Annotated in this window: 45 protein-coding genes and 1 tRNA gene (1 of these 46 running past the window's edge); 18 read left to right on the top strand and 28 right to left on the bottom strand. The window is 45.2% G+C overall.

The window, feature by feature from the left end; all coding sequences use genetic code 11:
- Positions 1-331 precede the first annotated feature (331 nt).
- Positions 332-1411 carry an FUSC family protein gene (locus tag ACNI23_RS09040; protein ID WP_420248084.1) on the top strand — a complete coding sequence of 360 codons (1080 nt, stop codon included), beginning with the start codon at positions 332-334 and terminating at the stop codon, positions 1409-1411.
- Here ACNI23_RS09040 and ACNI23_RS09045 read toward each other — a convergent pair.
- Entirely contained in the window at positions 1389-2096 is a 708-nt protein-coding gene (locus tag ACNI23_RS09045; RefSeq protein WP_420248085.1) for a lipid-binding SYLF domain-containing protein, read from the bottom strand. The genes ACNI23_RS09040 and ACNI23_RS09045 overlap by 23 nt on opposite strands.
- 156 nt (positions 2097-2252) lie before the next feature.
- On the opposite strand from ACNI23_RS09045, the gene ACNI23_RS09050 reads away from it, so the two are divergent.
- Both ACNI23_RS09050 and ACNI23_RS09055 read left to right on the top strand, forming a co-directional pair.
- Positions 2253-3146: an AraC family transcriptional regulator gene (locus ACNI23_RS09050; RefSeq protein WP_420248087.1), complete on the top strand. Its 894-nt coding sequence runs from the start codon at positions 2253-2255 to the stop codon at positions 3144-3146.
- 24 nt (positions 3147-3170) lie between these two features.
- The gene (locus ACNI23_RS09055) at positions 3171-3632 is read left to right on the top strand and encodes an AraC family transcriptional regulator (protein WP_420248088.1); all 462 of its coding nucleotides are present in this window, start codon (positions 3171-3173) and stop codon (positions 3630-3632) included.
- A 65-nt stretch (positions 3633-3697) separates the two neighbouring features.
- Here ACNI23_RS09055 and ACNI23_RS09060 read toward each other — a convergent pair whose 3' ends face one another.
- The 3 genes from ACNI23_RS09060 to asnS form a co-directional block, all read right to left on the bottom strand.
- Entirely contained in the window at positions 3698-4576 is an 879-nt protein-coding gene (locus tag ACNI23_RS09060; RefSeq protein WP_420248090.1) for an SMP-30/gluconolactonase/LRE family protein, read from the bottom strand.
- Positions 4577-4637: 61 nt separating this feature from the next.
- On the bottom strand, positions 4638-5402 hold the full coding sequence (locus ACNI23_RS09065) for a helix-turn-helix transcriptional regulator (protein WP_420248091.1): 765 nt from the start codon (positions 5400-5402) through the stop codon (positions 4638-4640).
- 163 nt (positions 5403-5565) lie between these two features.
- Positions 5566-6957: an asparagine--tRNA ligase gene (asnS, locus tag ACNI23_RS09070; protein ID WP_420248093.1), complete on the bottom strand. Its 1392-nt coding sequence runs from the start codon at positions 6955-6957 to the stop codon at positions 5566-5568.
- Positions 6958-7209: 252 nt separating this feature from the next.
- On the opposite strand from asnS, the gene ACNI23_RS09075 reads away from it, so the two are divergent.
- The 3 genes from ACNI23_RS09075 to ACNI23_RS09085 all read left to right on the top strand — a co-directional run bounded on the left by ACNI23_RS09075 (position 7210) and on the right by ACNI23_RS09085 (position 10929).
- Positions 7210-7707, top strand: a complete 498-nt coding sequence (locus ACNI23_RS09075) for a rubrerythrin family protein (protein WP_420248095.1) — start codon at positions 7210-7212, stop codon at positions 7705-7707.
- Positions 7708-7917: 210 nt separating this feature from the next.
- On the top strand, positions 7918-9702 hold the full coding sequence (gene ftsY / locus ACNI23_RS09080) for a signal recognition particle-docking protein FtsY (protein ID WP_420248097.1): 1785 nt from the start codon (positions 7918-7920) through the stop codon (positions 9700-9702).
- Between the two features lie 78 nt (positions 9703-9780).
- Complete coding sequence (locus ACNI23_RS09085; RefSeq protein ID WP_420248098.1) at positions 9781-10929, top strand: pentapeptide repeat-containing protein; 1149 nt, start codon at positions 9781-9783, stop codon at positions 10927-10929.
- Here the strand turns inward: ACNI23_RS09085 and ACNI23_RS09090 are convergent.
- A complete protein-coding gene (locus tag ACNI23_RS09090; RefSeq protein ID WP_420248100.1) occupies positions 10829-11659 on the bottom strand; it encodes a pseudouridine synthase in 831 nt (276 codons plus the stop codon). The two genes, ACNI23_RS09085 and ACNI23_RS09090, sit on opposite strands and share 101 nt — an antisense overlap.
- A 193-nt stretch (positions 11660-11852) precedes the next feature.
- Between ACNI23_RS09090 and ACNI23_RS09095 the strand changes: the two genes are divergently transcribed.
- From ACNI23_RS09095 to ACNI23_RS09115, 5 genes are all read left to right on the top strand, one after another.
- Entirely contained in the window at positions 11853-12746 is an 894-nt protein-coding gene (locus ACNI23_RS09095; RefSeq protein WP_420248101.1) for a DMT family transporter, read from the top strand.
- A gap of 4 nt (positions 12747-12750) precedes the next feature.
- The gene (locus ACNI23_RS09100; RefSeq protein WP_420248103.1) at positions 12751-15930 is read left to right on the top strand and encodes a UvrD-helicase domain-containing protein; all 3180 of its coding nucleotides are present in this window, start codon (positions 12751-12753) and stop codon (positions 15928-15930) included.
- Positions 15931-15932: 2 nt separating this feature from the next.
- The gene (locus ACNI23_RS09105; RefSeq protein ID WP_420248105.1) at positions 15933-18836 is read left to right on the top strand and encodes a PD-(D/E)XK nuclease family protein; all 2904 of its coding nucleotides are present in this window, start codon (positions 15933-15935) and stop codon (positions 18834-18836) included.
- A gap of 84 nt (positions 18837-18920) precedes the next feature.
- Positions 18921-20111 carry an L-2-hydroxyglutarate oxidase gene (lhgO, locus tag ACNI23_RS09110; RefSeq protein WP_420248107.1) on the top strand — a complete coding sequence of 397 codons (1191 nt, stop codon included), beginning with the start codon at positions 18921-18923 and terminating at the stop codon, positions 20109-20111.
- Positions 20112-20362: 251 nt separating this feature from the next.
- Positions 20363-21442 (top strand): NAD(P)H-dependent flavin oxidoreductase, encoded by a 1080-nt coding sequence (locus ACNI23_RS09115; protein ID WP_420248108.1) that lies wholly within the window; start codon positions 20363-20365, stop codon positions 21440-21442.
- Between the two features lie 80 nt (positions 21443-21522).
- Here the strand turns inward: ACNI23_RS09115 and ACNI23_RS09120 are convergent, their stop codons facing one another.
- The 9 genes from ACNI23_RS09120 to ybgF form a co-directional block, all read right to left on the bottom strand.
- Positions 21523-22356 carry a hypothetical protein gene (locus ACNI23_RS09120; RefSeq protein WP_420248110.1) on the bottom strand — a complete coding sequence of 278 codons (834 nt, stop codon included), beginning with the start codon at positions 22354-22356 and terminating at the stop codon, positions 21523-21525.
- A gap of 253 nt (positions 22357-22609) precedes the next feature.
- A complete protein-coding gene (locus tag ACNI23_RS09125; protein ID WP_420248112.1) occupies positions 22610-23113 on the bottom strand; it encodes a hypothetical protein in 504 nt (167 codons plus the stop codon).
- Between the two features lie 155 nt (positions 23114-23268).
- Positions 23269-23796, bottom strand: coding sequence for a hypothetical protein (locus ACNI23_RS09130; protein ID WP_420248114.1), 528 nt, complete (start codon positions 23794-23796; stop codon positions 23269-23271).
- A 59-nt stretch (positions 23797-23855) separates the two neighbouring features.
- Positions 23856-24815, bottom strand: a complete 960-nt coding sequence (xerC, locus tag ACNI23_RS09135; protein WP_420248115.1) for a tyrosine recombinase XerC — start codon at positions 24813-24815, stop codon at positions 23856-23858.
- Positions 24787-25779 (bottom strand): GGDEF domain-containing response regulator, encoded by a 993-nt coding sequence (locus ACNI23_RS09140; protein ID WP_420248116.1) that lies wholly within the window; start codon positions 25777-25779, stop codon positions 24787-24789. Before ACNI23_RS09140 ends, xerC begins: the two co-directional genes overlap by 29 nt.
- A gap of 64 nt (positions 25780-25843) precedes the next feature.
- Positions 25844-26683 carry an HDOD domain-containing protein gene (locus ACNI23_RS09145; protein ID WP_420248117.1) on the bottom strand — a complete coding sequence of 280 codons (840 nt, stop codon included), beginning with the start codon at positions 26681-26683 and terminating at the stop codon, positions 25844-25846.
- On the bottom strand, positions 26684-27094 hold the full coding sequence (locus ACNI23_RS09150) for a hypothetical protein (RefSeq protein WP_420248119.1): 411 nt from the start codon (positions 27092-27094) through the stop codon (positions 26684-26686).
- A 44-nt stretch (positions 27095-27138) separates the two neighbouring features.
- Positions 27139-28347 carry a DNA-processing protein DprA gene (dprA, locus tag ACNI23_RS09155; RefSeq protein WP_420248121.1) on the bottom strand — a complete coding sequence of 403 codons (1209 nt, stop codon included), beginning with the start codon at positions 28345-28347 and terminating at the stop codon, positions 27139-27141.
- Positions 28348-28368: 21 nt separating this feature from the next.
- Positions 28369-29223, bottom strand: a complete 855-nt coding sequence (gene ybgF / locus ACNI23_RS09160) for a tol-pal system protein YbgF (protein WP_420248123.1) — start codon at positions 29221-29223, stop codon at positions 28369-28371.
- A 207-nt stretch (positions 29224-29430) separates the two neighbouring features.
- Here ybgF and ACNI23_RS09165 point away from each other — a divergent pair, with 207 nt between their 5' ends.
- Positions 29431-30408 (top strand): hypothetical protein, encoded by a 978-nt coding sequence (locus tag ACNI23_RS09165; RefSeq protein ID WP_420248125.1) that lies wholly within the window; start codon positions 29431-29433, stop codon positions 30406-30408.
- Positions 30409-30534: 126 nt separating this feature from the next.
- Here ACNI23_RS09165 and ACNI23_RS09170 read toward each other — a convergent pair whose 3' ends face one another.
- The 7 genes from ACNI23_RS09170 to ACNI23_RS09200 all read right to left on the bottom strand — a co-directional run bounded on the left by ACNI23_RS09170 (position 30535) and on the right by ACNI23_RS09200 (position 39360).
- The gene (locus ACNI23_RS09170) at positions 30535-33450 is read right to left on the bottom strand and encodes a chemotaxis protein CheA (RefSeq protein WP_420248126.1); all 2916 of its coding nucleotides are present in this window, start codon (positions 33448-33450) and stop codon (positions 30535-30537) included.
- Positions 33451-33537: 87 nt separating this feature from the next.
- The gene (locus ACNI23_RS09175) at positions 33538-33906 is read right to left on the bottom strand and encodes a response regulator (RefSeq protein ID WP_015852595.1); all 369 of its coding nucleotides are present in this window, start codon (positions 33904-33906) and stop codon (positions 33538-33540) included.
- A complete protein-coding gene (locus tag ACNI23_RS09180; RefSeq protein WP_420248127.1) occupies positions 33899-34597 on the bottom strand; it encodes a chemotaxis protein CheW in 699 nt (232 codons plus the stop codon). The genes ACNI23_RS09175 and ACNI23_RS09180 overlap by 8 nt, the downstream gene beginning before the upstream one ends.
- Positions 34584-35402 carry a ParA family protein gene (locus tag ACNI23_RS09185; RefSeq protein ID WP_420248129.1) on the bottom strand — a complete coding sequence of 273 codons (819 nt, stop codon included), beginning with the start codon at positions 35400-35402 and terminating at the stop codon, positions 34584-34586. Before ACNI23_RS09185 ends, ACNI23_RS09180 begins: the two co-directional genes overlap by 14 nt.
- 41 nt (positions 35403-35443) lie before the next feature.
- The gene (locus tag ACNI23_RS09190) at positions 35444-36322 is read right to left on the bottom strand and encodes a CheR family methyltransferase (RefSeq protein ID WP_420248131.1); all 879 of its coding nucleotides are present in this window, start codon (positions 36320-36322) and stop codon (positions 35444-35446) included.
- Positions 36323-38251, bottom strand: coding sequence for a HEAT repeat domain-containing protein (locus tag ACNI23_RS09195; protein WP_420248133.1), 1929 nt, complete (start codon positions 38249-38251; stop codon positions 36323-36325).
- 59 nt (positions 38252-38310) lie between these two features.
- A complete protein-coding gene (locus ACNI23_RS09200) occupies positions 38311-39360 on the bottom strand; it encodes a protein-glutamate methylesterase/protein-glutamine glutaminase (protein ID WP_420248135.1) in 1050 nt (349 codons plus the stop codon).
- A 352-nt stretch (positions 39361-39712) separates the two neighbouring features.
- Here ACNI23_RS09200 and ACNI23_RS09205 point away from each other — a divergent pair.
- Positions 39713-39789, top strand: a tRNA-Pro gene (locus tag ACNI23_RS09205).
- A 115-nt stretch (positions 39790-39904) separates the two neighbouring features.
- On the opposite strand, the gene ACNI23_RS09210 is transcribed toward ACNI23_RS09205, so the two are convergent.
- Genes ACNI23_RS09210 through ACNI23_RS09230 form a run of 5 tightly spaced genes read right to left on the bottom strand, consistent with a single transcriptional unit; the run spans position 39905 to position 48241 of the window.
- The gene (locus tag ACNI23_RS09210) at positions 39905-40783 is read right to left on the bottom strand and encodes a GIY-YIG nuclease family protein (protein ID WP_420248137.1); all 879 of its coding nucleotides are present in this window, start codon (positions 40781-40783) and stop codon (positions 39905-39907) included.
- Between the two features lies 1 nt (position 40784).
- Positions 40785-43916 carry a type I restriction endonuclease subunit R gene (locus ACNI23_RS09215; RefSeq protein ID WP_420248139.1) on the bottom strand — a complete coding sequence of 1044 codons (3132 nt, stop codon included), beginning with the start codon at positions 43914-43916 and terminating at the stop codon, positions 40785-40787.
- On the bottom strand, positions 43916-45199 hold the full coding sequence (locus ACNI23_RS09220; RefSeq protein ID WP_420248140.1) for an FRG domain-containing protein: 1284 nt from the start codon (positions 45197-45199) through the stop codon (positions 43916-43918). The genes ACNI23_RS09215 and ACNI23_RS09220 overlap by 1 nt, the downstream gene beginning before the upstream one ends.
- Positions 45199-46557: a restriction endonuclease subunit S gene (locus ACNI23_RS09225; RefSeq protein ID WP_420248141.1), complete on the bottom strand. Its 1359-nt coding sequence runs from the start codon at positions 46555-46557 to the stop codon at positions 45199-45201. Before ACNI23_RS09225 ends, ACNI23_RS09220 begins: the two co-directional genes overlap by 1 nt.
- The gene (locus ACNI23_RS09230) at positions 46550-48241 is read right to left on the bottom strand and encodes a class I SAM-dependent DNA methyltransferase (protein WP_420248143.1); all 1692 of its coding nucleotides are present in this window, start codon (positions 48239-48241) and stop codon (positions 46550-46552) included. Before ACNI23_RS09230 ends, ACNI23_RS09225 begins: the two co-directional genes overlap by 8 nt.
- A 432-nt stretch (positions 48242-48673) precedes the next feature.
- Between ACNI23_RS09230 and ACNI23_RS09235 the strand changes: the two genes are divergently transcribed.
- From ACNI23_RS09235 to ACNI23_RS09255, 5 genes are all read left to right on the top strand, one after another.
- Positions 48674-49747 (top strand): site-specific integrase, encoded by a 1074-nt coding sequence (locus tag ACNI23_RS09235; RefSeq protein ID WP_420248145.1) that lies wholly within the window; start codon positions 48674-48676, stop codon positions 49745-49747.
- A gap of 306 nt (positions 49748-50053) precedes the next feature.
- On the top strand, positions 50054-52246 hold the full coding sequence (locus tag ACNI23_RS09240) for an ATP-binding protein (RefSeq protein ID WP_420248147.1): 2193 nt from the start codon (positions 50054-50056) through the stop codon (positions 52244-52246).
- Between the two features lie 10 nt (positions 52247-52256).
- Entirely contained in the window at positions 52257-54728 is a 2472-nt protein-coding gene (locus ACNI23_RS09245) for a sensor histidine kinase (protein WP_420248149.1), read from the top strand.
- Positions 54689-55159: a response regulator transcription factor gene (locus tag ACNI23_RS09250; protein WP_420248151.1), complete on the top strand. Its 471-nt coding sequence runs from the start codon at positions 54689-54691 to the stop codon at positions 55157-55159. The genes ACNI23_RS09245 and ACNI23_RS09250 overlap by 40 nt, the downstream gene beginning before the upstream one ends.
- Positions 55156-55890: a hypothetical protein gene (locus tag ACNI23_RS09255; RefSeq protein WP_420248153.1), complete on the top strand. Its 735-nt coding sequence runs from the start codon at positions 55156-55158 to the stop codon at positions 55888-55890. The genes ACNI23_RS09250 and ACNI23_RS09255 overlap by 4 nt, the downstream gene beginning before the upstream one ends.
- 443 nt (positions 55891-56333) lie before the next feature.
- Here ACNI23_RS09255 and ACNI23_RS09260 read toward each other — a convergent pair whose 3' ends face one another.
- Together ACNI23_RS09260 and ACNI23_RS09265 are read right to left on the bottom strand one after the other, a co-directional pair.
- Positions 56334-57380, bottom strand: a complete 1047-nt coding sequence (locus ACNI23_RS09260; RefSeq protein ID WP_420248155.1) for a Fic family protein — start codon at positions 57378-57380, stop codon at positions 56334-56336.
- A gap of 250 nt (positions 57381-57630) precedes the next feature.
- Positions 57631-57671 carry the 3' portion of a helix-turn-helix domain-containing protein gene (locus ACNI23_RS09265; RefSeq protein WP_420248156.1) on the bottom strand. The gene runs 871 nt beyond the window's last position, so the window shows 41 of its 912 coding nt (coding positions 872-912); its start codon lies beyond the right edge, outside the window — the gene reads right to left on this strand; it ends in the stop codon at positions 57631-57633.

Consider the following 57671-nt stretch of genomic DNA (forward strand, 5'->3'; position numbering starts at 1 on the left):
CGGATTGGGAAACTATGTAATCCCGCTCCGAATGTCAACCGTTTTACGACCGGTTAGTCAAAAAAAACTCAGCTGTGCTGCACCCGTTCAGGGCCGTCATCAGCCGAGGAAAGTGGTTCTATGGAAAACTGCGCTTGGGGTCAAGGGGTTTTTGAATTATTGTTGGTATATCTAATGATTAAATTATAGAAATGGCTTAGTGGTGCGGGTTTGCAGAGATTGGTATTTTATTTAAAAATATAACCAACTATCTATTGCCAACTTTCTTATAGTATACATATTAATAAGCCTTACTTTCAACTCTTAACCAATCAGGCATACTGAACATATTATGAAATTCGCAGCTATCAACCCTCATAAAGCTCATATCAAACATGGCATCAAAACCGGCATCGCCGCTGTCCTTGCATTTATTGTGGCGGATCTATGCAGCCTCAAATTCGGATATTGGGCAGCATTGTCCGCAGTTATTGTCATGCAGATCAACGTTGCCGACTCAATTAAGATGTGCTGGTACCGTTTTTCCGGTACAGCCATCGGCGCTTTCATCGGTGTTTTATGCATACTTATCTTTCCGCAGACACCTTACATGACCATGCTGGCACTTTTCCTTTCAGTTGGTTTCTGCGCTTACATGACCAAATACAACAACCGCTACAAAATGGCGGCAATCACTGTGACCATTGTAACGCTGGCTAGCCTTGGCGAGCCGAACCGTATTGAATTCGGACTCTTCAGAGTACTTGAAATCGGTATAGGTGTTGCCAGTGCCTTTGTAACCAGTATTTCAATCTGGCCATTGCGTGCATCTGAAACACTAAAAGCCGAATTATTTAATCAATTCGAAGAATGCGCGGCAAACTATGAAACACTCATGGAAGGTTTTCTCGATAAACAGAGCTGTCTAATTCCCAGTGCCCTTGAATCATTTAACAGTAGACTGGCTAAAAACAGGGAAATCTACGCCAAAGTAATCCGTCTTGAAAGGTTCATATATGTAGAAGACACCCAGTTACTGGGCATGAAAGTCGAAATCCTTGAAAAGTGCGCTTCACACTTAAGGGCCATGCTGCATGCTTTGAGTCATGTGCACGGAGAAGGCTATCATATCATAATGGAAAATGAGCTGCGTCAACTCGCACAAGCAACTTCCAAGGCTATGCGCGCTATCGGCTCCAAAAAAATACCGAACGAACAGTCTCTTCATGACGCTTTGGTAGCTTCTCAAAAACGCCTTGAAGATCTGCGTAATGAGGGAGCAACTCGCAGATTTTATTTACAAAAAATGATTCAGTTTTTTGCCTTCTATCATAGTGCTCAATTCATTTGTGAAGACCTGCTCCGCTACACAAGAGAAAGAAAAAAAATCAACGCCCAAAAAGACAAGACTAATAAACACCAGCCAGACTAAGTAATAATTTATCAGCTTGCGGCTTGTCATACTTATGGCTCAAGAGCAGCTCACGTACGCTGACTTTCTTCCCATAATATCTTTTATTGAAGTCGTTGCTGACCATGAATGCTCCTGTTCGAGCAGTCATGCCACCATACGCTCCGGCCTGATCGACCAGTAGCACGACATTTCCTTCAACATCAAAAGTCCCGCGATTGCTGCGGTCGGCAGTATGCCCCACGGCCATATCCACGCCCAAAGAAAGGTCGATTTTTCCGCCAAGAGCATCATCAAGAGCCTGATCATCCATAAGAAACACCAGCAGTGTTTTACCTTCAACCCCACCCTGCAGGCCGATATCAATACCGGCCATATTAAAAAAAACGGGACCGTTCCAAAATCCGGTATCGTCCTTCGCACAAAGAACTCCCGGCCCTACTTCAGCTCCCACAAAAAATGCGGCCTTGTACACATCCGGAAAGATGAACACAGCCCGCGACTCTTCCAGTAAATAATCAATATACGGCCCCTTCTCTTTGGATCTCATTTGGTTAAGGGCACAAGCCGATGAATCGACAATACGCTGCATTGTCGTTGAGGCATTGCTGACGCAGGGATTACCTACAAATTGTTTCACCGGAGTACACGAGCTAAGTATGGCAATTGCCAGTCCCAGCAGGACTGCTGTTATCTTCTTATTCATGATGTAATCTAACCTGAGATGATTCAAATCAGCAACTGGCACCGAACTCAAATTTCTCTTCTTTTCAAGAAAATTATCGAATGATAAAAAATGTCATGTCAAAGCACGCAAAACATGTTTAGTAAATATTAACGAAACACATTCAAGGAAGAATAAATGTCTACCATATTGAAACCGTACAATGAAAGAATGATGGAGGTACTGCTCTATATCCAGCGTAATCTGGATGGAGACTTATCCCCGGAGATACTGGCTGAACTAGCCTGTTTTTCCGTTGCCCACTTCCATCGAATTTTCAAAGGGATGGTAGGTGAAAGCTTAAAAGAACATGTCCGTAGATTACGCTTAGAGCGTGCTTCTTATCGGCTTTGCTATTCAAATACCACTGTTATGGATATTGCCCTTGATGCCGGCTTTGAATCTCCTGAGACATTCAGCAGGGCATTCAAAAAAAGATTTCTGGTTCCGCCCAGCGATTTCAGGAACAACGCGAGAGCCATGCTTGCGCTCGGAGGTGACGGAAAAATCCATTATCGTCCAGACCCAAGCATTGGGAGCTTCGAGTTCGATGCCACCCCGCATTCCTGCGAAGTTGAAATCCGTACACGGGATGAAATTCAAGTAGTATTTATCCGTCATGTAGGTCCTTACCATAAGGTAACTAAAGCATGGGAAAAACTTTGCGGATGGGGCTATGGTAAAGGTCTGTTTTCCGAAAAAACAGAATTCCTTGGACTCTCCTACGATGACCCGGACGTTACCCCGGAAGGTAAAATCCGCTACGATGCATGTTTTACTGTTGATGAAGAAGTTGAAACTCCCCCGGAGATGGGGATTCAGGTTATCCCCGGCGGAAAGTATGCGGTGACTACCCACTACGGACCTTACGAAAAAATGCACGGCATATACCGTGATCTTTATGGTAAATGGTTACCCAGCAGCGGCTACCAACTGAAAAACACCATTCCGTCATTTGAAAAATATATAAAAGTCCCACCGGATGTTCCGCCCGAGGAAGCGGTTACGGAAATCTGGCTGGCAGTTTATTAATAATTAAAAAGAGGAGCGCTAAAAATGGACGTACAAATCTGGACCCTTGATGCGGCGACAATGGCTTATGCTGAACATGTTGGACCCTATGAAGAGGTAGGAGAAGCATGGAAAAAACTTTGTGCATGGGCTGGTCCTAACGGTCATTTCAATGAGAAGACCAGATTCTATGGAGTTTACCACGATGATCCGGGCCAGGTTCCTGCAGCAGAACTGCGTTCCGAAGCCTGCATTACTTTGGAAAATAGGGTGGAAGTTCCTGCCGGAATCAAACTTAAAGATTTTCCTGGTGGCAAATATGCAGTTGCTGCACACCTCGGACCTTATGAAAAGCTCAAAGATTCCTGGACCGAATTCTACGAAAATTGGCTTCCCCAAAGCGGAGAAACCCACGCTGAAGCACCCTGCTACGAGCAGTATATGAACGATCCAAACAACACAAAACCTGAGCATCTTGTTACCATTTTGCTCATGCCTTTGAAGTAGCCAACACTCAAAAACGCCCCGCTTTCGTACAAACGATTGCGGGGCGTTATCTTTGTAAAACTGAATTAATATCCGACAATCATAACTTTATTTTCCAGCATCATTGGAATCCAGAGCCTTTTCTCTTTTTGGTCCAGATAAAAATCAGCAGGACCGCCGAGCTTCTCTCCAAGATCAAGCGTTACACTCTCCCCTGTTTTTACATCCTGCTTTATCAAAATGCCTTCTTTTTTGAAATCTACCCAGTCGGAAAAGATTATATTTCCCTCGTGATAAACCATCCCGTCATAAAATCCATTTCGTGAACTGACTTTCTCAAAATAAAACTTTCCCGCATCAATATGCCCTTTACCTACAATTCCATCAGGCTGGTGGTTCTTACCGAATGAGCAAAGATAAACTGTTCCGGTCTTGGAATCATAAGAAAGACCGTTGGGACCGAAAAGATCAGAATCACATTCAAGCTTGGTAAAAACAGGAGAGGTGGATGTGTCCAAAAGATAAAGAGCCCCGGTATCTATAGCAGAAACAAGCAGCTCATCTTCGCCAATAGCAACAAGCCCGTTCAGAAATGAAGTCCCTTCAGCGGAAAAATCAACATCAGCCACCTGATTTCCATCTGCCACTGAATAACCTTTGATCCGGTCAATATCAGCAACATAAAGAATGTCATTGAGTACGACCATTCCTTTCGGAGCGTTCAACCCCTTAATGAACTTACGCTCAAGAACTTTTCCTTCATCAGAAAGTCGGGAGATATACCCATCTCCATCCTTATCCATTGGTTTAAGTTCTTCCCCCACATTGGAAACATAGAAATAATGACCGTCAGAGGTAACACTTTCTGGGGATGAAAAACCGTTGATGATGGCTTTTTTAGTTGAGCAGGCAGCAAGCTGCAAGATCATAAAAACACAGATTGCGATAATTGAATATTTACGCATAAACTTTCTCCTTGTTCTGTTTGAAGAAAAGCTAGCGCAAAGATTGCTGCATTACTTGCGTTTAAAGATCAGATTTTGCTGAATTCAGTTCAGCTCGATATTCTCGGGGAGTGACTCCGTAGTTTTTGCGAAATAGAGAGCTGAAGTGGGACAAACTTTCGTATCCGGATTCATATGAAATTTCAGTAATACTCTTGCCTGAATTACGCAGAAGCTGCTTCGCCCAAGACATACGGCGCTCACGAATCCAGCGCGCAGGGGTGGTGTTAAAAGTTTTTTTAAAATCACGTTTAAAGGATGAAAGACTTCGTCCAGATAATTCCGCCACAGTTTCAAGGCTGATATTTTTATTAAAATACCGCTCCATAACTGCTGACAAATCCCCCCTGCTACTGTTTCTGCAAGCTATCAAAAAGCTGACGAACTCATCATTTCCTGATGCGGTACATATATAATGTAGCAGTTCGTGAACTTTCAGCCGCAGAAAATCATTATTCTTACCAAGCGGCGAGTCAAACAGAGAAAGCATAGAAGAGAGATAGATACTGACCTGCTCTGAAACATTAATGCAGAAAGCAGACCTATCCGTGGAAGATATTGGATTATTTTCAGCAGAAAGATGATCCACAAAATTACCAAGCATGGCATCATCAAAAAAGAAAAGAACGGTATCAAATGTCCCGTCATTTTCCGGAATCATCTCAGACATGAGATGACACCCCTTACGGCAGAAAAATGCTTCACCCTTACGAATCACCATATCACCGTCAGTAGAATGGATATATTTAGTACCCTCCAGAACAAAGACGAGGGAGTGCTGCGACACGCAAACTTCGTGACGGATCTCTGATTTTCTGCTTTGGAATTGCACAAAGGTAATTCCATCGACAGTGATATCTGCGAATTCTGGAGAATTATGAATGAAACGCGGGATTGTCAGCATTGGAAAAAGAAAGGGCCGTGCAAGACGGCCCTTTATAATTTAATTATTAGAATTCAAGATTCTTAGGAGTTCTGGGGAACGGGATAACGTCGCGGATATTGGTCACACCGGTGAGCAACATCAGCATACGTTCGAAGCCCATACCGAATCCGGCATGGGGTGCGGATCCGAAACGGCGGGAATCAAGATACCACCAGTAATCTTCGGAATCCATTCCGGTTTCGGCAATTCTGCTTTCCAGAACATCGAGTCTTTCTTCACGCTGAGATCCGCCAACCAGCTCCCCGATTCGGGGAACCAGCAGGTCCATAGCAGCAACGGTTTTATCATCGTCATTCATACGCATGTAGAACGGCTTGATTTCCTTGGGGTAATCATAAACGATGACCGGCTTTTTGAAATGCTTCTCAGTGAGATATCTTTCGTGCTCGGTCTGTAGGTCCTGACCGTACTCAGGGTAATATTCAAATTTCTTGGCTTTCTTGCAACGCTGCAGCAGATTCACTGCGTCTTCGTAACGAATACGTTCAAAGTCGTTATCAAGAGTGTTGCGCAAAGTATCCATGAGAGTTTTGTCCACAAATTTTGCGAACAATTCGATATCGTCAGCACAATTTTCAAGAACATGGTTGATCAAATACTTAACCATTTCTTCGCCGAGATCCATGTTATCATTAAGATCGGCGAAAGCTACTTCAGGTTCAATCATCCAGAATTCAGCTGCATGGCGCGGAGTGTTGGATTTTTCTGCACGAAAAGTAGGCCCGAAAGTGTAGACCTGACCGAGGGAAAGAGCATACATTTCAGCATCGAGCTGACCGGAAACAGTCAGGTGTGATTCCTTGCCGAAGAAATCATTAGCTGCCTGATCTTCCTTTTTCATGCTAGAAAGGGCTGCGTGGTCAAGAGATGTAACCCGGAACATTTCCCCGGCACCTTCACAGTCGGAACCGGTAATGATCGGGGTATGTACGTAAAAGAATCCTTTATCGCGGAAAAATTTATGAATCGCGTAGGAAAGCTCGGAGCGGATGCGGAACATTGCACCGAACTTATTTGTGCGGGGGCGCAGATGAGCGATAGTCCTTAAGAACTCATCAGAATGACGCTTCTTTTGGAGCGGAAAAGTTTCGGGATCAGCAAAGCCGAGCATTTCAATAGATTTACCACGAACTTCCCATTTCTGACCCTTACCCGGAGATTCAACCAATTCACCGAGGATACTGACTGACGCCCCGGTGGAAATTTTCTCAAGTTCGGCCTCGATTTCGGGGGTGTGGTCGATGATTACCTGCACATTCTTCAAGCAGGATCCGTCGTTAACCTCCAGGAATGAAAAGCCCTTATTGTCACGCTTGGTGCGGACCCAGCCTTTAACCAGAATTTCTGATGCAGCATTTTCCGCATTCAAGATATCTTTAACGCATGTTCTTCTCATAAATTGTCTCCAATCACTCGGTTTTGCGCCGATAATTGCGCTTCGCGTAAGATGTAGCTTCTAGACGTGCAAATTTCAACTAACTTGTGCATCATTAATATATAGAGATTTAGAGCCAATAATTTTTTAAAACTATTTACATTTTTTACTTGCATTTCATAATAGGAATCGTTACTAATTAGTTCAACGAAGCGGAACCAAGATTTTTTAATAATAAATTCACACCCAAATTGTAACACAAGGAGAATTCCAATGAGCAAGACACTTGAAAACCTCAAAGCAGCTTTTGCAGGCGAATCCCAGGCTAACCGTAAATACCTCGCTTTCGCAGATAAAGCAGAAGCAGAAGGCAAACCCGGTGTAGCAAAACTTTTCCGTGCAGCTGCTGCCGCTGAAACCATTCACGCTCACGCACATCTTCGTCTCATGAAAGGCATCGGTTCCACTGAAGAAAACCTCAAGCAGGCTATCGAAGGCGAAAGCTACGAATTCGAATCCATGTATCCTGAAATGATGGAAGATGCGAAATCTGAAGGTGAAAACGCAGTACTCCGCTACTTCGGTTTTGCCAACGAAGCAGAAAAAATCCACGCAAACCTTTACACTGAAGCTCTCAATGCAGACGGTGATGTTTTCGCAGAAGCAGAATTCTACATCTGTTCCGTATGTGGTCATACCCAGAACGGTGAAGCCACTGAAAAATGTCCCATCTGTGGGGCAGCCCCCAAGGCATACCACAAAGTGGACTAAATCCACCTCCATCTTTTAGATGAATATCAGCCCCGCCCGCATTTATGCGTGCGGGGCTTTTTCATTCATTATGGGGAGAAGACCTAGACTAATTCCATTGAATACCTATCTGTAATGCTGACAGTGAAAACAGCCAAAACCGGACGGTTGCGCATCCGGGATTACTGCGCTATCTTCGCCTGTTCAAAATAGACTGCAAAGGGGATTTCAATGGGATTCTTTTCGAAAGTAAAAAAATTGTGGAGCAGCCCGGAAGACAGGGCTGAACAAGCACTTAAAGATTACCTCGGCGATGATTATGAGCCGGAAGAAAAAATAGAAGAACCGGAAGTAGAAGCTGAGCCGGAGCCGGAACAAGCACCTGAACCGGAACCTACTCCCGAACCCGAGCCTGTTGTTGAAGCTGAGCCGGAAGTTGCGGAAGAAGTTGAACCCGAGCCAGAAACAACCGAAGAAGTTCCTGTAGCAGAAGACCAGCCGGAAGAAATTGAAGAAAAGGCTGAAATCCCGGTAGAAGAAGCTATTATCGAAGAGCCGGCCACTGAACCAGGGGGTGTGGCAGAGCCAGAAATTTCATTTGAAGAGCCCGCTCCTGAGCCGGAAACTGTTGAAGAAACTCCAGTAATTGAGACTGAACCGGAGCCCGTAGAAGAACCTGTTGTTGAGCCGGAAGCTGAAGAAGCACCTGCAGTTGAAGATAATCCGGAGCCGGTTGTAGAAAAAACAACAGCGCCTGCCGGACCGACCATTCTTGAACCGGTTATGGAAACCGAAGCACAGCCCGCTGAAGATAAACCGCAGTGGCAGATTGAGCTGACCAAATCTCTGCAGCAGGCAGAGCCGCGCCTTTCGGTATGGCTGGGCCTGATTCTTAAAGATATTGAAGAAGCCGGAGATGATCTCTGGGATCGTCTCGCATTCCTGCTGGAAGCTCTTGAAGCACCCAAGAATGAAGCAGAAGACTTCATCGCCCGTTTCAAAGACTGGCTTGAAGAGATGGACTACGAGTATGTGGAAGATTTCCGCTCCGAACTCCAGTACCGTCTGGCTCTCGCCCTTGAACTTGAGGATGAGGAAGATGAGCGCAGCCGTTTGTTCATCAAGCTTTCCGAAGGTCTGAACAAGACCCGCGAGCAGATCACCAAGCGCATCGACTCCATGCTCTCCAGCCACACCGCCTTTGATGATGATTTCTGGGAAGAATTCGAAGAAATCCTGATCATGGCCGACGTTGGTTATGACGCATCCATGGAACTTGTGGAACGCATGAAAGAGCGTATCCGCAAAGCCGGAGAAACCAACCCTGAGAATTTCAAAGACCTGCTGCGCGAAGAACTGGACGAAATCTTCAAGGTTCCCAAACGTATTAAAGCTTTCAACCCTCCGGAAGTTGTCATGATGATCGGCGTTAACGGTGTCGGTAAAACCACCACCATCGCCAAGCTGGCCCACCGCGCCCAGATGCAGGGCCGCAAGGTTCTCATCGTTGCCGGTGATACTTTCCGCGCCGCCGCAATCGGTCAGCTGGAAGTCTGGGCCCGCCGTGTAGGTGCCGGATTCTATGCCAAGGCAGAAGGCTCCGACCCCGCAGCGGTTGCTTATGAAGCTATCGATTACGCTGTTAAGAACGGTTACGATCTCATGCTTCTCGATACTGCCGGACGTTTGCACAACAAAGCAAACCTTATGGAAGAACTGCATAAAATCCGCAGGGTCCTCGGCAAAAAGCATGATGAAGCACCGCACCGCAGTGTACTGGTCATTGATGCCACCACCGGACAGAATGCCCTTTCCCAGACCAAGATCTTCAACGAAGAAATCGGTGTTGATGAACTGATCCTGACCAAACTGGACGGTACAGCCAAAGGCGGCGTCATGATCGCCGTGACCATGCAGCACAAAATCCCCATCACCCACATCGGTCTGGGTGAAAAAATGGAAGACCTCAGGCCGTTTAACGGCGAAGACTTTGCCAAGGCATTGTTGCTGTCATAGGAATTAAAAGAATATAGAATATGAAAATCCCGTCCGGCTTGTTGAGCTGGACGGGATTTTTAAGAACCAAAGCGAAAGATGATTTCACCAATAAAAAAATTACATAAAAAAATAGTTTTCTTTAGATACGACCTAGTTTCCCGATATAAAAGAATTTTTCTTATTAATTTGAAACAAACATTTCGCAAGTTAATTTCTATTCAACTATTTCTCACTGGACTTTTTGTTACTCTTATTGTTTTTGGATTCATTTTATCCAAACTGCCAATTCCTGAATACTTTGTAGGACTGACCTCTCACCTAAAGGAGGGCGCAAAGCAAGGCACGGCGAACTATCTAATATATCACAATATCGGCCTAATAATATTAGGATTAATCGGAGTATGCTTAGCTTCATGGAGATCAAAAAGCCTTTCTAAACAAACATATATTGCTGAACAAGGACACATCACAGAGCGAATTATCAAAGCAACAGAGCAACTTGGAAATGAACAAATGTGTATAAGAATAGGCGGCATATATACACTTTGGAGAACTGCTGAGGACTCTGACAAAAAGAGTGACAAAAAAATAATTCTCGACCTCCTATGCGCATTTATTAGAAATCCTACCAATGATCCGAGCTTAAACACAGATGAAAATCCATTAGAAGTAGGAATTCGTAATGATGTTCAAATCGCCACTTCACTAGTAACTAAAGAAATTTATAAACTTGATTTGCTTGACGAGTATCGGGCTGATTTGTCAAATGCTTTCTTGGCACAGGCAGATTTAATGAATGCAACATTAATTGAAGCAAATCTCAAAGGTGCTATCCTGCATTCGGCCAACCTAAAAAACTCAGATATGCAGGGAGTAAATTTAGAGATGGCTGACCTTACATATTCCAATCTAAACAATACAGGTTTACAAAGGTCAAATTTGAGCTGGGCCAAACTTAACGAGGTAGACCTCAAAACAACAAAATTAACCAAAGCAAACCTATGGGGTGCATTTATAGAAAATTCTAAGTTTAGCTCAACAACTTTCGATAATGTCTTTTTGACTAAAAGGCAGTGTGAAGCTCTAAACATAGAAAACCACGGACTTATACATGATAAAAATGATATTAACTTTTTAGATTTTCCTACTCCCACCCAGCCTCACAAACAGCCTCAAATCCCGGCAAAACGATCTTGCGATGATGCAGATACATCCTGTCCGCTCCATCTTCATGACCGTAGATAGGATCGCCCACTATAGGGAATCCTACATGGGCGAGATGTGCCCGGATCTGGTGACGGGCACCTTTGGCGATGCGCACTTCTAGAAGCGAAGTGCCGTCCTCATAACTTTCAACTACCCCCGCACTGGACCAACGTTCGGCCGGAGCCTGCTCATCAAGCACTTTGGTGTGTTTGCGGTCGGCAGTATCAAGCCTGTTCTTTACAACAAAAGGTCCTTCAGGAATGCCGTGCACTTTGGCGTGGTAAATTTTATCCACCGTGCCGGAATCCTCATATTCACGAAATTCATTTTCCCGCTCTACTCCGAAAGCAATAAGCAACATTCCCGAAGTAAGAAAATCCAAACGATTAGCGAGAATAGGTTCTTTACCGGGGAAAATACCGGACAGACATTCTTCCACGGAAGGCTCCGCGCTTCCGGCAATTGCCGCAGAGTGCAATTCAGCTGGTTTATACACGGTTCCGAATCCGTCGCCCTGTTTTACAACCTTTACCTGCGATAAAATCTCAACAGCACAGGCACGATCCTCAACTTCCAGCAGCACTACTTCCGCACCGGGAAACATTTTCAGGCCCGAACGGCAACTACGGCCATTGACCATCACAAAACCGTTTTCTATCAATCGCCTGCGTTCACGCAATCCGCTATCTGGCAGCAGCTTGAGTAAAAATTTATCCAAGCGCAAACCTTCGTCACTATCACCCGCTATAATTCTGTCAATTTCATTCAATTGTTTTTCTTCCGTTTCTGTTAGCTGATTACCGTTCCAATTCATTAAACGGGGTTTACGCTGCAAGGGAAACAGCATACAACTCACTAAGCACAATGGAATTTGTTCAAGTGGCCGTTTTTAAAGCAAGTACACACTTTTAAGCTGCCAAGTTGACCTTCATCAACCTTTTCCCAAGATAGCAGGTTTTGCCGTGAATATTAAAGGCTGTATTTTCGTCATCTGTGCCGCGATCATGTGGGGGCTGATCGGTCCCATATCCAAATTCCCAATTGAACAGGGAGTAGCACCGCTTGAAAACGCCTTCTGGCGGGCTGTTTTCGCATGGATGCTCTTTGCTGTCCACGCCTGCCGCATCCGGGCTATCAAAATAGATATCAAGGACCTGCCCCAAATCATCGGATTCGGTTTCGTTGGAGTAACCATATTTTACGGTTCCTACCAGCTGGCGGTGCAAGACGTGGGCGCAGCTCTGGCTTCGGTACTGCTCTACACTGCCCCGGCATGGGTAGCCTTCATGTCTTGGCTGTTGCTGGGCGAAAGAATGACTCCGATCAAAATCTCAGCCATGCTGATCACCATTTTCGGAGTTGCCTGCGTATCTCTCGGCCCCCATATTTTCGGCACTGGAACCGAAATGTCCTTCACATGGCCGGGTATCATTTTCGGACTCACTTCCGGGTTCACATACGCGCTCTACTACATATATGGCAAAACCATCTTCGCCCGCTACACCACGCCGACAATATTTTTATATGCCCTGCCCATCGGCGCACTCTGCCTGTTGCCCTTCTTTGAGTTCACCCCGAAAACCGGGACTTCATGGATGAGCATTATCGCGCTGGCCCTGATTTGTACTTACGGAGCCTATTCCATCTACTATGCCGGACTTAAATGGCTGGAACCAACCTCAGCCTCGGTAATCGCCACCATAGAACCGGTAATCGCAGCAATTCTTGCGTGGCTGTGGTGGAACGAAAGTTTCGACTGGACCGGATACATTGGCAGTGCTTTGATTATTTCTGCTGTGCTTATGATTGTCATGGAAAATAAAATTGTTGAATTCTTTGCCGCCGGAGGCAATTAAATAAATGCTAAAACAAGTTAAGGCTTCTGCCGGTTCCGGTAAGACATATGAACTTACCGGACGTTTTTTATCACTTTTAGCCGGAGCACAGGAAGAAGACTCCATCCCGGTCTGTAAAAGCTCACAGGGTAAAGGCTACTGCTGGCCTGAAATCATGGCTGTAACCTTCACCAACAAAGCTGCGGCTGAGATGAAAGAACGCGTGATCCGTTCCCTGAAAAATCGCGCCTTGGACATCGAAGGAGATGGTCTGGGAGCGGACTGGAAACCACTGGATGCCAAGAAACAGCTCATTCCTATCCTGCAACGCTACAATCGGCTTAATATTCGTACTATTGATAGTTTGCTGAATCTGCTGGTGCGCATCTTCGCTCTTGAATTGGGCCTAAGCCCTGAATTCGAATTGCTCTTTGAGCCGCAGGCATTGTTCGAGCCTAACTTCAACAAATTTCTCGCTCAATGCGAAGAAGGCGACCTGCTGCGTAAAGAACTCTTGGACGATGCGGTGGACAGCCTCGTGCTCAAGGAAGAAAAGCAGGGATTCTGGCTGGCCGAACAAATGCGCATGCGCCTCCTTTCCATCCTGACTCATGTCATCGACCATCCGGCGGAAAGACTCACAGATCAGGAAGAGATAGCCGGACTGCTGCAAATCGAATTTGATGCATTCCAGAAGGCCGTCCGCGATTTATCAGCACTCATTGATGCAGACAAGCTTGCGGCCTCGGCCCACTTGAAAAAATATCTGGAGCATGCCTCAAAAATAGATTTCATGGACCTGCCCAAGGAATCGACAATGGTTGCCAAGGACAGCTTTGAAGATTGCGTTAATAAAAAATCCAAAGGCGACATCGGTTCCTACCATGAAAAGGTATATGCGGACTTAAAACAGGCTCACGAGATATACCGCGACAAAGCGACTATCCTGCGCGGTGCATATGCACTGGCACCTTTCGTGCGCATTGTAGAAGAAATCCGGGCCGATATTATCGAATACCAAACCCGCAACGGAATGCTGCTCAGTGCGGACCTACCCAAAGTGGCAAGCTTCGTACTCCAAGGCGGAAGCGCATTGCCTGATGCATTCTGCCGCATGGGATCTCGCTTGCACCATCTTCTCGTTGACGAATTTCAGGACACCAGCCTTGCCCAATGGCAGGCCATGATTCCGTTAGCTGTGGAATGCTTGTCCAAGCGAGGCAGTCTCTTTTACGTTGGTGATGTAAAGCAGGCCATTTACAGTTGGCGCGGAGGACGTTCCGAACTCTTTGATGAAGTGGGACAGGACCCGGAACTTACCGGACTTTCCGAATTCACCCCGGCAAATCTCGACTACAACTGGCGAAGCCTTGAACATGTCATAGGCTTCAACAACGAATTCTTCGATGCGCTGGCGGATTATGATCTGGCAATGGACCTTTCGGAACGGCTCTATCCCAACGGCCCGGAAGACCAGCAGATTGAGCTGGCCCAGAGGATTTCCCATTCATTTGATAAAGCCTCCCAGCAACTGCCGCCGAATCAGGATCGAACAGGTGGATACGTGCGGTTACAGCGGGTGTTCGCTTCCAGCTCACAAGAAATTGTAGATGAAACCCGCCGCAACTTCGACCAGCTCATGGAAGAACTGCTTCCCCGCCGCGAATACCGGGATATCTGCGTACTTGTCCGCTCCAACGGTCATGCACAGTTGGTCTGCGACTGGCTGGTGGAAAAATCCATTCCGGTAATCACCGAGAACAGCCTCCAACTGGACCGCCACCCCATTGTGCGCCAGATGGTGTCCCTGCTCAAATTCCTTGATTATCCACAGGACGATCTTGCATTTCTGGAATTCATCTGCGGACAGGAAATCTTCGGTCATATTTCAGATATTGAGCACGACGACCTTTTCAAATGGCTGGCTGAGCGGGACAAAGGACCGCTGCACCGCCGCTTTTCCGAGCAGTATCCTGATTTCTGGAACACGCAAATTTCACCCTTCCTGCGCAAATCAGGACTGATGACACCTTACGACCTTGCCAGCGAAATGGTCAGCCGCTTCAAACTCGTCGAGACTTACCCGCAGGATGAACTATACATACGCCGTTTCCTTGAGGTCGTTCATCTTGCAGAAGAAAAACGTGGGACCTCGCTGGCAGCTTTCCTTGATTTCTGGGAACTTTCGTCAGCCGAAGAAAAAGTCCCCCTGCCGGAGTCGGTCAACGCAGTACGCATCATGACCATCCATAAATCCAAGGGGCTGGAATTCCCGATTATCGTAGTGCCTTTCCATAACTGGTCCGTATCCGGCCCGGATACATCTCTGGCGGATATTGAAATCGACGGACAAACCATGCTCACCCCCATGAGTAGCAGTTTGGGCGAGATTTACTACGAAAACCGGACCCGCATGTTCAGTGAGCAGCTGAATCTGCTCTATGTGGCATGGACTCGCGCAGGGCAGGAACTGTACGGCTTTCTGCCCTCGGAAAAAACTCGCGGGGTAAGTCCGGCATTAGCGGCTATTGAACTAATCCTTGAAGGTAAATTCAACGATCTCGGCCTGCTTGAATACGGAATTACGCCGGAAGCTGCTGATGATAAACTCATCCCAAATGAACCGGAAGATTCCACTAAGAAACCATGCGACGATTTCTGTGAAGCTGCCCCAGAAGGACTCCTCGAACCGGAACTCATGGGCTGGCTGCCGAGATTACGCGTCTACCGCCACAATCTCGAAGATTATTCATACGATGCGCGCATGCGCGGGGAACTGGCTCACAACGCGATGGAAAACCTGATCCTTACCGGAAATGACGAGGCCGATTGCCGCCGCAGTGCTGAGGCCGCCTTTGCCAAATTCCCGGCAGTTACCGAGGAAGAAGACGTGCTGGTCCCGGAAGTGACAAACATGGCACTCTGGGCCTTATCGGTCCCGGATATCCGCGCTGCCATTGAACGCGGCAGGCCGGAAGTAGCCATTATGGACGCGCAGGGAGAAACCCATCGAGCTGACCTCCTGCTACTCGAAGATAAGCGGGCCTTGGTTGTGGAATACAAAACAGGACAGCCCTCCCCGGAAAACGAGAAGCAGGTCAAAAGATATTTAAAACTGCTGCGAGACATGTACGGCAACGAGAAGGAATTGCGAGGGCTATTGGTATACTTGGACGGCAAATTTACACGGGAAGTTAATATTTAGTTATGAACAATAAACCTATCCAGATCATATCGTGGAAAGAAGATTTCATTGAGAATCTCGCCACGACTATAATTAATGATTCCGACGGCGACCTGAGTAAGGTTACGGTCATTGTTCCGCACCACCGTCCGGCCCGATATCTTAAGAAAGCACTTGCGGCATCGGAACAATTGCCCAAGCCGTGTATTCTGCCTGAGATTTATTCATTTTCCGACTTTGTGTCTTCGCTGATCCCCAAGCTTACTGCCGAATTTCCGCGCAAGATCGGCAAACTGGATCAGGTTGGGCTGCTCTTCAACATCATTGAAAAACTGCGCAATGAATCGACAGGCATACTCGCAAAAATGCCTACAGATTTACAGTTGTTCTTCCCGTGGGGCACCAGACTGGCATCCCTGCTGGAAGATCTGCTGCGCCAAGACATCAAGCCGCGCAACCTGACCATGCTACAAGGTGAGGTGCTGGAATGGGCAGCCGCACTGCTGGAAGAGTTGGAAATAATTTTCGTGCGCTACGTGGAAGAGCTGGAAAAACGCGGCTGGACCACTTCAGGCTTGGAAAACCGCACGCTCGTAGAGAATTTCAACGGACTTGATGACATCCTCAAAGACCGCCAACTTTACCTTGCCGGATTCTACGGTGTCAGCGGAGTGGAAGACATGTTCTTCCACTATCTTTGGGACAATCTAGGCTTGCAGATCATCTGGCATAGTGATCCCGGACTTGCCGAAGGTCGCAAAGGCCACTTTGCAGTGCGTGAACATAGGCTTTGGCTACAGAACTGGAAAGCTGAAGCAGTATCAGATCATTCTGCAAATGGAAGCTGCGAACTTCCGGAACTGAAATTCTTTGAAGGATTCGACCGCCACTCCCAGCTTTCTGCAATGCGCGATGAACTCTGCTCGCAAAAGGTGGAAGGATGCGCCGTGGTCCTGCCGGACACGTCTTTGCTCCTGCCCGTAATGCATCATTTGCCCGAACAGGACATCAACATCAGTATGGGCTATCCACTGGAACGCTCCGCTCTGAACGGACTGGTGGAAGCCGTCCTCAAATTGCAGGAAAACCGCAACGGGCGAACCTTTTACTGGAAAGACATTCTGGCCTTGATCCGCCACCCGTACTTGAAAATGCTGGAAGTAAACGGCGATCAGCCTCTGCGAACCATCTTCCACCAATGGGAGAATGCACTGCGCCATGGCGCTCCTTATGCGGATGTGAATGATTTCGTGCCGGTGTACAGTGACGATAACGGCAATCTGGTCGATAACCCGGAAACCACAGAAGAACTGCGTTCCGAAGCCGTGCGAATCTGCATTGACGGATTAAAGGATATCGAGACCCTTTCCGAGCTGGCTGATAGTCTGCAAGCCATGTCGGAAATGCTTCGCCAACGCGGCGGTACCCTTTGGAATCGTTATCTTCTGGACTCCGAATGTTTATTCCGACTGATGAATGAAGTCATCCCCGAACTGCGTGAAAGCTCCATCAGTAATGAAATATTCGGGCAATCGCTCTGCTTTTCAATTTTCAGACAGCTGCTGTCATCGCAACGCGTATCCTTTGAACCGGACCCGATTTCCGGCATGCAGGTACTCGGTATGCTCGAAAGCCGCCTGCTTAACTTCAAGCGTACATTCATCCTAGATACCGTAGATGAGAAACTTCCCGGCGCCGATCCTTACGATCCCCTGCTCCCCGACCAGTTGCGCCACCTGCTGGACCTTCCCGATTCCAGGGAAAGGGAATCAGTCGCGACCTACAACTTTTACCGTTTGATCATGGGCAGCGAAGAATCCTGCATCTTTTACCAGAGTGGCGTGCAGCCCGGATTACTCGATTCCAAATCCATCCGCTCTCGATTTGTGGAGCAATTGCTGTGGGAAATTGAACAACAGCGTAAGGAAATCATCACTCCGGGCGAGGAGTTCCCTCTCAAGGCTGTTAACTTTCCGGTAGGGGCAATTGTTAATAATCCGGCGGCTATTCCCAAGGAACCGTTACAGGATAAATTGCAAAACCTGCTCAAATTCAAAGGGCTGTCCCCTTCGGCAATTGATTGCTACGTAGGCTGCCCCAAACAGTTCTTCTTCCGCTACCTCTCTAATGTCCGCGAAAGTGTGACAGTTGATCAGGACGGCGACCGCGCCGGATTCGGTGATCTGATCCACTCAGTACTCAAGGACTTCCTTGAACCGCACCTGAATAAAGAAATATGCGGCAAGGATCTGGATGCGCAAACTTTGCAGGATTTATTCATGCTCCGTCTGGAAAGGGATTCGCTCTATCCCAACCTCGCCTATGACATCAAAAAATCTCTGGAGCAGGCAGGCAAAAACAGGTTGGCCTTGTTTCTCAAAAGCCTGAAGCCCACTAAAATAGTGGAACTGGAATCTGATTCACAAGCTGAACTTGAAATGGATGAATTCAACGTCAGGATTCATGGCCGCGTTGACCGTGTTGATGAGCGGGATGGCGAGCGCTACGTGCTTGATTACAAGACCGGACGGTTGCACCTGCCACGCAAATCATTCTGGGAAGATGAATCCATCTGGGGACCGCTGCTGGATGATCCCCAAGCTATCTACCACGACGGCACACCCTTTCTTGAAATGATCAAAAATTCAGCGGACAGCCTGCAACTGCCCCTTTACCTGCTCATGGACCATCACACTTCCGGGGAACTGCCGAGACAGGCATCCTTAGTAGAATTGGTCACAGATGGACGAGAAATGGGATTATTCGATTCCAAAACCAGTGATGAAGAGCGCGAAGAGATCATTGAAACCAAAATTCCGGCCCTGACCAAGGTAATCATCAACAATATGCTGCAAGAGGATAGTTTCAAACCAATCCGTTCCAATATGTGCCAATGGTGTGCATACCGTGAAGCTTGCGGAAGCTGATGTCTCTGCATTTTAATGGTTTGACATTAGCAGTTCTCTGTTGAAGACTATTCTCTTAATAACAAAAAGAAGAGGAATACAAATATGAAGACTGCTGAAATCATGATTTGCGGAGCTGGAATTGTAGGTCTTACTGTAGCGCGGGAACTGATTTCCAGAGGACATAATGATATTCTGATCATTGATAAAGAGCCCGAGATTGCAAAGCATGCTTCAGGACGTAACAGCGGCGTCCTGCATGCCGGAATTTACTATGCTCCGGGTAGCCTGCGTGCGGTATCCTGCCTTTCCGGCAACTTCAGGATGAAAGAATATTGTCGTGACAAGGGATTGCCCCTGCTGGAAACGGGCAAGGTGATCGTAGCCCGCAATGAATCCGAACTGCCCACCCTGCATGAGCTATATAACCGGGCTACCGCTAACGGAGCAAAGGTCGAGATCATTGATGAACAGCATCTTGCAGAAATAGAACCCAATGCAAAAACAACCAAAGAAGCGTTGTTTTCTCATTACACTGCTGTAGTAGATCCTCGTGCTGTAATGCAATCCCTGTACAATGATCTTGAATCAAGTGGAAAAGTAACCTTCATGCTCGGCACTAAGTTTATTACTGCAAAGAGCAATAATATTATTGTTACCGACAAAGGAGAAACTAGCTGCGGCCTCTTCATAAACGCAGCAGGGGCCTACAGCGATAAAGTGGCCCGTCCCTTCGGATTTGGTGAAGGCTACCAGCTCATCCCCTTCAAGGGTATCTACAAAAAATTAAAAAAAGAAAAAGCCCACACCATCAAAGGCAGCATCTATCCTGTCCCCAACATTAAGAACCCTTTCCTCGGTATCCACTTCACCCGCGGTGCAAGCGGCGATGTATACCTAGGCCCCACTGCCATTCCTGCATTCGGACGTGAGAACTACGGTATCCTGAGCGGACTGGACAAAGAAGCATTCGACATAATGCTCCGTGATGCTATTCTTTTTTTCAAAAACCCCAAATTCCGTTCTGTTGCATTTGAAGAACCCCGCAAATACTTTTTCAAATGCTTCTTCAATGATGCTAGAGACTTGGTCAAAGATCTTTCTCCGGGCGACATTGAAAGCTCACCTAAAGTGGGTATTCGCCCGCAATTAGTTGATCTGAAACGTAACGAACTTGTTATGGACTTTTTAGTGGAAAGTGATAAAAAGAGTGTGCACGTACTGAACGCTATTTCACCTGCCTTCACAAGCTCCATGTACTTTGCTGAAATGATTGTGGAGAATTACATACACTAGAGAATGTATGTTTTCTGCATTGTAATAACCACATTTATACATTCCGATACCAAGCTGTAACAGTCAAAAAGAACTTGACTTTAAACCTCATACAGGAAAAAACTTTTCTCGGACTTCAAAGTTGCCTCTAAACAATAAATACACCGATGTATGTATCTTTTCAGATACCTGCCACAAAGTGTTTTTGATGACAGTATTGTTTAAAATTCAGAAGCAACTCTTAAATATACAAGTCATAGGAGAACTTTAGTATGAATCTTCCTCAGCTTAAGATTGGTGATCTGGTAGCAAAGGTGCCCGTCATTCAGGGCGGCATGGGAGTGGGAATTTCCCTTTCCGGCCTTGCTTCCGCAGTTGCCAAAGAAGGCGGCATCGGCGTTATCGCTGCTGCAATGATCGGCCTTACCAACAAAAACGGCGGTAAGGATCACGCAAAAGCACACATCGAAACCCTGGCCGAAGAAATTCGCAAGGCCAAGGAAATGACCTCCGGCATCCTCGGTGTAAACATCATGGTTGCCCTGTCCAACTTTGCGGACATGGTCAGCACTTCTGTAAAAGAAGGCGCAGACGTTATCTTTTCCGGTGCCGGTCTGCCTCTCGATCTGCCTAAATACCTGCATGACGGAGCAAAGACCAAACTGGTCCCCATTGTTTCCTCAGGTCGCGCAGCTTCCATTATCTGCAAGAAATGGATTTCCAAATTCGACTACCTGCCTGACGCATTCGTAGTTGAAGGACCCATGGCAGGCGGCCACCTTGGCTTCAAGCGTGAACAGCTCAACGATCCCAAATTCGCTCTCGAAAGCATCCTTCCCGAAGTAATCAAGGCTGTTAAGCCCTTCGAAGAAAAAGCTGGCCGCACCATTCCGGTTATCGCTGCCGGCGGTGTTTATTCCGGTGAGGACATCAGCAAGTACATCAGTATGGGTGCTGCCGGAGTCCAGATGGGAACCCGTTTTGTTGCCACCCACGAGTGCGATGCTGACGAAGAATTCAAACAGGCTTACGTAAACTCCACCAAAGAAGACATGGCTATCATCCAGAGTCCCGTAGGACTCCCCGGCAGGGCAGTAAACAACGACTTCCTGCAAGCGGTAACCGATGGCAAAAAATCTCCTTTCAAATGCCCGTTCCATTGCATCAAGAGCTGCAAAGTAGAGGACAGCCCCTACTGCATTGCTTCCGCCCTGATCAATGCTCAACGCGGTAAGCTCAAAAACGGTTTTGCCTTTGCAGGCTCCAATGCTTGGAGAACCGAAAAGATTATCTCCGTTAAACAGCTCATCTCAGATCTCAAATCTGAATTTGATCGCGCCGTCGCACGCTAAGCTGATTTCTCCATACGATAATAAAAAAGGGCGTTTCGCATTTTGCGAAACGCCCTTTTCATTTTAACAAACCCACCTTTCTAAAATATACTTTTCCGTACCTTACGATAAGTATTTGAATCAACGGTATAGTTTCGCCGTGTAATCACAAACAGGGAAAGCAAGTCTGCCATAATGTACAAAAAGAAAACATCGGCAGCCCCAAAAAAATTCACTTCGGTGTAATCAAGGCAAAGATAGCCATATATCTTACGACCCTTTTCCTGCTGAATTGCCCCTACAAATTCATCACTTAAGGTATTGTTCCATAGAGTCAAAGGTACTATTAGGGTTGATTTATAACAATCTTGAGGATCTATCCCATCACCTGCGGCATCCCAACACTCAACCCATTTCGTGTCAAAATTAGTATTTTTGAATAATAGATTAGCAAATAAATTAGGTTTATAGTTTGAAACCTTATCAAGGTTCAACCTAGGATTTCGATAGTAGCCCAACTGTGCTGCTTCGGGGATATTATTGCAAAAAAAATACTGCCCTGTTTTTTGAATAAACTGAAACCCGGAATTTGAAGTACTCGGATAGGACAAATTATATTCCACTGATGTACTGCGAAAAAGGCAAACAATGCTATCTTCATAAGTAGCCTTTAGACAAACACGCGGTATAGCCCTGTTTTCTTCTTCAAAAAAGCCTTCTATATACTGAAAATTACGATGACAAATTTTTTCAAAACGATCATTCAAGTAACTTTCTAAATTACATAGGGCAGTCTCTGCCCGCTCATCAAGAGCGGAATCTTCACGCAAACAATCTTTCAGCTGCATATGATACCTACTGGCTAAATAGGCATACTGCACAAGCTCACCCTGATTGTAACAAGCTATATCTTTTATATAGGGAAGGATACTCATTTTACTTCTTAATTATTGAACAAACATTCTTTTCTTTGAAAATTTAAAAAGACTCTTATCTATCTCAACCTCTTTATTCGCAGTTGAAACGTCTATTACTGAACATAAACTGGAATAAAACTCTATTTCAGAAGAGAATTCAGTGCGCTCAAAAGCATGTAAATATGGCTTAAAAAAGAATCTAAAAAAGACATAAACCAACAAGCAGACAACTGACGACAACAACAAAAACTGAGCCCAAAACAAAAAATAACTAAGCAGCATCATTAATAATCCTTTTTTTACTACTTTCCAGCTCTCTGATATCATGGTCGCTGAACACAAAGCACAGAAAAGAAAATATAAAACCACACAAATACATAACTAAATATATCTGCGTAATCATCTCTCCATTACGATCACCTGAATATATTGGGATTGCGCCATAAAAAGCAGCAGAAGTGACCATTGTCAAAATACTAAAACATGAAATTATCGTTTTATAGATCTTTTTACTACGCTCGGTTGTTATAGTAAGAAGTCGTCCTGTTGCAGCAGCCGACATTCCTACAGTAACTAACAACAATTCTCCTTTTGGAGAAACATTACATAAGACATTATTATAATCTAAACTATGAGCAGCACATCGTATGCAATAGCTTATAACTAAAGGAACCATTGACATGCCTACACTAAAGACTAGCCATACTATAGCATCTTCTCTTTTTTGCCTGAGATACAATTTGTCTGGAAACAAAAATCTGCGCAACCAATCCACACCCACCTCCAATGTCCAACCGCCTATTTGATATTAGACTATTATATAAAATAAATCGACTAATCAAGATAAAAATAGCTTTATATATATTAGTCTCTATAAAAAAAGGGCGTTTCGCATTTTGCGAAACGCCCTTTTCATATTGTGCAAAAAAATTATTTCTTCTCAGCCGCTTTCTTATCTTCCTGTTTAGGCTCTTCTTTGGGAGCGGCTTCTTTCTTGGGTGCTGGCTTTTTGGGTGCTGCTTTCTTGGCGGCGGGCTTCTTGCGCTTTGTGACTAAAGATTCCAGCTTTTCAGCTGCAGCTTGAGTCTCATTGGATTCACCTAAATAATGCATTTCGCCCTGAGGGGATATCCAGTGCCATCCTTCGGGCTTCTTAAGCACCCGGGCCCCCTTTGAATCAAGATAATCCTTGAACGATGCTTTCTCGAGGCTTTCGTCAATCTGCACGGTCAATTTGCGGTTCTCAGCCATGACCTGAGTGTGGCGGAAAATTTCAAAAGCACTATGAACCAGATCAAAGGCAGGGTCTTCGATCTCACTTTTTTTGGAAGACAGCTCTTTTTCAAGCTGGGCCAGATCCTTTTTCAGGCTGCGAATTTCAAACAAGGCATCCTTACGGGCTTCTTCACTCTTGTCGTTAATTGCATTAGTTACTGTCGCCGCGGTCTGTTTTTTCATCAAACGTCCTCCAAAGATTGTTAAGTTAACTTTTGCTTAACACACTCATTTACAAATATCTATTCCTTTTTATCCTCACCTGAATCCGGCGACTGGTTCCCAGCCAGCGGATGAGCCTTATCATAAACATTCATGATCTGTTGCAGGTTCAAATGGGTGTAACGCTGGGTGGTGCTTAAATGCTCATGCCCCAAAAGTTCCTGCACAGATCGCATATCAGCCCCTGATTGCAGCATATGCGAAGCAAAGCTGTGCCGGAGCATATGCGGATGCACTCCTTCATGCAGTCCTGCACCCTCGGCCATACGGGCCAGAATTCGGTTTACCTGTCTGCGGTTGATCCGTCCGCCACGGTTTCCAACAAATAAAGCCTGCTCCTCAAGGGCAGGCCCCAGCTCGGCACGGACAGCCAGATAATCATTAACAGCCTTGCAGGCCGCATCACTCAGCGGGGAAAGCCGCTCCTTGTTCCCCTTACCGGAAACACGAACCACCCCGCTGGAAGTATCTATATCGAATAGGTCAAGCGTAATAGCCTCACTGACACGAAGCCCGGAGCCATACAGCATCTCAGCCAGAGCCAGATCACGCTTGTCCGCAGGTTCATCCCCCACATGTGCATCCATCAAATTCACAGCCTGATCAACGTTCAAAGAACGGGGATGACGAATTTCCTGCTTGGGATTCCTGATTCCGACCATGGGATCATTCTGGATAAAACGATGCTTGGTCATATACTTGAAAAATGAACGCAAAGAGGAAAGCTTGCGCGACATTGTCGACTTTGCCAACCGCTGACCATGCAATTTAGCCAGAAAAGCGCGTACAAGGTCCGGTGTGACTTTGTCAGGTATGGCGAGGGTCTTTTTGCGCGTCTCCAGAAATTCCTCGAACTGAGAGAGGTCCTTTGCATAAGAACGTAGAGTGGCAGCGGAAGACCGCTTCTCCACATCCAGATAAGTCATGAAAACCTGAACAGGTTCTGGAAGATTATTTATTGTTCCTGCGGTCGAGGACATAGCTGCTCTTGGGGTTTTCTTTGGCTTTCTTCTTCAGAGCCATTGCAATTGCAGAGGCTTCACCGAAATGCTTCATCTTGCCGTTGATGTTAAAAACAACGGCAATTGAAATTGCCATCAGCGGAAAAGTCTGAGTCTTGCCCTGACGGTCCTTGGAGACAATGGATTTGCGCTGACGGTCTTCCATGTCATAGAAATTAGGCACAATACCGTCGAATGAAAAAATAATGCGCTGGCAGACTTCTTCGATTATATCCGGGGAAGTAATAACCACAAAATCATCGCCGCCTACATGTCCCACAAAGGTCTGCTCTCCGACAAAGCTCTTAACCGTGTTGACGATAATTCGCGCGCTCATCATCAGGACTTCATCGCCACGGGAAAAGCCGTACTTATCGTTAAAGGACTTGAAGTAATCAAGGTCGCAATAGGCAAGCGCAAAATCCTGTTTGCGGTCAATCAGACTTTGAATCTTCTGAATTATGGAAGTATTGCCCGGAAGCTTGGACAAGGGGTTGGCATCAAGAGCACGGAGAGCGCGACAAAGAGTCAGGTTCACCCTTTCCCTGACAACAGGCAGAAAAAAAGGCCGAACCAGAAAATCATCAACCTCAACCTTGTTCCAATCCCATGAATGCTGAAGATCGGTATCATCCAGGCAGATGATTACCGGGAGCTGCCGATAGACATTCTCGCTCTTGACCAAACGAGCCAGTTCCTGAGCCGGAACATCTTCCACCCTGCTGTCCACAATGAGCAGGTCCGGCGGATCATTGAAAAGATGCTCTACCGCTCCTCGGGCAGCCGTATAGCAAGTAAATTCCAACACTTCCTTGGGCCAGATCTCAAACAACAGATCGCGCAGGGAATTGTCAGGTGAAACCAGAATGGCCGTATGTTTTGCCAGCCCCAATAGGCCGTGATCCTTATTCTTGTCCATAACGAACCGTTTAACATCAACCATTGGAAAACGTCAAAGCTCAAGCGGACCACGCTCCGTAAAATTACAAAAAAAATAACAGATAGAGCTAGAAAGTCAGATCGGATATCTCCATGAACTTATCTGAGACTTCATCCATGACCGGCTCAAGGTCTTTCATTTTCAGCTTCAAAATCTTCATAGCTGCAGGCTTGAAATACGAAATCTGATCATCCCCACCGTTTCCGTATTCAAAAAGCCGGACAATAAAATCACCAACATGAACCACTGCGGCAGTCTGCTGGTAATGCTGTGCACGATCAGGATGATGGTGATAAGTCATAGCTTCGCGAACATTAGGCGGAAGGTGCCAGTGTCTGGCCAGCCAAGCGTTAATGCGGTCATGACCGAACCCGAGAATATGCCGCTCAGCCTCGTAATATGTAAGGTCCTTCTCCTTAACTGTCATGTGTACAGCTTCATTGAGCTCCGGCAGCTGCACAGCAGTCACAACCTTACCGAGATCGTGAAGCAGCCCAGCCACGGTGAATTCTTCCGGGTCTTCGAATCCTGCGGCCTTGGCAATGGCACCACTGGCCATGGCGCAACCGAGGCTGTGTTCCCAAAGCCCGGACATAGCCTGCTGAATCATATCAAAGACAGAAGTAGAAATAATAATGCCGCGAATGACGTTCAGGCCGAGCAACACAAGGGCATGCTGAATGGTGGTGATTCTTCCCGGAAAGCCGTAAATTGGCGAGTTAACCATTTTAAGGACTTTTGCAGAAAGCACCTGATCCTGTGAAATAACTTTAGCGACTTGCTCGGTTGAAGAGTTGGGGTCATCTACAAGCTTGGTGACCTCATCAAGAACAGAAGGCAGGGTCGGAAGGTCGGAAGTAGAAAGAATCTGCCCCTTCACACTGGTTTTAAGATCCTGATCGGCCATCTATACACCCTCTCCGTTTGCTGCTGCCTCTTCTGCTGCAGCGGCTTCAGCTGCGGCCTGCTCTTCAGCCAGTCTTTCCGCTTCCTCTTCAGCCTTTTGAGCGGCAGCCTTGAGGTCGAAATATTCTTTAAAAAATCCTTTAACCCGAAACATCCACTTGTCTTTGGAATATCGGCGAAAAAGGTGGTCGAGACGTTCCGACTTCTTGGACCATGAGGAATCGTCGTTGTCACCCAGATTAACGGGATTGCCTTTAACTACAATACGCTCAACGTCCATGGACTCCAGTTTCTGGATAATCCCTTCGGTAAGCTCCAGCCCTTCGGCAAGAACAACCATACCATTATCGCGGGTTACTGGCTTGGCAAGCTTCATGCCCGGAGCCGCAAGTTTAACCGGAATTTTCTGCATCAGTCGGACTTCTCCTAATAAAATTCAAAAACACCCGCCCCATATTAACAACGAAGATCATAATACATGCCGGGAAAGCGCACAACCATTCCCTTGACCTCCATGCCCAGTATAACCGCCCCGGCCACAGAAACATCAATTCCCGCCGCGCGGGCTATCTCATCAATGTGCAGCTTCCCTCCACTTTGAAGAGCTCTGGCTATGTCATATTCCGGCGATTCAAGGGAATCAATATCGACAGCCGGAACAGCGGGCTTACTTATCACAGAAGCGTCAGCCTTTGGCGACCTGCTTTTGTCCTCTCTTTTAACCGGGAGCTTACGCTCAACTCCTGCAACCGCCTTTTGCCCGGAAATATTCTCAATATCAAGAGCATGCCTGATGTTCATTAATACATCATCTGCGGTTTCCACAAGAGCCGCGCCTTCCTTAATCAATTTCAAACATCCGGCAAAACTTTTGTCTCCGCTGGGACCGGGCATAGCCATTACGTCCCTGCCCTGCTCACCGGCAAGACGGGCCGTAACAAGACTGCCGCTGGCAATCTCGGCCTCCACAACCACAACACCTATACTTAATCCGCTGATCAGACGGTTGCGAAAAGGAAAATTACGGGCAAAAGGCTTTGTTCCGGGAGGAAATTCAGAAATGATCAGACCGGACTCAAGCACTCCCCTACGCAACCAGTCACTGTCCGGAGGATAGGATTCCACATCAAGACCGGTACCCAATACGGCAATGGTTGAACCGACCCCATGCAACGCCGCTTCGTGTGCACAAGAATCGATGCCTTTTGCAAACCCGGAAGTTATAGTGAGACCGCTTCTGGAAAGATCAGCTGCAATCCTTGAAGCATATTCCATTCCGAGCCGTCCACTGTTGCGCGATCCTACAATACCGACAGAAGGATTGGAGAGAAGTTTCGGGTCACCGAAGTAGTATAGACAGGTTGGAGGATCAGCTAATTCTTTAAGCAGTCCGGGAAAAAGAGGGTGAGTCCATGGCAGGAGTCCAAATTCGAGACGCATAGCCTCGCGGTATTCTTTTTCCGCTTTTGGACGCCATTCATCATTTTGTGCAGCCTTAGAACTCTTTTCAGATGCAAGCTTAAGGGATGGCCAGTTTACCGCGTCTTTAAGGCCATCGTAGGCTGTGGGGTAATGCCTGAGGATCGGTCCCCATGATTTTGGTCCAAGCCCCGGCGTATAGCGCAGGGCCAGACATGCAAAATATTCTTGTTGAAGGGAACTCACCTACGGACGCCGTTGAAGGCACTAGCCTTCGATTGCACGCAGACGTTCCCTGCCGATTTTGGCGGGACCAGACTTTGGATAATCTTCAATCAAAGTGCGAAGGTAAAAAACAGCGTTTTCACGGTCGCCAAGCTTATCATAGGCCAGACCGATCTTGAGCATAGCATCGGGGACCTTGGTTGCCTTGGGAAAACGCCTGCTCACTTCCTTGAATTTAAGGATGGACTGGGCAAAGCTTTTTTCGGAGTAATATGTCTCACCAATCCAATAAAGAGCATTCGGGGCAAGCTTGGAAGATGGATTCTGGGCAAGATATTGCTCCAGCAGGCCACGTGCCTTCAGGGGATTATCGTTCATCACCAGCCGCACGCCTTCCTGATACAGGGCATCACCGCTCAAAGCGGAAACAGTCTTCGGAGCGGCTTTAGCGGAATCAGCCTGAGCTGCACCTTCAGCAGTTGCGGCGGCTTCACCGGGAACAACCATCCAAGGTTTTTCTTCGCTGCTGGTATTGCCACCCATGACAACTTCTTCAGTCACTACAGCTTCCTCTGCAGGAATCTCCTGTTCGACCTTCATAGCCATCATCTTTTGCTGATTTTCCTTAAGCTCGGCAAGAGTGGTGTCCATCTCGGTCATCCGCTCCTGCAGCTTTTCAATTTGAGCAGTAGTGTCTTTGTGATTGCTTTCAATCAGATCATTCTGTTGGCGCAGCCCTTCCTTGAAATGCAGAAAATTTTCTTCAAGGCTTTTAAGGCGCCACTCTTCGCTTCCGCCCCAGGCGGGTTTAACAGGCTCTTCAGACTGCTTCGCCGCAAAACATCCGCTGACAACGAAGGCCAGAACAACAATAAGAAGGATTCGTAAGTACTGCATCAAATATTCTCCGAAAGACATGTTGAATCTAACTGGTGAATTTGGTTCAAGTTTCAACGAAATTAAAGTAGGCCACTTAATTAGATTTGGCAAGCATATCTAACCTTTTACATAATGGACACCCCCTACCCTTGCGTCCTGTGCAAATTTAGGGCAAAAAGTGCACACAAAAGAAGTCTTTAAAACCCTTATTTTAGGAAAGCAAATATGAACATCCCCATGGAACCCATTCGGCTCACGGCAATGATGAGTGCCCAGATGCTGCCCAAAGCTCTGGTGGACTTTGCCACGCTTGCGGCTATCGGTGCCCCGATCATGGCTGTGATCCTTGAAATTACGGCCAAGGCACGCAAAAAGATTTTTTACGATAAACTGGCTCAGCAGGTCACAGCACTAACCTTGGTCCTTTACCTGCTCTTTACTATCTGCCTCGGAAGCGCAGCCGCCTTCTTCTGCCGCCAAATGCCATGGCTTAAGGATTGGTTCATCAACCCGGCTTCTCCGGTAATGATGTTTTACATCACTCTGGGAATCGCCCTGGCAGGCCTCATTCCGTATAAATACAGCTGGAAGAAGCTTAAGAAAAGCAAACCGCTGCACATCATGCTCGGCACAGTTGGCGCGCTTGGCGGCGTTGCCTCCATCCATGTTGCCACAGTAATCATGCAGAAATTTTTCACCCTGCAGATCGAGAGCCCCACTCCTGCGGTTCCGGCAGTTCCTTTTTACACACATTTCCAGCAGATACCCGGTAAGGCAGGCCTTTGTCTGGCCGGAATCTACCTGATTATGGCACTTGCCTTTGCTGCCACAGCCGCCGGTCTTTATCTGGTGCTGCGCCGCAACAAAGACGACTTCGGCCGCGATTATTACAAATTCACCCTTCCGGTGGTTGCACGCTGGGCGTTATTTCCCTCCCTGCTGCAGCTGACTGCTTCATGCGGTGTAATCTACTACATCTGCGGTCCCAATATTGCCACTTTATATCAGAATCTGCCCGTAGCCTTAAGCTTAGGTGCTTCCCTGCTACTGACCACCATATGCTGCGCAATATGGATAGTTACGTGGAGAAGCGAAACACCCATGCGTCACAAGATCGGCCTTGGTATCGCTCCGCTTCTGGTTATACTTGCCCATGCAACACTCATGGCAGGAACTATGAGTTTATATCTGAGCCTGTCTTAAGGCGACCAACATACAGACAAGAAAAGGCTTCTTCGTTGATCGTAGAAGCCTTTTTTATTGCTTAAAAAAGATCCCCCTGAAGCATAAGCCTCAGGGGGATTTACTTTCACTTTATGTAACCGACGGCTACTGGATACTGCCGCTCTTAACCGTTGCCATGCTGTAGATTTCATGGGGATCAAGGATGAGAACAACGCTACCGTCGCCCATAATGGTGGCACCGGAAACGCCTTTGAGATCAAAGCCGTTGAGGTAGTTACCAAGGGGCTTGATAACGATCTCCTGACGTTCAAGCAGTCTATCTACAACCAGACCGAGCCGGCGGTCATTGTCATGGACAATAACAACGGGCAGAACCTCTCGTTCTGGATCGCTGACAGGCTGCTCAAGCAGTTCGGCAAGCTCGGCAATACCAAGCACCTCACCACGCAGGGTAACGGCTTTACGGTTGTTGACTTCAGTAAGCCTTTCCGCCTCGATCTTGGTGGTTTCGGAAACCGCATCAAGAGGAATGGCGTAGTTTGCACCGTTGATCTGAACCATAAGCGCGTCAATGATCGCCAGGGTCAACGGCAGGGTCAGGGTAAACTTGGACCCCTTACCTACTTCAGAAGAAATGTGGACGCTACCTTTAAGGTCCTTGATGTTGTTACGTACAACATCCATTCCCACACCTCGACCGGAAATGTCAGTAACCTTTTCAGCAGAGGAAAATCCCGGAGCAAAAATCAGTTCAATGGCTTCGCGGTCATCAAGGTTACGGGCTTCTTCCGGGGTAATAACACCCTTTTTGATGGCGACGTTACGCATCTTTTCAGGATCAATTCCGCGCCCGTCATCCTCAACCTCAATGGCAACAGAGTTACCCTTGTGATATGCGCGAAGCCAGACATGCCCCTGAGGGGTCTTTCCATTGGCGAGACGCTCTTCTTCCGGCTCAAGGCCATGGTCGACAGAGTTCCTGATCAGGTGGACAAGAGGATCGCCGATTTCCTCGACAACACTCTTATCGAGTTCAGTCTCTTCGCCTTCAGTTATCAACTCGACCCGCTTGCCGCTCTTACGGCTAAGGTCGCGAACCAAACGCGGGAATCTTGAAAATACAGTCTGAACCGCAACCATGCGGACCTTCATGATAGTATCCTGCAGGTCATCAGAGATTCGGGACAAAGCGTAAGTTGTCTCGGTCAGCTGCTGGGCAACAACCGGAACTTCAAGATGTCCTTCCTCAAGACCACGGGCAAGCATGGTATAACGGCCTCTGCTGATGATGAGCTCACCGATCAGGTTCATGAGATGGTCAAGCTTCTGGTGGTCAACCCTGATAGTGGACATAGCCTTGGGCTTGGAACTCTTGACCGGAGCACCGGCTGCAGGCTTCGGCTTCGGCTTTACCGCCGGCTTGGCCGCAGGCTTGGCAGCGGGTTTAGGAGTGGCTTCCACCTTAGGCGCAGGCTTGGGTTCAGGCTTAGACTCGGGCTTCGGTTCCGGCTTGGGCTCGGGCTTCGGTTCCGGCTTGGGTTCGGGCTTCGGTTCAGGTTTGGGCTCGGGCTTCGGTTCAGGTTTAGGCTCGGGCTCAGCAGGAGTCTCTGCACCGCCTTTAAGATCACCAACTGCAGAATCAATCATTTCTGAAATAATTCCACATTCCTGACGCAGCAAGTCAAGCATCAACCCGAAATCCATGTCAGAGGAGCGGGCCTGATCAACCAGTCCTGCGGTTCTCTCAGCGTATTCCCGCAAGTCGTCAAAGCCCATGTAGCCACCAGAGTTCTGGATGGAAACAAGACTCCTGTAAAGTCCATCAATATAATCTTTTTGGCTGGAATCCTCACCTAGAGTTTTCAAAGCCAGACCAATATTGTCGACCTGCTGATGAACGGTCTGTTCAAAAATTGCAATATCTTCCGGGTCCAGTCCGTCTTCTGCCGGTTCCAGCTCAACTTCAGGTTCTGGTTCGACTTCGGACTCTTCAAAGACCTCATCCTCTTCAGGAAGATCGGCGGTGACAACTTCACCCTTTTCAACGGCTTCCTGAAGCGGAGTAACGAGCTGATCAATATCAAGAGGCTGAACGTCGCCTGTTTTCGGGGATACGTGGGCAATAAGCGACTCAATACCATCTACGACCGCCAAAAGCAGATCGATCATGGTACGGGTAGCTGCAACTTCCCCTTTTCTAACCTTGTTCAGCAGGGTTTCAGCTTCATGGGTGAGCGAATTAAGCTCACGAAAACCAATGATACCGCTGTTACCCTTAAGGTTGTGGAAATATCTGAAGATATCATTGATAAGGTCGTCATTGCCTTCAGGGTCCTGCTCAAGCTCAAGCAGACCATTGGTAAGGTTCTCGATGATTTCATGGGCTTCTTCGAGAAAATCGGCCAGATGACCTTCCCCTACAGTTGTCAACTTATAGGGTTCGGCTTCCTCATTAACGATGGCTACAAACTGAAAAGCCTGTTTGCGTCCTGGATCTGGCATATTGGACTCCTGCTCGATTTGGGTCTCCGGCAAATCTGTCTCAACTTCAATAATTTCTTCAACCGGTTCAGGTCCCTGGTCTACTTCTTCCAGAACAGGTTCCGGCTCGGGCTCCGGTTCAGGTGTAACCTCTTCCACAGGGGATTTGGCAGGTTCTGGGGTCTCTCCGGCCATAATGGCATCGATTCTTTCAATTGTAATTGAAGTATCAACCTCACCTTCATTGCCGAGTTCATCCAGATTATCAATCAACTGACGCAACAAATCGGTGGCGGCAAGAATTACATCCATAATTTCAGATGTAACCGCAATCTCGCCTTTCCGAAGTTCGTCAAGAATATTTTCCGCCCTATGGGCAAGGCCATTGATGATATTCAGTCCCAAAAAGCCTGAAGCTCCCTTGAGGGAGTGCATTGGCCTGAATATTTCATTCAGAAGATCAAGATTCTCGGGATTATTCTCAAGCTCAAGCAAGTTGGGCTCAATAGTTTCGAGATGCTCTTTAGCTTCAATAATGAAATCCGCAAAAATTTCAGGATCCATGAAATCCTGGCTCATCTAGAGACCCCTTCTTAAAAGTTCTTCTGCAGTGGTCAGTTGCAGTCAAGTCCGGAAACAGTCTTCGTAGACTGCACCGCTATTGCATTATCCGAGAAGCATTTTAATATTCTTAACCATTTTTTCAGGCTGGGCGGGCTTCACCATATAAAGGTTGGCACCCAGGCTCAGGCCGGTCTGAATATCTTTTTCCTGACCTTCAGTCGAGAGCACAATAATGGGGATATCTTTATATGCATCCTGCTCACGAACTGTTTTAATGTAAGTAAACCCGTCCATTCTCGGCATATTTACATCGGAAATAATTAGATCAACTTTGTCCAGACTGTAAAGCTTTTCAAGGCCGTCCAGACCATCTTCCGCGGTAGTTACCTTGAACCCTTCTTTTTTCATGATGAAGGCGACGAGGTTCCTTACAGTCTTTGAATCGTCCACTATCAGAATATGTTTAGGCATTTCCCTCTCCTTCACTCTTTAAAATTTGTTCTACCAGTCGATCCACGGAAAGAATGTTGACCAGTTTTTCACCATTTTTGTAGAGGCCAAGCAAAAAATCAGAACTCACACCCACTTCTGATTCCACTCCCCAAACCAGATCCTTATTGTATGCGCGATACATTGTTCTCACCGCGCTGATAGCCAACCCGATCTGCAATCCTTTATGTCTACAGATAACGACAAATTTATCCTGTACGCCCATTCCGTCATGCAGCAGATGTCTTAAATCAAGCACCGGGGTAACCCGTCCCCTGAGGTTTATAATGCCCTGCATAAAACGAGGAGCAGCGGGCAGCAACGTCACAGGAACTTTTCTGACAACTTCCTGAATGACCATGATCGGCAGACCATATTCCCGGTCTCCAACAACAAAACTGACGAGCTGGATTTCATCCTCTTCCTTGAGCTTTTCCTCAAAGTCTGCGGAGCTTCCTTCTCCCCCGTAATCATCGACCGGACCGGAACCTAAACCGGGAAGGGTAGAATCACCACGGGGCTCAACCCGATCCAGACCGTTAAACGCAGCCTGCCCGCCTATGCCCATATATTTATCCATGAAAGCTTGTTCGGCATCAGTATATCCGCCGTCCTGCTTTTCTTCACTGGGCAGGTTCACGTTTTCAACAAAATATTCTTCAGGCGTTTTCATTTCTGACTATCTCTCTTGCCAACTGCATATATTCCTGAGCGCCACGCGTTTTAGGATCAACATCAAAAATAATCCTTCCGCTGGCGCAGGCCTCTCTGAACTTGGTATCCATGTGGATAACGGTACTGAAAACCTTATCGCCCAACTTTCTCCTGATCAGATTTAAAATTTTCCTGCATGCCCCCGCTCTACCGTCATACATAGTAGGCAAAGCCCTGAATTTGACAGGGCTTGGAAGCACCTTATTTAAAATCTTGATCGTATCAAAGAGCAAACGGATACCATAAAGAGCTAAAAAGTCAGTCTGAATAGGGATCAGAACTATATCCGCGGCCACAATGGCGTTAACCAGCAACACTCCCACATGGGGCGGACAGTCAATGAGTATGTAATCGTAATACTCTTTAACCTCATCCAAAGAATTGGAGAGGACCATCCCCTTATTCTTCCTGTCTTTAAGGTCAACCTCCAGTTCCGATAAACGAATGCTGGCCGGAACAAAGTCAAATCCCACCCATTCGCGTTTTTTGACTATCTTGCCCCAGAGGCTCTTAAAATCCGCATCATCAAAAAACAGATCGTGAGCCGAGATTGTGACGGTTTCAGGAAAGTAAGACATATGGACCGAGGCATTCGCATGGGGATCAAGATCAATGACCAGTACTTTTTTTCCTTCCCTGGTCAAGGCCTCCCCAAGAGTCAGAGCCGTGGTCGTTTTGCCTACACCTCCCTTTTGGTTGGCGATGGCATAAACCTTCGCCAATGATGCAGTTCCGTCCGACTGCTTTATCTTCATGTTTTCCATATCAGCCCGCAGCTTTATATAAATTTAACCGCAGACCGGTATTATTCCAGCTTCTGGTAAATAATCGCGCCCGGATGGTGTACCGGCTTGAATGCCCTGGTAATATTGTGCAGGGATTCAGAGTGTCCGATAATCAGGTAACCACCGGGAACAAGGTTATCGTAATAAGCATTGATAACCTTTTTCTTCATGGCTTCATCAAAATAAATGATAACGTTTCGGCAGAATACAATTTCCGACCTTTCAACACGTCTGACCTGCATGCGGTCGCTAAGGTTGATCTGGCCGAAACTGACCAACTGCTTAATGTTGGGCTTTACCTTGTACTGCTTGCCGTCCTTATCAAAATACTTGGCTATGATTTCCTTAGGGGTCGTACGCAGCGAATATTCACTGTAGACCGCACGGCGCGCGGACTTGAGAACCCTTTCAGAAAGGTCATTTGCAGTAATCTTGATATCCCAGCTGCTAAGCTCGGATCCAAGAACGTCGTGAATGATCATGGAAAGGGTATAAGGTTCCTCACCGGTGGAACAACCGGCGGACCAGATGCGCAGCCGCTTACGCCTTTTCTTGCGCAATTCATCCAGCACAGCAGGCAATACCTTGGTCTGGAATACCTTCAGCTGGGGCGGATTGCGATAAAAACTGGTCTCATTGGTAGTGATTACCTCGAAGAGCTTATTCAACTCCGCCTTTTTACCCGGATCATACTGCAGGTAATAATAGTACTCGCCAAAATTCTTGAGGTTGAGTTCCTTCAAGCGATTGGCAAGACGGTTTTCAAGCAGATATTTACGGTTACCCGCAATAAAGATACCTGCCTGATCGTAAATGAAATCACGGAGCTGGGTGAATTCCAAATCGGAGATTTTCAGCTCTTTCCGCAGCGATATTGTCTTTGAAAACAGAGAAGACATCTAGTCTCCTTCTCCTTGCTCTTCCTGAATTCTCAAAATGGCCTCTTCGGCGGCCTGAATAACCTCGGGATCGGAGTCGGAATTGGACGCTTCCAGAAGAGCCTGAAACGCCATAGTTCCGCCAATGGCGCCTAATACTTCAATCACCTTAAGGACCACAAGTTTATGTGGAGAATCCAACATTGTTATAAGTTGAGGCAATGCACTTTCTTCACGATGCTCACCAAGAGCTTCTGCAGCTCTGATTTGTACCCAGTCATCATCATCCTGAAGGGCCTGAATAATGTAAGGTATAGCTTCCTCTGTGTAGCAGCTTCCCAGAAGTTCAATCACAGTCAAGCGCACATCGCGGTTTTCATCATGAAGTCTTGAAAAAATGAGTGACATACTTTCGGAATCAGCAGAGCAATCATGCAACGCTTCAAGAGCAATCTTCCTGATATCAGGGACTTCATCCTCTAGAGCACTCTTGATATGTTCAAGGTTACCGTGAGCATCAATCTGACCCATAGCAAACACGGCCATAAGTCTTTCTATGGGCTCATCGCTCCTGAATAATTCAACAAATCTCCGGTTCACATCCTCTCCGCCGATGGCAACGCAGGCATTGAGGGCTGCTTCCTTAACATCATCGTAGGAATGAGTGAGCAATCCGAAAATAGAATCGACGGCATCAATATCCTTAAGCTTACCGCCAAGGAAATTGATGGCAGACTTGAGCATAGAGCCATCCTGCTCATTCTCAAGAACATTTTCAAAGAAGACCTTGGCTTCTTCATCAGCGGTACCGACCAAAGCTTCAAGAATTCCACGTTTAATGTCCCGGTCTCCACTTTCGAAAGCTTCCATGAGGACCTTGGAGACTTCCGGACCTTGCAGCCCTGAAAGAATCTCAATAACAATAGCTGCCTTCTTGAAATTGCCGCTGTTAATAGCAGTAACCATAGACTCGTTAAGGCCTATATTTGAAAGGTCACCAATTATTACAGCAAGACGGTCGCGGTCACGGTCCGGATCAAGCTCGCTGGCAAGATTAAGCACTTCTTCAGTGGCTTTTTCGCCGCCAACGTACCCCAGACCGGAGATAGCAGCATCCTGCACATCTTCGTCTTCATCTTTTAAGGCCACCAGCATATATTCGCGGAGTTTTTCCCGCTCACTAGCAGAAAGAAGTTTGAGGGATTTACCACCAAGAATGCTGACTATCGCCTTGACGATTTTGTTGCGCAAAGCGGTAGGACTATTATCCAGATGTCTGAGCAGCATGGTTACAGCCTTAATATTACCAACCTCACCAAGAGCATCCACAATCATGGAGGCCACAAGATCGGAACTGGTATTCAAAGCCTTGACCAGCGCATCTACAGAGCTGGAATGCTTAATTTTTGCCAGTGCTTCGATAACAGCATACTGCACCCACTCGTCATCCTGCATGGCCTTATTCAAGCAACGGGCTGCAGCGGGGTTGGCGAGATCGCCAAGACTTACAGCAGCCTGATAGCGGACATTGACCTCAGGATCTTTGAGTAGAGCATCGCAGAGTGGCTCTACTGCCATAAAGCTGTTGGTAGACCCCAAAATGTCAGTCGCGAAAATTCTGATATCAGGATCATCGTCATGAACCAGCTCCACAAGGGAGGCAAAATCCTGTGCACCGACTTCGCGCAAAATGTCCATGGAAAGGTTCCTGACCGGGGCTTCATCTGATCTAAGCAGGGGTACTACCGCCTGAACAGCTCCCTTACCGCCGATATTTCGTAGAGCATGATCGGCGGCTTCCTGCAATCCCAGATGGCTGGTCTTCAAAAGATAGGCCAGCAGAGGAACGGCATCTGCACATTTCAACTCCCCAGCCTGAAACGCGGCCTCACGGACGACTTCATTATCGTCACTTTTCAGTTCTTCAAGAACCTTGGAACAATCCGTCATTTCAAGTCCCCATTTTGTTTAAATCCGTAAGACATCTCACGGTTGCGTCTTAAAAAAAATTACAGGTAAAGATTATTGATGATAGCATTTGCCATATCATCAATATCTACGATTTCATCTGCAAGCCCGTCATCAACGATAGCTTTCGGCATACCGTAAACAACACAGGAAGAATCACTTTGAGCAATGGCCCTGCCGCCCTTACTCTTAAGCTCCCTGATGCCGTCACGTCCGTCATTACCCATTCCGGTCAGAATAACCCCGAGAGCTCTGCGTCCAACCGCCTTGGCAACCGAAGAGACAAGCACGTTTGCAGAAGGTTTATACAGGGCCTCTTTGGGGTCGGGTGTTACAATCAGATCAATTCTGCTGACTTTCTGGTCAATAACCAGATGGGACCCGCCGGGAGCAACAAATGCGTGACCGGGCAGAAGCCTGTCTCCGGTCTCAGCCTCTTTGACCTTAATCTGGCTTACTCCGTTAAGACGGTTAGCAAATGGTCCGGTAAAGGCCTTCGGCATGTGCTGAGCGATAACGATACCAGCCGGAAAATCTTTTGGCAGAGAAGAAAGAATTTTCTGAACCGCCGGCGGTCCACCGGTGGAAACACCGATGACAACCACGTCACGCTTAGCCCTGCCGCGCGGAGTCCTTACCGGGACAGCAGGCTTGCGGGCGGCAGAAGCCGTGCGCAAGCGAGGCACAGGGCGCATCTTTCTTCTGGCAACAGACTTAACCTTGGAGATCAGGTCATTTTCAATCTTTACAATGTCGAGGGAAACTTTTGACAGCTGCTTGGGAATAAAATCAACAGCACCAAGGTCCATGGCTTTCAGGGTGGCCTCTGCACCTTCAGTGGTCAAAGAACTGACCATGAGCACCGGACGAGGCATTTCCATCATGATATGCCTTAGCGCGGTCAGACCGTCCATCTTAGGCATTTCAATATCAAGGGTAACCACATCCGGATTATGTTTCCGGATAACCCTTAAGCCTTCCTCCCCGTCACGCGCAGTGGCTACCACCTTGATGCCGGGGTCCTTTTGCAACATGGTGCTTATAGCTTTACGCATGAAAGCGGAATCATCTACAACTACGACATTTATCACTAACCCGATCTCCTTTCTCTACGGCGTCTACTCAGCTCAGTCTTTAACAGTTTGTATACAAAGACGATTTTTCGAAATAACCCAGCCGTTCAAATAAAAGTGAACCGCAACCGTAGATAAAACTTGTCACATATGAGTATTTTTGTCCAACAAACTCCCTGAATTTCACTAAAAAATCATACAAATCAATTTTTAGGACAGATTTTAATACTCACACTTTTATCACTTTAAAACATTGGAAGTTTATGTGCAAGAATATAAAAATTCATGTGCAATCTTTTTGAAATTATTTTTTTTCTTAATTTTTTCCTTGCCAAGCACTTCAGGATTCGATAGATACCCAATCTCACGACGGGATGTGGCTCAGTCTGGTAGAGCGCTGCGTTCGGGACGCAGAGACCGGAGGTTCAAATCCTCTCATCCCGACCAGATAATTCAAGGGTTTACGAAGCAAGCTTCGTAAACCCTTTTATTTTTGCTAACCTATTGCTAACAGGTAGCGCGAAAAAATAAGAATCAAGCGTCTGACCAATTAAGCAAAAATTTAATTTTCTTGCATTCCTTCCATACCGTCAGTCTGAACCTGCTTCAAAGTCTTTCCGTCTTCATCTTTCCAGCAGATACGACCATTCGAGCTTCTGCCCAGAATTACACCAGCGGCTGTGCTCGGAGACGTAAAAACATAATCCGCCGTGAACAGATACTTACCGTCATTCTCGGCAAGCACTCCCTTGTTCTGTAAATCCTTACGCAAGGTCACAAGATATTCATGGATAGACGGAACTTCTTTAAGAACGCACTCGGAACCATTCTGAACCACAAAGCCTTTGCTGGACTCGTACCCCTGAGCCTTGATCCCCTTGGCCTTGATCTTGAAGAAATGTCTTTCATCTGCTTCGCCTTGCTCAGGGACTTCAAAGACGGAAAGCCCTACCAACGGGAACACACTCAACATATCCTGAATAAAGCTATCCATATCCGCCACATCAGCTTCTGCCAGATTTGGCTGACTGGAACTATTCGAATTGTCCAGATTACACTGTCGAGCTTCTTTAGCCATCTGGATCAAACGGCTTTCAAGATATTTGACGTGCGCTTTATTCAAGCTGCTGTTGCTGGTCACAAAGAAAGCCCCCCAATTCCAGAAGTCTTTCTTGGCATAATGACTATCAATACGCGGCCGCACAGGATCGCCTTCACCTATGTACACAGTCGGAAGGCTACTATCTTCAGAAGATCCGACCAGCACATAAACTCCGGTCCTTTGAAACTCATCCCGTTTCAGAGCCGACTTATAGCCTGTACGGGTGAATACAACTCCAACGCCTGTCCAGTTCGACTTTTCAATAATCCGCAAGCCGTCCGGGTCACCATCTGGCAAGAACATTTTTATGGAATATGGGGATGATTGCTGTGCAGACATATTAACTTTCCTCGCTCCATTCATCGGCCAGTTCCTCAGCCTGCGACAGTACCTTCTCTACGGCCTCTTTCTGTGCGTCTGGCGGATACTTGTACCTTTTTAGGATACGACGTACCAGATTTCTCATTTTAGCGCGTACAGACTCTTTATGCTGCCAATCCACGGTAACGCTGTTTCTTAACTTCTGCGTCAACTCACGGGCGATGGCTTTAAGCACCTCATCACCCAAGTCACGAACAGCGGATTCGTTTAACTCAAGCGCATCATAAAATGCTATTTCTGACGAATTCAGCCCCAGCTTTTCTCCACGCTTAAGGGCTTCGTTCAGCTCTTTAGCCAGCTGTATCATTTCTTCAATGACCTGTGCTGTCTCAATGGCCCTGTTACGATATTTTGTCAGTGACGCTTTAAGCCGCTCTGAGAACTTCTTACGCTGAGTTTCGTTTCTGCGGGACTTTGAATGGACCTCGTCATTAATCAACTTTTGTAGCAGTTCAACGGCAAGATTGCGGTGCTCCATATGCCGCACATCTTCCAGAAACTCATCTGATAAAATCGAAATATCGGGCTTATCAAGTCCAGCCAAAGCAAAGATATCGTCCACACCTTCAGGAACCACGGCCTTTGCCAACAGCTGATTCAGAACAGCTTCCTTTTCCTGCTGCGACAACTTCTTCTTCGGCTTAGTGGCCTTGGAGATAAACATCTTCACGGCCTGAAAGAACGTGATCTCATCCCGAAACGCCACAGCTTCGTCTAGAGTGCCACATAGGGCCTGTGCGCGTGTCATGGCGACCACGACATCAAAAAACTCTTTCTTGCGGTTCTCGTTGGCTACCACATAATCAGCGGCAGACGGCAACAGTTCTACAGCTTTAGTGGCGTACTCTGAATAGTCAAACTCATGGAAAATATCACGGGCGACCTGCAACTTCTCTTTCAGAATGAACAGAGCCTCGTTCACATCAATTGTCGGCCTGCCTCCACGCCCACCACTGTTCGTGTAAGTATGAAGCGCATTCTTAAGCTCACTTGCAATGCCTATATAGTCTACAACCAATCCACCCGGCTTACCCTTGAACACACGGTTAACACGAGCGATGGCCTGCATCAGGTTGTGCGCCTTCATGGGCTTATCGATGTACATGGTATGGGCGCACGGAGCATCAAACCCAGTCAGCCACATATCACGGATAATTACTATTTTTAACGGGTCGGCAGGATCTTTAAACCGCTTCTCAAGTGCCTTTTTCTGCTGCTTGCTATAACTATGGTTCTGCATAGATTCAGGGTCAGCAGCATTTGAGGTCATGATAATTCTTATGCCTCCGTCCGCAGGATCGTAAGTGCCGTCACCCATCTTTGATCCGATCCATTCAGGGCGAAGAGCTGTAAGCGCATCAAACATCTTCACGCAGATTTCACGGCTCATGCAGACAATCATGGCCTTGCCGTCGATGACCTGCAACCGTGCTTCAAAATGCTGTACTAGATCTTCCGCTATCTGCTTAAGTCTCGGTTCAGACCCGACAAGCTTAGCAAGCGCGGCCCAACGACCCTTGGTACGTTCAGCCTGTGCGCTTTCCTCATCTTCGGTCAGCTCATCAACCGTATCATCGATGACAGGCAGTTCTTCTTTGTTCAAATCCAGCTTTGCCAGCCGACTTTCATAGTACAGCGGAACAGTAGCCCCATCCTGCTGAGCCTGTTCGATATCATAGATACTGACGTACTCACCAAATACTGCCTGCGTATCTTTGTCTTCCAGCGAAACCGGGGTACCGGTGAATCCGGTAAAAGTCGCATTCGGGAGCGCATCCCGAATATGCTGTGCATACCCAACTGTGAAAGCTCCCTTCTTCTCGTCCAGCTTGGACTGAAAGCCGTACTGCGAGCGGTGGCACTCATCAGCGATAACAATGATATTGCGCCGCTCCGACAGAGCGGGAAATACGGTTTCGCCGTCACTGAGTGAAAATTTCTGGATCGTGGTAAAAATTATCCCGCCGGACTGCCGCTCATTAAGCACCTTTCGCAGCGATGTGCGGTCTTCCACCTGTACAGGAGTATCGCTCAACAGGTCTCCGGCCTTACAAAAAGTCTCGTAAAGCTGACCATCAAGATCGTTCCTGTCGGTCACCACCACTAAAGTTGGGTTAGTCAGCTCAGGATGACGGATCAGCTTTCCGGCAAGGCAACACATGGAAATCGACTTTCCCGATCCCTGAGTGTGCCAGATGACGCCCCCGCGCCCTCGCTGTTCATCCGATGCCCCAGCAGATGACGCCTGAACTATTGCCTCCACCGCATGACGCACCCCGTGGAACTGGTGGTATCCGGCAATCTTCTTAATCGTGCTGGTATCATCCGACTCGAACAGCACAAAATCGCGCACATATTCAAGAAACAACTTCCGGTCAAAAAATCCTTCGACAACGTTTTTCAGCTCATATTCAAATGAAGGGCGGTCATCCTCTGATTTGCGGTAACGCCACGGTAAAAACCATTCACGGCTTGCTGTCAGCGAGCCTACACGGGCTTTAATGCCGTCAGAAGCAATCAGAGCCTCGTTGAACATGGCGAGATCCGGTAGCTCATGTCTATAGGTCTGTAACTGATTGAAAGCCTCATCCACGCCCACGGAATCATCAACCGGAGATTTCAGTTCAATCACCGCCAACGGCAGGCCATTCACATACACGATCAAATCAGGTCGCCGTTTATCCTTGGTGCCCTGCAAAGTCAGTTGATCCACAACCCAGAAGGTATTGTTCTGCCATTCCTGAAAATCAATCAGAAAAGCCTTATCAGCTATGGTCTCGCCATCTCTTTTATACGACACATCCAGACCGTTGCGTAGCAAACGGTGAAATAACTGGTTGGCTTTAACTGAGACAGGATGGGAAAGGGTTGTAAGCTGGTGGATAACATCATCAACAGCCGAGGAAGGAAGCTGCGGGTTGATACGGGAGACGGCAGAACGCAAAGGGGAAAGAAGCAGCACATCATCAAAACTGGACCGCTCACCGCTGCCGTCCGGTTCCGGGTTCAGGTCCGGGCCGTGGTGAGACTCGTATCCTTCGTCTTCGAACCAGCTTATGGCTAGTTTTTCCAGTGCGGCTTCATTGATCATTATTGTTCTTCCTTGTTCTCGTCTTCTCGGATCATAGTTTCAACAATCTGTTCAACAATGGGAGTTCGAAATTCTTCAGGTATATTGTAGTTTCGCAACATAGTGCGGGTAATATTCTTAAATCGGGCATGGGCTGATTCTTTAACCTGCCAATCAGTGACTTTGTATTCTTCGAGGGTATTAACAAGTTTGTTGGCGAGGTCTAACAAATCGTTATCAGAAATTGAGAACACAAAAAGCCTCGAAACGATTAAATCTGTAACGCTTTTTGCGATAGGATAGCTTCCATCTTCATCCTTACTAGTATGTGATGAGTTGACTAACGGAGAATTGAGTTTCTTAACCTCTGTCACATGGAAACACTCCGTGATCGGCTCTACTTTAATTGTTTTCCCCTTACTTCCGAACCCGCTCTCGTCAATAATCAAATTGCAATATTCTGATGCCCCGATCAAATCAGGAAATAGACTGGCGTGATGAACGTTCATTCGGCGCAACAACCGGATACAGCCCTGCGGGGAATCATTTTTGATATAGACCTTACATACAAAACGACCCAAGGCTTGAACACCTTCTTCCACACTAAGTTCACCGTATCGTTTGCCATCAATTAAAAAACTATCCTGCGTTACAACATCGACAATCTTATTCTCAAAAGTGGCATCCTGCGGCGAAACGGTAAAAAGCCCCGCCTGACTTACCAATCGTCCCTGATCGTCCTTTTCCGGCTCCAGAATTTTGATCTTTAGATCATTAAAATTATTATTTAGACGGTCTTTGTTTAAAATATACACAGCACGGTACGGGTTATCATCCTCTGCAACAGGATCTGGCTGAAAAAAAGAAAAAAATAAAGCCACATACGGTGAGTAGGTCCAGTCCAGTAGAGGAGTTTTCAAGCCGTAATGCTGACCGATAGCCCACAGTTCGTCTTCCTCGGCAACAATATTGCTATCGCTCAACCGTCCGCGTGCAGCTTTTTTAAAATTTGCAAGCTGTTTATCCGCCAATTTCTTAGTAATGATCCCGTCACTGGTATTGCGAGAAAGTGAAGGCATAAGCCGCCAATCCGAACGGCGTTGACCACGGAAAATAAATTCGGATTCTGGGTCATGAAACATCGAATCTGAAATAAACGGAGTAAAATGTTCCCAGCTCTCAAGACGAAGAGACGGAATCTTTTCGCCCAATTCGCCTTTGGATGTTCCAAATACTATTTCACTGCTTTTCGGTGTCCAGACAGGCAGATCATCATAATTTTTAATATCTTCTGAATCATTCATCAGAGCTCAGCCTCCAGCTTCTTCTCGACTTCTACCACCGACAACTCGCCTGAAATCAATTTGGGTAGGAGGGTGTCTCGGAGCGAGATTAACACGCTTACTTGGCTATAATTAATCTGCATTTTTTCTACCGCAGATGAGATCATATCTCGATATTTTTCTTGTATATCCATACGTGGAACTAAAAGAACAACCTCTTCAACTTCGGCTCGCTTAAGTTCTGTCTGTCCAGTGCTGCCATGCCCCATAGATTGAAACATACTTTCATTCTTTATGGCCCATGCACCGAAGTATTCCTTTAGAACACTAGATTCATTGGGTCTCAGGGTAGTGACATGAGTATCAGTAATTGTCGTTTCATCAAGACTAACCACCTGAGCCACGCGTCCAAGTGTGCCTACCCCTGTTGAATTAACAACAACATCACCCGGCATAAGCTCACGACCATTGATTTTTTTAACCGTGTGGTTATGCCGCCTTGAAACCGTAAAATCTATCCAGTGGTTACGTATGCATCTTTGATTAATTACTCTTGTACCGCCTTCTTCTAAATATTTAGGCTGTAGGCCTCTTTTTACAAAAGAACATGCCTGCTTAAGTTTCAAAACCCGCCACCCATTCGGAATCTCTCCCAACTCCGAAGGCTCAAACGAGTCAGGAAACAAAGCAGCAGTCTCGGCATCCATCCCCACAGGCTGTTCTCCCTTAGCCTTGGCTTTAACCGGATCGAAATCAACAAACCAACTTTTGAAAATCGCCTGAACCATGGCTTCAAGGGTTTCATTCATTCGGCGATTGAGGTTTATTTTGTCATCTATGGTGCCGAGGATGTGGGCTATGGCTTGCTGGGTTTTTAAGGGTGGAAAAGTTAGTGGAAGAAGCCCCAGAACTTTCTGGTTAAGAGACAGCATCGTACTTCCGCCAGAGTTTTGAATAAGCCAGCGTTGTACTTTAGGAAGTCTTACCTGGTAACTAACAAATTTAGAATCCATCTCGCCAGACAGACGAAGCCGAATACCATCAGAACCCAGAAACCAACCGTCTTGATTTTTGTTAACAATAGCGTTTCTTTCAACACCGCCTTTACGCCCAAAAACAATATCACCATGTTTTAGAACATACTTTGGCAATCTAGCGAGAGTTTTTCCATCTATTCGAGGCGTATCAGGAGTCAACTCTAATGCCCCATCACGAATCTCTCTAACAGAAATTAACGGAACTCCTCTTTCACTATATTCCGCGGCTTTCAACACAGTCCCAAATGGTCCGGTCTGTAAATCAGCTTTCCCCTGAGTTATCAAAGTTGCTAGGGTTGTATTAACCCAATGTTCAGTGTTGGATATTTCTTGTTTACTCATCACTAAAACCCAAAACCTTCAAATTCGCACTAATAATCTTATCTAACCGCTTACCTTCTCTCATCTGTTCATAAAGACTGGAACTCAACTCGCTCATCTTCTCCTCAAAGGGAGGACCGTTATCTTCGACTTCTTCAACCCCAACGTAACGACCGGGAGTGAGCACATAATCATGTTTGCGGATATCATCTAAATCAACAGCAGCACAAAAACCGGGAACATCTTCATATGGCACTGAAGACTTATCGCCCATCTGCCAACGCAGAAGAGTTTGGGATATACGCTGAATATCCTTTTCAGAGTCAAAATCTCGCAACACACGGTCAACCATGTACCCGCAATTACGGGCATCGATAAAAAGAACCTCGCCTGTGCGTTTACGTAAATCTTCAATGTTTTGACCGTTGGACTTATCCTTGTTTAGAAACCAGATACAGGCAGGAATCTGAGTGTTGGTAAAAAGCTGCCCCGGAAGAGCAACAATGCATTCAACAAGATCATCTTCAATAATCTTGCGTCTGATCTCACCTTCACCACTTGTTGCAGACGACATGGAACCATTCGCCAGCAACAATCCCATCTTACCCTTGGGGCCGAGGTGATGGATCATGTGCTGCATCCACGCGAAGTTCGCATTGTTGTCCGGTGGTAGGCCATATTTCCACCGAACATCTTTAGCAAGCTTATCAGCACCCCATCCTTTTAAGTTGAAAGGCGGGTTCGCCATGATGTAATCGAAACGCTTTTCTGCATGCTGGTTATTCGCAAAAGTATCGGCAGGTTCTTTACCGAAGTCATACTCAATTCCCCGGATAGCCATATTCATAGCTGCCAGCTTCCATGTGGTGGGATTAGACTCCTGCCCGTATATGGATAGATCGGCGGGTCTATGAGTATGGGCCTCTACAAACTCTTCACTGGAAACAAAGAAACCACCAGATCCACAAGCTGGGTCATAGATGCGTCCTTTATAAGGACGTAGCATTTCGGTTATGAGGGTTACGATAGACTTGGGTGTATAGTACTGCCCTCCTTTCTTACCCTCTGCTGCTGCAAACTGCCCTAGGAAATATTCATACACATGACCGAGGATGTCCTTGGCCTTAAGGGAATCATGCTCGAAAGGGATAGTATTGATCAGGTCCATTACTTCGGACAGCTTGCCATCAGGAACTTCAAGCTGAGAATAGTTCTTGTTCAGAACATTTTTCAGGTTCTTGTTGTCCTTCTCAATAGCAGCCATGGCATCATCAATTAGAATGCCAACACTTTTAAACTCTTCCTTTTCTGGCTCTTCATCCTTTTTCTTCTTTTTCTTATCCCAAGGCAGCTTTTCACCCGGATTAAGCTTTGCGCAGTCGAGAAGAGTTTGCCAGCGTCCACGTTCAGGGACCCAGAACACATTGGCTTCGGTGTAGTAGTCTACCTCTTCCAATTCCTCTTTGATGACTTCAGCATTATCGGCATCGTCATCAAGATAGTAGTCATTATCCGGGTTCTGAAACAATACGCGAAGTTCTTCCTGACGCTGAGCAAAGCTGTCGCCGACATATTTCAAAAACACTAAACCCAGCACAACGTGCTTATAAACAGCAGCATCAAGGGAAGGAAGCAGCTTGCAGGCCGCATCCCAGAGTCGTTTATCGAGATCTTTAAAAAACTTATGTTGTTCGGCAGTGGTCATTATTTACCTATTTTCTTCGATTTCATAATTTATGATGATCAGGCACATATTCGATTCCAAGGTTCTACGACAAAACCACTGAAAATATCAAATTAAGCGCGGGATTACGGTTATCAGATGATGGCTGCAAATACCATCGGAAAATTTCTCTAAAAATGGAAATTTATCTACTCAAAAAAGCGACATGCGAAGCGTCGCCTCCGTCTCGGTTTTAAATGTTCGCGCAACCTGAATATTCAGGTTGCGCGAACATAGGGATTTCATATTGATTTGGTGCTTTTTGTGTGAGAAAATTGGCTTTGCAATTTTGGCGCAAAAAACGCCGAAATCAATATGAAATCCCCACACTCCTCTCACCCCGAAGGAAAGGGGAGAGGAAGCTCTGTAACGCAGTGAAAGAGCATAGGTGAGGGGTTAATTTAGGAGTTAGTCATGAACTTTGATTCTGCTGTTGAACTTAGCAAAAAGATACTGTCAAAGAGACGTTCTCCACGAACTTTGACAGACTATCGGAGAGCAATAAAACTTCTAGAAAATCACACTCCCCAAGAATATCGTTCACTCTCGGCTTTTAAGAAAGGCACCCCTATTTCCAAAAGTCGATATAGACTTCTAAAGGCAGCCTACCAATTCGGATGTGCTGAGAGACTCCTTTCATACTTAAAACAAGCAGAGGAACTTTCAACTGCAGGCGACTTTGCTTATGGGAACGCGCTTAAAGCTAAAGCCTACATTGAAAGCGCACGACTTTTAAAACAAGCCCCGGATTATGAACGCCAGAGATTCAGGCAAAAACTTGGGGCAGCCCACCCTGCTGTAGCAACAGAAATTTCTTCTAAGAAGCACAGCAAGCGTAGATTTGTAGGAAAACTTAATAAAGAATTTCCAGATAGAGAATGGCAATTTAAAATATTAGAAGAACTACCTGACCATCATACCTTCTCGTATACTCTTTTAGCTCTGACAGGCCTTCGCCCATCAGAACTTCAAAATGGCGTTTCACTCAAAAACATTGATGGATTCCTACACGTGAAAATTGAAGGAGCCAAAATTACGAACTTTGCTGGCCAACCATGGCGAGAAATGGTTTTCAATCCGAAACAAGATGAATTCGCGTATATGGTTTATGAGTCTGTACAAGCCGCAGGAGGGTCAGACATATGGCTACAGCCTTATTCTCAACAAGCACTACGGAAAAGCCATAGCAAAGCAGTGGAGAAAGCTCTTGGTAGCAAATGGAAGAATAAAGTAAGCCTCTATACTCATAGACATGCGCTGTCAGCAGATCTCAAGGCTGCGGGATATAATCCAGAAAAGATAGCCCTGGCCATGGGGCATTCATCAGATCGCTCACAGGCATATTATGGTATGGCCAAACAGGCGACCGGTCATACTGGCCGTGGATTAGTTGAGGTAAAGGCAGCTAGGAAAGTAAAATTAAATGAGCCTGTTGGGCAACGAATGACCAGAACGTCACTCTCTTTTGATTCCGGAAACGGTCGATAAATTAAGATTTATTGTGGACTAAGTGATTTATTACACTCCATTTCTGCCAGGAGTCTCCAAGGCAAACCTTTACCCTAAGTACAAACAGCTCAGACACGCTCAAACACTACCAAATATTTTCTCACTCATTATAAGTAGCAAGAAAACAAATTTACCATAAAAGCACAATTCATAATTTCCATAACGACCATTCAGTCACATCCAAAACTATCTAGCCAACACTTTTATACCGCATTACTATCACATTACGTATTGCAATAATCAAACTATTGATATAATTACCTACTCCTAAGAATAGGAGAGGTGATGGATTATACGACACTTGCCCCAAATGATAGGCTAGTATCAGGCCGAGTTGTACAAAAGGATATTGGCGTTTTTCATATAAAGTTGAACCCCAACAGTATAAGAGCTGATTCCGCAAGAATAAGTAGTGACAACTGTCCAGACAATTTTTGTATAGATGAACTAAAAATTGGGCAAGAAGTCACAGTATTTTTACTATCCCCCAAATTAAATTCAGGAGGGCTGTGGTACGCAAGCCTACTCCTAGCAGTTGAAGACAATCCATGGTTTACAAACATAGTCAAACGAGGAGAAATTGTTGGTGGAACTGTTGTAAACTATCATGGATATAAAACTGCAATAATAAGACTTGACCATCCATATACCGGACTAGAAGCACGCTTAGATATTAAAGATATACCAAATTTTGGCACCGATATTTCCGATTTTTTATTAATTGGAGACATAGTTAAAGGGAAAATATGCGAAATAGACATTGGTAATATCCTAATAAAAATAAGTGTGAATGAGCTGTTGGAGGAATTAGAAGATAAGGAGCTAGAATATAGAGAAAAGATGTTAAATGAGTCCGATAGGACAGAGCATCTCCCTCAGCCTGCACAAAACAAAGATGATGCCATCACCTCAGATGACACAAAAACATTAAAAGACTGTTCTGTATTAATTATCGATGACGACCACGATTTTACAAGAGAATTGATGCTATGGCTCAAAAGTCTAGGCGCTACTTCTATGATATGCAGAACACCTGAAGACGTAAAACTAAGACTGAACAAACATTCTTTTTCTCACATATTACTCGACTATCAGTTAGACCAAAGTCCTTATTTCAAACAAATCAGATCATTTCTTAAAAACATTCCTATACCTGTCAGCATAATGACAGCAGTAGCATACACAGACATAAAAAGCGAAAAACTAAATTCTTGGGGGTACTTACAAAAACCACTTTCATGCGACAATCTAATGAATTGGCTAGTATCTGGCGAGCAACCCGAATACTCGGACTCACAAGTATTTGACCCAATATGGAAAAATAGTACACGGACCGATGAAGTTCTTTGCAAAGTAAACCGTTTTTTGGGTGAACTGTGTGAAGATATTGGAAGCTGCGCTGCCTTATGGTGTGTTGAAGAATGGAAAAGGAAATTCTCTATTCGAGCATGGTTCAACTTACTTAGAGAGGACATGCTAATGTTACAACCATCATGCCAACACACAGCTATTCGAACTGCAACTTCTTCAGGGACGCCTATAGCTTTGCCTCTATACAAATCTGGGGCACTGGAGAAATGTGCGCCCAAAGAAGCAAAGCACGTTCTTGCCTGGCCATTGGAAGTCGACGGAAAAACCGATAGATGCATCGTTTGTTATAGCAAAAAAGAATTTTCGAAAACACAAATTTCAAAAATTCAACACAACCAATCCAGAATGTTAGACCTAGTTGATTGGTTGCAATTGACAAGATATTTAGATGAAACTGAAACATTTGCTGCAATGGGACGGGTCGCTGCAAGTAGTTTGCATGAAATTAGAGGTGTTGCATCGCCAATTGTACAAAGTTCCGTCAGACTGAGAGCAAAGGCAAAACGCATTAGTTCATTATCAAAAACAGAGATAATGGAATTACAAGAAGATCTCAGAATGCTTGCTGTCAGCGCGAAAACTCTTGAACGAACAGCAAAAGCCAATTTGGCCCACATTCAACTTGAAAGACGAGAAAAATTTAGAGCGAGAACCAACATTAAGCGAGTAATTAAATTAATAAAATCATCTGCTCTAGAAAAAGAAATAAGAATTATCACTGAACTTCCTAATACAAATCTAACCACAAGCATAGCTCCAACACCAATTGAGCAGCCCCTATTAAACATCCTGACAAATGCTATTGACCACCTTGATAAAGATTGTTGGGGAACAATAACGGTTACAGTTGAATTTCATTTCGAAGATGATCCCCAAAGGCCTTTACATATCTATATTGAAGATAATGGACCAGGAATCAAGAGTGACACTAGAGAAAATTTATTTACTGCACGTAGTAGCACTCGCGGCATTGATGGAGTTGGACTGGGGCTCTACCTATCCCGCAACCTACTGAGATCTATTGGCGGAGACCTTCTGCTTGTTAAATCAATTAGGTGGATTGGTACAACCTTTTGTATGAAAGTTCCTGTGAAAATTAATTCCTAAGGAAGAAGCCATGAGCAATCAAAAAATAGACATAATTATTATTGATGACGACATTCAATTCCGTCAACAGATGGCAAAATACTTCCAAGATCATTACGGATTAACAGTTAGACATCCACAAATATGGAAATATGATAGAATAAGCGAGTATCTAATCAACAATCCCAGCTGCGTATTACTACTAGATGAATTCCTGGGAGAAAAAAATGGAATTCCAATTTCTGCATTAAGTTTATTGAAAAATATTAAAAGAACCAATTCATTTGATAAGATAAAAAACAAAATATGGATAATTACTGGAAATTCATCACCTGCAATTAACAAGCTACAAAGAATCACGAGTAATGTGCAAAACAAATGGTTAGCAAAGCCAACAACATTCGAACAAATTCTTCTATTTATTAAAAGTGATGGAGAGGAAATAGAAGGCATTGTCCCTCCTGACCTGGACGACAACAATACATGCTATAGAATTATTAATGACGAGAATGAAGTAATTTATACAAACAACTGGAATGGACCATTTAATAAACCAGATCCAACACATCTTTCTGCAGGACGCAACCCTAACAAAATAAAAAGCGTAACTATTGAAAGAGAATTTTGGGGAACATGCCCTCTGTCAGGTGAGGTTGGAGCTTTTACAATAAATCAAATTCCTGCCAAAAAAAAAGGGTTTTACATTCAATCTGTTGTTGACTCAAAAAGCAAGCCGAATGATCAACGAAAATTTTTTATTATAAATTTTTTAAGGTCATTAGCTGAATATGGTTTCCCACGAGGACGCTACTACGACCTAAGAGATGTGTCTGGCTCACAAGGAACAATAACACTACGCTACTGCAACCACAAAGAAACAACCGTACCAGCCCCATGGCAAGCTCTAAACGGTTCTTTACTAGAAGTGGTTAAAAATTTTGAAGGAAAAGACGCTAACGATAACAAATTGATCTACAGTATACTGCCGCAAAACCAGCTACACGATGTAGATTACTTTGATAAAATCATTGACAGCAAGGGAGTACAAGACTGGCTACTAATCCCTTTTCTAAAAAAAGATTCTACGACTATGACCTTTAAAGTTAAGGGACTCTTTGTTTTTGATCGAAAAAGCATAGCACGCCCCACAAAGGTAGAAACAAATACTGAAAAAGACACAAATATTGACGACACACAGGTACAAAAAATTGCCCCCCTCTTCAGACCTGTGTTCAAAGACTTACGTGATCTTGAAGAAAAAAATCACCGCAAAGATTTAATGAAAAGATGGGAACGCATTAGAGACGCTTTAGACGCCCTTGCCCCAATTCAGGAAGCAAAGTATTTTTTCCAGACATATGTCAAGCTTGCTTGCGAAATGTCTAAAGCTGAAAAAGGAATTTTGATTGTCAAATGGGGACAGATGCCTATTGTGACTATTGTGGCAATTAATGAACAAGTTGAATGTTTATCTTTTTTTGAAAAGTGCAGACTTCCTGAGAAATCTAATTGCAATTTCCCTTTCCATTGGAGTGACACAGTTGACGGAAATCCCGAAAAACCATTCTCTGGCATAACTATCGAAGACTTAACTAAAGTAACTAAATATGGTCTCGGAGGCGATACCAATAGAGACCATCTAGAACGTGGAGTTGAATGTTTAAACAAAATTGGATCTTCAATTACAATCCCACATAAAATAAACGAACAAACAATAGCCTGCTTGATACTTCTACACGATGAAGTATACGCTTTCAGCGAAAAACTTTCTTCCATCTCACGAGATTTTGCAGCAGTTGTTACCCCACAACTTCAATTTTTAATTTCTAGATATAACAAAAAAATGTGGCAGCACAGTTTAGTGCATGAAATTGGTGGCTGTTTATGGGGAGCAAAAACGCCTATTGACGTGCGAGCCAAGCACAATCCCGAAGAATACTCAGCACCCTTAATGTTTTTACAGCATGGCCATGATTTATGCCAAAACTTTCTTGACTTGCATAAAAATATAAGGATCGACACTTCCAAAAAATTTCTGCTACATGAAGCAATCGATGATTGTTTTAAGCTATATCTACCGCTTTCAAAAGGGCACAAGCAAAACATACATTACTGTTCAAGATACAAAGAACTTGGCTCTATTTCACTTCATGGCAAAGAATATTTTTACCGAATCCTAAGGGTCTTGATCCATAACGCTATAAAATTTGGAGGAACAGAAGCAACGATTGATGTTCAAATAATACTGAATCAAAAAACAGCAGAGGTTATTATCAACAACCCTGGGCAAATGTCAGAGGAAGAAAATCAACTTAAATTTCAATCACATATTATCCCTAGAAACAAGTCTGGAAATGTCGGAGCACACGTAGGTCTTTCATTTGCCAAGCATCTTGTTGAAATGTGTGGTGGAATAGTTAGCGTTGAAAACACAAAAAACAAAAGAGTACAAGCGAGGGTAACATGGCCACTTCAATTAGAAGTCACATCAAAGACAAATTAAAGGGCAAACATATACTTTTAGCTGACGATGAAGTTTTAACTACCGCTGAATATGAAAATGCCTTAATTGAAGCAGGTTGCAAATTAACAAGAGTAAAGTCTATCGAAGAGGCTTATCAAAGCATCAACAAAAACAAAAACAACATTGATTTTATAATTCTTGACTTAGACCTACATACTGTTCCTACTGAATTAAAGAATTATATCCTTGAAATGGGGGATAATTGCACGACGAACAAAGCACAAGTACTAGGGCTATATCTGTGTGAGTCAAAAATAGACATTAGTTACTGCTACTATTCTGTTGTGGCAAATTCATATTGGAGAAACAAATTTGAAAAGGATGTAAATGTCTATGACAAATTTGACCTTGCACCGATCGACCTTGTCGAAAAAATATATGAAACCTATGTAGATCAGGACAAGAAATGATACTTTTTAACAGTGAAGCTCTTACAATTGGGGTAGCATTCTTCCTAGTTTTTATTGGACTCCAAGTTCACAAGTCTACAGGAGAGGGAAAAATCCCTCTTCATACATCCTCTGAAAATAAATTTATTATAATTTTGTTCAAAATATACAATTTTATATATAAAACATCTCAGCAAAATCCATGTAAAAGTCTATTTACAGCCATACTATATGCACTAGCTATCTCACTATCTTTTGATCCAGTAAAAGATATGTTTAGCAACACAGGACAAGGAGGAGCATTTCAAAATGCTATTGGCATTTTTGCTCTTGTATTAACATTCTTATCAGGTGTTGCAATTGTATCAGCGCGAGATGCATTAAAAGACATATACAAGTCCAAAACATTGGATAAAAAGATAGCTAAAGTAGAAAGAATGCTATTAGTTGTTCGCAAAAACAGAAGACTTGCTAAATATTTAACCATGTACACACGTGAACTTTTAGCCCCTAAGGAACAAAGAAATAGGAAAAAATTACTAACATTAGAAATGATAATTGGTTTCTATGAAGAAATGACTGAACACTGTCCTTTAGACCACAAGATACAAACACTTTGCAATTGTCCACAAAGCCGAACAATGCTCGACAGAAGCGATTGGGAAATAATTAAAGCTTTACCTAATTTTTATCGACAATATCCAAATTACAGTAACATGGCTATACAGCTATATAGTCACCGCCCTAATTAATTTTGAACAACAATAGTAACGGGAAAAACATAGATGATCATTACATGAAGTAATATGCTTATTTTAAAATTCACCTTAAGTGCAAGAATTCCAAATTGATATGAAATTTATCTTTGAAATAGAACAGGCTATCCCTTTTTATTGAAACACTAAAGAACAATCAAAACAGAGCAACGTGTTCAACGAGAACCACAAGTCTAGTTGCGGTCGAATACCACTAGCAACTATGCTTATGGGAAAGAACTCTGAAACGACAAGGTTCTGATTTTAAACTAACCTAACAATTTTGAGTCCATTAAAAAATGGTGGATGTAAGATCAAGTATGATCTACTACAGCACCCTTCGCATATTTTTTATCTCACAACTACAAGTGTAACACACTAGATAGTCACGCATACTTGCTTTCGTGAACAAACTATAGAACAATTATCTACTTACTAATTTAATCTAAGTCCGAAGTTAACACTCTATAAACATCCGAATACATATAGCTCCGCCCACGCTGTTTACCTGTAGTCTCAACAACCATGCCTAAGTCCTCCAACTCACGTAGTACCTTATTCACAGTTGGCATTCTTAGTTTCGTATCTGATGCAACTCTCTGGGCATTAGCGACACCTTGAGAGAAAAGAACCTCAAAAGTTAGCAGGATACCGGAAGTCTTTTTTCCAGAAGAGAACAGCTCTTCCTTGTCTCTTTTATAAATATTATCAAGTTCTTGAATAGCACTTATTACATCAACTGATGCTTTAGATATTCCTTCTAGGAAAAACTCTAGCCATCCCTCCCAATGTCCTGAAAGTCTGGCATCTAATAATTTTTCAGTATAGATTTCTTTGTGTTTCAGTAAAAAATGACTAAGAGACAGAAGTGAAGCGCCCTTCATTCCTGACTCAACAAGAACAAGCGTAACTATCATACGACCAAAACGTCCATTTCCATCTTCAAAAAGACAAGTTGAATCGAAATACGCGTAGGCTAACCCAGCAACAATTAATGGCGGAACTTGCGAGGACTTGAATTGAATAAAATTAACAATATCTTTCAAGTTGTTCTCTATTTTAGATTTCCCCACTCCCTTACTGATAAAAAGCTCTGAATGCATGCTGCGAATCAAATCTACTGACAATTCCTCCCCAGACTCTAGCTTGGACAATCCTAAATTCAATACCCTGATATAATTTGCAGCCATGATTAAGTCAGCGTCATACTTTGACTCATCGCACATCTCATAACCAAGCAAATCATCCAAAGTAATATTGCAGTTATCTAACTTAAAAGAAAAAAGTGTCTCCTTCTTCATTAATAAAGGATAAATACTCTTGAAGTTATGTGAAAGAAAGAGACTTTCAAGCTGACCTAAATAGAATGTTGCTTCAAACAATTTATTGATCAAATTGTTTTCGTATTGAATATCAAGAATCAATGCTTTAACACCCTCCTCTCCTAGACATGAAATTGTATTAATCTCAGTTGACTTTATTTTCATTATATATCCTTAATTAAATTTTGCTCATTTTTTTTAATAAGAAAAATCTTTATTAAAAAAATTTAATTAAGGTCACTACTAGCATGTAGCAGAGTTCATTTATAGCCCTAACTAAAAGTATTAATGGGATGACATCACTGTCATCCCATCATTTAACTTGTTCCTTACGGAACAACAAATGTCAGCCTCTTCAGAATCCCTCTCTATTCCACGAATTGTTTTAACAAAACAGAAAGAATACTCAAATATTTCAACGCATTGTTTCCATATACTTATGTATATATTCGATTG

The organism is Maridesulfovibrio pacificus (SeqCode) (assembly GCF_048612815.1).
In the GTDB taxonomy this organism is placed as follows: domain Bacteria; phylum Desulfobacterota; class Desulfovibrionia; order Desulfovibrionales; family Desulfovibrionaceae; genus Maridesulfovibrio; species Maridesulfovibrio pacificus.

Excerpts from the sequence above, each read along its gene's own strand:
- ACNI23_RS09040 (WP_420248084.1), top strand. The coding sequence starts at position 332 with ATGAAATTCGCAGCTATCAACCCTCATAAAGCTCATATCAAACATGGC.
- ACNI23_RS09045 (WP_420248085.1), bottom strand. The coding sequence starts at position 2,096 with ATGAATAAGAAGATAACAGCAGTCCTGCTGGGACTGGCAATTGCCATA.
- ACNI23_RS09050 (WP_420248087.1), top strand. The coding sequence starts at position 2,253 with ATGTCTACCATATTGAAACCGTACAATGAAAGAATGATGGAGGTACTG.
- ACNI23_RS09055 (WP_420248088.1), top strand. The coding sequence starts at position 3,171 with ATGGACGTACAAATCTGGACCCTTGATGCGGCGACAATGGCTTATGCT.
- ACNI23_RS09060 (WP_420248090.1), bottom strand. The coding sequence starts at position 4,576 with ATGCGTAAATATTCAATTATCGCAATCTGTGTTTTTATGATCTTGCAG.
- asnS (WP_420248093.1), bottom strand. The coding sequence starts at position 6,957 with ATGAGAAGAACATGCGTTAAAGATATCTTGAATGCGGAAAATGCTGCA.
- ACNI23_RS09075 (WP_420248095.1), top strand. The coding sequence starts at position 7,210 with ATGAGCAAGACACTTGAAAACCTCAAAGCAGCTTTTGCAGGCGAATCC.
- ftsY (WP_420248097.1), top strand. The coding sequence starts at position 7,918 with ATGGGATTCTTTTCGAAAGTAAAAAAATTGTGGAGCAGCCCGGAAGAC.
- ACNI23_RS09085 (WP_420248098.1), top strand. The coding sequence starts at position 9,781 with ATGATTTCACCAATAAAAAAATTACATAAAAAAATAGTTTTCTTTAGA.
- ACNI23_RS09100 (WP_420248103.1), top strand. The coding sequence starts at position 12,751 with ATGCTAAAACAAGTTAAGGCTTCTGCCGGTTCCGGTAAGACATATGAA.
- ACNI23_RS09105 (WP_420248105.1), top strand. The coding sequence starts at position 15,933 with ATGAACAATAAACCTATCCAGATCATATCGTGGAAAGAAGATTTCATT.
- lhgO (WP_420248107.1), top strand. The coding sequence starts at position 18,921 with ATGAAGACTGCTGAAATCATGATTTGCGGAGCTGGAATTGTAGGTCTT.
- ACNI23_RS09115 (WP_420248108.1), top strand. The coding sequence starts at position 20,363 with ATGAATCTTCCTCAGCTTAAGATTGGTGATCTGGTAGCAAAGGTGCCC.
- ACNI23_RS09120 (WP_420248110.1), bottom strand. The coding sequence starts at position 22,356 with ATGAGTATCCTTCCCTATATAAAAGATATAGCTTGTTACAATCAGGGT.
- ACNI23_RS09130 (WP_420248114.1), bottom strand. The coding sequence starts at position 23,796 with ATGAAAAAACAGACCGCGGCGACAGTAACTAATGCAATTAACGACAAG.
- xerC (WP_420248115.1), bottom strand. The coding sequence starts at position 24,815 with ATGTCCTCGACCGCAGGAACAATAAATAATCTTCCAGAACCTGTTCAG.
- ACNI23_RS09140 (WP_420248116.1), bottom strand. The coding sequence starts at position 25,779 with ATGGTTGATGTTAAACGGTTCGTTATGGACAAGAATAAGGATCACGGC.
- ACNI23_RS09145 (WP_420248117.1), bottom strand. The coding sequence starts at position 26,683 with ATGGCCGATCAGGATCTTAAAACCAGTGTGAAGGGGCAGATTCTTTCT.
- ACNI23_RS09150 (WP_420248119.1), bottom strand. The coding sequence starts at position 27,094 with ATGCAGAAAATTCCGGTTAAACTTGCGGCTCCGGGCATGAAGCTTGCC.
- ybgF (WP_420248123.1), bottom strand. The coding sequence starts at position 29,223 with ATGCAGTACTTACGAATCCTTCTTATTGTTGTTCTGGCCTTCGTTGTC.
- ACNI23_RS09165 (WP_420248125.1), top strand. The coding sequence starts at position 29,431 with ATGAACATCCCCATGGAACCCATTCGGCTCACGGCAATGATGAGTGCC.
- ACNI23_RS09170 (WP_420248126.1), bottom strand. The coding sequence starts at position 33,450 with ATGAGCCAGGATTTCATGGATCCTGAAATTTTTGCGGATTTCATTATT.
- ACNI23_RS09175 (WP_015852595.1), bottom strand. The coding sequence starts at position 33,906 with ATGCCTAAACATATTCTGATAGTGGACGATTCAAAGACTGTAAGGAAC.
- ACNI23_RS09180 (WP_420248127.1), bottom strand. The coding sequence starts at position 34,597 with ATGAAAACGCCTGAAGAATATTTTGTTGAAAACGTGAACCTGCCCAGT.
- ACNI23_RS09185 (WP_420248129.1), bottom strand. The coding sequence starts at position 35,402 with ATGGAAAACATGAAGATAAAGCAGTCGGACGGAACTGCATCATTGGCG.
- ACNI23_RS09190 (WP_420248131.1), bottom strand. The coding sequence starts at position 36,322 with ATGTCTTCTCTGTTTTCAAAGACAATATCGCTGCGGAAAGAGCTGAAA.
- ACNI23_RS09195 (WP_420248133.1), bottom strand. The coding sequence starts at position 38,251 with ATGACGGATTGTTCCAAGGTTCTTGAAGAACTGAAAAGTGACGATAAT.
- ACNI23_RS09210 (WP_420248137.1), bottom strand. The coding sequence starts at position 40,783 with ATGTCTGCACAGCAATCATCCCCATATTCCATAAAAATGTTCTTGCCA.
- ACNI23_RS09215 (WP_420248139.1), bottom strand. The coding sequence starts at position 43,916 with ATGATCAATGAAGCCGCACTGGAAAAACTAGCCATAAGCTGGTTCGAA.
- ACNI23_RS09220 (WP_420248140.1), bottom strand. The coding sequence starts at position 45,199 with ATGAATGATTCAGAAGATATTAAAAATTATGATGATCTGCCTGTCTGG.
- ACNI23_RS09225 (WP_420248141.1), bottom strand. The coding sequence starts at position 46,557 with ATGAGTAAACAAGAAATATCCAACACTGAACATTGGGTTAATACAACC.
- ACNI23_RS09230 (WP_420248143.1), bottom strand. The coding sequence starts at position 48,241 with ATGACCACTGCCGAACAACATAAGTTTTTTAAAGATCTCGATAAACGA.
- ACNI23_RS09235 (WP_420248145.1), top strand. The coding sequence starts at position 48,674 with ATGAACTTTGATTCTGCTGTTGAACTTAGCAAAAAGATACTGTCAAAG.
- ACNI23_RS09240 (WP_420248147.1), top strand. The coding sequence starts at position 50,054 with ATGGATTATACGACACTTGCCCCAAATGATAGGCTAGTATCAGGCCGA.
- ACNI23_RS09245 (WP_420248149.1), top strand. The coding sequence starts at position 52,257 with ATGAGCAATCAAAAAATAGACATAATTATTATTGATGACGACATTCAA.
- ACNI23_RS09250 (WP_420248151.1), top strand. The coding sequence starts at position 54,689 with ATGGCCACTTCAATTAGAAGTCACATCAAAGACAAATTAAAGGGCAAA.
- ACNI23_RS09255 (WP_420248153.1), top strand. The coding sequence starts at position 55,156 with ATGATACTTTTTAACAGTGAAGCTCTTACAATTGGGGTAGCATTCTTC.
- ACNI23_RS09260 (WP_420248155.1), bottom strand. The coding sequence starts at position 57,380 with ATGAAAATAAAGTCAACTGAGATTAATACAATTTCATGTCTAGGAGAG.